The sequence below is a fragment of the Methylobacterium terricola genome, from assembly GCF_006151805.1.
Lineage (GTDB): Bacteria > Pseudomonadota > Alphaproteobacteria > Rhizobiales > Beijerinckiaceae > Methylobacterium > Methylobacterium terricola.
Map to the genome: position 1 here is coordinate 340,516 of NZ_VDDA01000001.1, position 57,671 is coordinate 398,186.

Annotated in this window: 46 protein-coding genes (2 of these 46 only partly in view); 20 read left to right on the forward strand and 26 right to left on the reverse strand. The window is 71.8% G+C overall.

The features are described 5' to 3' along the window. Positions 1-674, reverse strand: partial view of a methyl-accepting chemotaxis protein gene (locus tag FF100_RS01535; protein WP_139033796.1) — the beginning only. 1,018 nt of this gene lie to the left of the window's left edge; the window shows 674 of its 1,692 coding nt (coding positions 1-674); it begins with the start codon at positions 672-674; the stop codon falls past the left edge of the window. Between the two features lie 421 nt (positions 675-1,095). Between FF100_RS01535 and FF100_RS36845 the strand changes: the two genes are divergently transcribed. Next, entirely contained in the window at positions 1,096-1,266 is a 171-nt protein-coding gene (locus tag FF100_RS36845; RefSeq protein WP_171070012.1) for a hypothetical protein, read from the forward strand. Positions 1,267-1,300: 34 nt separating this feature from the next. Here the strand turns inward: FF100_RS36845 and der are convergent, their stop codons facing one another. From der to FF100_RS01550, 3 genes are all read right to left on the reverse strand, one after another. Beyond that, the gene (der, locus tag FF100_RS01540; protein ID WP_139033797.1) at positions 1,301-2,644 is read right to left on the reverse strand and encodes a ribosome biogenesis GTPase Der; all 1,344 of its coding nucleotides are present in this window, start codon (positions 2,642-2,644) and stop codon (positions 1,301-1,303) included. Positions 2,645-2,743: 99 nt separating this feature from the next. Beyond that, complete coding sequence (locus FF100_RS01545) at positions 2,744-3,490, reverse strand: tetratricopeptide repeat protein (protein ID WP_139033798.1); 747 nt, start codon at positions 3,488-3,490, stop codon at positions 2,744-2,746. Positions 3,491-3,712: 222 nt separating this feature from the next. Beyond that, positions 3,713-4,306, reverse strand: coding sequence for an NnrU family protein (locus FF100_RS01550; RefSeq protein ID WP_139033799.1), 594 nt, complete (start codon positions 4,304-4,306; stop codon positions 3,713-3,715). Positions 4,307-4,408: 102 nt separating this feature from the next. Between FF100_RS01550 and FF100_RS01555 the strand changes: the two genes are divergently transcribed. Next, on the forward strand, positions 4,409-5,578 hold the full coding sequence (locus FF100_RS01555; RefSeq protein ID WP_139033800.1) for a glycoside hydrolase family 183 protein: 1,170 nt from the start codon (positions 4,409-4,411) through the stop codon (positions 5,576-5,578). Positions 5,579-5,739: 161 nt separating this feature from the next. Here FF100_RS01555 and FF100_RS01560 read toward each other — a convergent pair whose 3' ends face one another. Then, positions 5,740-6,162, reverse strand: coding sequence for an EamA family transporter (locus tag FF100_RS01560; RefSeq protein ID WP_139033801.1), 423 nt, complete (start codon positions 6,160-6,162; stop codon positions 5,740-5,742). A gap of 152 nt (positions 6,163-6,314) precedes the next feature. Between FF100_RS01560 and FF100_RS01565 the strand changes: the two genes are divergently transcribed. Continuing rightward, complete coding sequence (locus FF100_RS01565) at positions 6,315-7,499, forward strand: cupin domain-containing protein (protein WP_139033802.1); 1,185 nt, start codon at positions 6,315-6,317, stop codon at positions 7,497-7,499. Positions 7,500-7,578: 79 nt separating this feature from the next. Here the strand turns inward: FF100_RS01565 and FF100_RS01570 are convergent, their stop codons facing one another. The 6 genes from FF100_RS01570 to radA all read right to left on the reverse strand — a co-directional run bounded on the left by FF100_RS01570 (position 7,579) and on the right by radA (position 15,925). After that, on the reverse strand, positions 7,579-7,983 hold the full coding sequence (locus FF100_RS01570; RefSeq protein WP_060846860.1) for a dihydrofolate reductase family protein: 405 nt from the start codon (positions 7,981-7,983) through the stop codon (positions 7,579-7,581). Positions 7,984-8,067: 84 nt separating this feature from the next. Then, the gene (locus FF100_RS01575) at positions 8,068-10,599 is read right to left on the reverse strand and encodes a sensor domain-containing protein (RefSeq protein WP_139033803.1); all 2,532 of its coding nucleotides are present in this window, start codon (positions 10,597-10,599) and stop codon (positions 8,068-8,070) included. Positions 10,600-11,091: 492 nt separating this feature from the next. Then, the gene (locus tag FF100_RS01580; RefSeq protein ID WP_139033804.1) at positions 11,092-11,850 is read right to left on the reverse strand and encodes an SDR family NAD(P)-dependent oxidoreductase; all 759 of its coding nucleotides are present in this window, start codon (positions 11,848-11,850) and stop codon (positions 11,092-11,094) included. A gap of 4 nt (positions 11,851-11,854) precedes the next feature. After that, positions 11,855-13,357 (reverse strand): amidophosphoribosyltransferase, encoded by a 1,503-nt coding sequence (gene purF, locus FF100_RS01585; protein ID WP_139033805.1) that lies wholly within the window; start codon positions 13,355-13,357, stop codon positions 11,855-11,857. Positions 13,358-13,616: 259 nt separating this feature from the next. Beyond that, positions 13,617-14,210: a CvpA family protein gene (locus FF100_RS01590; protein ID WP_139033806.1), complete on the reverse strand. Its 594-nt coding sequence runs from the start codon at positions 14,208-14,210 to the stop codon at positions 13,617-13,619. 260 nt (positions 14,211-14,470) lie between these two features. Then, positions 14,471-15,925: a DNA repair protein RadA gene (gene radA / locus FF100_RS01595; RefSeq protein ID WP_139033807.1), complete on the reverse strand. Its 1,455-nt coding sequence runs from the start codon at positions 15,923-15,925 to the stop codon at positions 14,471-14,473. Between the two features lie 169 nt (positions 15,926-16,094). Here radA and FF100_RS01600 point away from each other — a divergent pair, with 169 nt between their 5' ends. Then, entirely contained in the window at positions 16,095-16,658 is a 564-nt protein-coding gene (locus FF100_RS01600) for a cytochrome b (RefSeq protein ID WP_246101865.1), read from the forward strand. A 239-nt stretch (positions 16,659-16,897) separates the two neighbouring features. Here the strand turns inward: FF100_RS01600 and FF100_RS01605 are convergent, their stop codons facing one another. From FF100_RS01605 to FF100_RS01615, 3 genes are all read right to left on the reverse strand, one after another. Then, positions 16,898-18,148 carry a TetR/AcrR family transcriptional regulator gene (locus FF100_RS01605; protein WP_139033808.1) on the reverse strand — a complete coding sequence of 417 codons (1,251 nt, stop codon included), beginning with the start codon at positions 18,146-18,148 and terminating at the stop codon, positions 16,898-16,900. Between the two features lie 43 nt (positions 18,149-18,191). Beyond that, entirely contained in the window at positions 18,192-19,205 is a 1,014-nt protein-coding gene (locus tag FF100_RS01610) for an NAD-dependent epimerase/dehydratase family protein (RefSeq protein WP_139033809.1), read from the reverse strand. 84 nt (positions 19,206-19,289) lie between these two features. Beyond that, the gene (locus FF100_RS01615; RefSeq protein WP_139033810.1) at positions 19,290-20,930 is read right to left on the reverse strand and encodes an inorganic phosphate transporter; all 1,641 of its coding nucleotides are present in this window, start codon (positions 20,928-20,930) and stop codon (positions 19,290-19,292) included. 133 nt (positions 20,931-21,063) lie between these two features. On the opposite strand from FF100_RS01615, the gene FF100_RS38280 reads away from it, so the two are divergent. Next, on the forward strand, positions 21,064-21,504 hold the full coding sequence (locus FF100_RS38280; RefSeq protein WP_281287239.1) for a GcrA family cell cycle regulator: 441 nt from the start codon (positions 21,064-21,066) through the stop codon (positions 21,502-21,504). Between the two features lie 88 nt (positions 21,505-21,592). Here the strand turns inward: FF100_RS38280 and FF100_RS01625 are convergent, their stop codons facing one another. From FF100_RS01625 to crcB, 4 genes are all read right to left on the reverse strand, one after another. Next, complete coding sequence (locus FF100_RS01625; protein ID WP_139033811.1) at positions 21,593-22,906, reverse strand: adenylate/guanylate cyclase domain-containing protein; 1,314 nt, start codon at positions 22,904-22,906, stop codon at positions 21,593-21,595. Positions 22,907-23,278: 372 nt separating this feature from the next. Continuing rightward, positions 23,279-25,807: a sensor histidine kinase gene (locus FF100_RS38285; protein ID WP_139033812.1), complete on the reverse strand. Its 2,529-nt coding sequence runs from the start codon at positions 25,805-25,807 to the stop codon at positions 23,279-23,281. 45 nt (positions 25,808-25,852) lie between these two features. Beyond that, positions 25,853-26,158 (reverse strand): Rdx family protein, encoded by a 306-nt coding sequence (locus FF100_RS01635; protein ID WP_139033813.1) that lies wholly within the window; start codon positions 26,156-26,158, stop codon positions 25,853-25,855. Between the two features lie 76 nt (positions 26,159-26,234). Then, positions 26,235-26,606, reverse strand: coding sequence for a fluoride efflux transporter CrcB (crcB, locus tag FF100_RS01640; protein ID WP_139033814.1), 372 nt, complete (start codon positions 26,604-26,606; stop codon positions 26,235-26,237). A gap of 185 nt (positions 26,607-26,791) precedes the next feature. Here crcB and FF100_RS01645 point away from each other — a divergent pair, with 185 nt between their 5' ends. Next, the gene (locus tag FF100_RS01645) at positions 26,792-29,290 is read left to right on the forward strand and encodes an esterase-like activity of phytase family protein (protein ID WP_246101866.1); all 2,499 of its coding nucleotides are present in this window, start codon (positions 26,792-26,794) and stop codon (positions 29,288-29,290) included. Between the two features lie 248 nt (positions 29,291-29,538). On the opposite strand, the gene FF100_RS01650 is transcribed toward FF100_RS01645, so the two are convergent. The 8 genes from FF100_RS01650 to FF100_RS01685 form a co-directional block, all read right to left on the reverse strand. Further along, the gene (locus tag FF100_RS01650) at positions 29,539-30,534 is read right to left on the reverse strand and encodes a P1 family peptidase (RefSeq protein ID WP_139033816.1); all 996 of its coding nucleotides are present in this window, start codon (positions 30,532-30,534) and stop codon (positions 29,539-29,541) included. After that, positions 30,531-30,998, reverse strand: a complete 468-nt coding sequence (locus FF100_RS01655) for a cytochrome c-type biogenesis protein (protein WP_139033817.1) — start codon at positions 30,996-30,998, stop codon at positions 30,531-30,533. The genes FF100_RS01650 and FF100_RS01655 overlap by 4 nt, the downstream gene beginning before the upstream one ends. 5 nt (positions 30,999-31,003) lie before the next feature. Continuing rightward, positions 31,004-33,001, reverse strand: a complete 1,998-nt coding sequence (locus tag FF100_RS01660) for a heme lyase CcmF/NrfE family subunit (RefSeq protein WP_139033818.1) — start codon at positions 32,999-33,001, stop codon at positions 31,004-31,006. 158 nt (positions 33,002-33,159) lie between these two features. Then, on the reverse strand, positions 33,160-33,645 hold the full coding sequence (ccmE, locus tag FF100_RS01665) for a cytochrome c maturation protein CcmE (RefSeq protein WP_139033819.1): 486 nt from the start codon (positions 33,643-33,645) through the stop codon (positions 33,160-33,162). 244 nt (positions 33,646-33,889) lie between these two features. After that, complete coding sequence (gene ccmI, locus FF100_RS01670) at positions 33,890-35,038, reverse strand: c-type cytochrome biogenesis protein CcmI (RefSeq protein WP_139033820.1); 1,149 nt, start codon at positions 35,036-35,038, stop codon at positions 33,890-33,892. A 96-nt stretch (positions 35,039-35,134) separates the two neighbouring features. After that, a complete protein-coding gene (locus tag FF100_RS01675) occupies positions 35,135-36,901 on the reverse strand; it encodes an SLC13 family permease (protein ID WP_139033821.1) in 1,767 nt (588 codons plus the stop codon). A gap of 341 nt (positions 36,902-37,242) precedes the next feature. After that, positions 37,243-37,521 (reverse strand): helix-turn-helix domain-containing protein, encoded by a 279-nt coding sequence (locus FF100_RS01680; protein ID WP_139033822.1) that lies wholly within the window; start codon positions 37,519-37,521, stop codon positions 37,243-37,245. Further along, entirely contained in the window at positions 37,490-37,765 is a 276-nt protein-coding gene (locus FF100_RS01685; protein WP_139034271.1) for a BrnT family toxin, read from the reverse strand. Before FF100_RS01685 ends, FF100_RS01680 begins: the two co-directional genes overlap by 32 nt. 159 nt (positions 37,766-37,924) lie before the next feature. On the opposite strand from FF100_RS01685, the gene FF100_RS01690 reads away from it, so the two are divergent. The 14 genes from FF100_RS01690 to FF100_RS01755 all read left to right on the forward strand — a co-directional run. Further along, positions 37,925-38,482 carry a DUF533 domain-containing protein gene (locus FF100_RS01690; RefSeq protein ID WP_139033823.1) on the forward strand — a complete coding sequence of 186 codons (558 nt, stop codon included), beginning with the start codon at positions 37,925-37,927 and terminating at the stop codon, positions 38,480-38,482. Between the two features lie 115 nt (positions 38,483-38,597). Beyond that, positions 38,598-39,299, forward strand: a complete 702-nt coding sequence (locus FF100_RS01695) for a TetR/AcrR family transcriptional regulator (protein ID WP_139033824.1) — start codon at positions 38,598-38,600, stop codon at positions 39,297-39,299. Between the two features lie 247 nt (positions 39,300-39,546). Continuing rightward, complete coding sequence (gene mdh, locus FF100_RS01700) at positions 39,547-40,509, forward strand: malate dehydrogenase (RefSeq protein ID WP_139033825.1); 963 nt, start codon at positions 39,547-39,549, stop codon at positions 40,507-40,509. Between the two features lie 73 nt (positions 40,510-40,582). Next, a complete protein-coding gene (gene sucC, locus FF100_RS01705) occupies positions 40,583-41,779 on the forward strand; it encodes an ADP-forming succinate--CoA ligase subunit beta (RefSeq protein WP_139033826.1) in 1,197 nt (398 codons plus the stop codon). 157 nt (positions 41,780-41,936) lie between these two features. Continuing rightward, positions 41,937-42,821 (forward strand): succinate--CoA ligase subunit alpha, encoded by an 885-nt coding sequence (gene sucD / locus FF100_RS01710; RefSeq protein WP_048434186.1) that lies wholly within the window; start codon positions 41,937-41,939, stop codon positions 42,819-42,821. A 211-nt stretch (positions 42,822-43,032) separates the two neighbouring features. Further along, a complete protein-coding gene (locus tag FF100_RS01715; protein ID WP_139033827.1) occupies positions 43,033-45,987 on the forward strand; it encodes a 2-oxoglutarate dehydrogenase E1 component in 2,955 nt (984 codons plus the stop codon). 92 nt (positions 45,988-46,079) lie between these two features. Then, on the forward strand, positions 46,080-47,363 hold the full coding sequence (odhB, locus tag FF100_RS01720; protein ID WP_139033828.1) for a 2-oxoglutarate dehydrogenase complex dihydrolipoyllysine-residue succinyltransferase: 1,284 nt from the start codon (positions 46,080-46,082) through the stop codon (positions 47,361-47,363). 64 nt (positions 47,364-47,427) lie between these two features. Further along, positions 47,428-48,174, forward strand: coding sequence for an SDR family oxidoreductase (locus FF100_RS01725; protein ID WP_139033829.1), 747 nt, complete (start codon positions 47,428-47,430; stop codon positions 48,172-48,174). A 72-nt stretch (positions 48,175-48,246) separates the two neighbouring features. Continuing rightward, positions 48,247-49,650, forward strand: coding sequence for a dihydrolipoyl dehydrogenase (gene lpdA, locus FF100_RS01730; RefSeq protein ID WP_139033830.1), 1,404 nt, complete (start codon positions 48,247-48,249; stop codon positions 49,648-49,650). 249 nt (positions 49,651-49,899) lie between these two features. Next, positions 49,900-50,445: a gluconokinase gene (locus FF100_RS01735; RefSeq protein WP_139033831.1), complete on the forward strand. Its 546-nt coding sequence runs from the start codon at positions 49,900-49,902 to the stop codon at positions 50,443-50,445. Positions 50,446-50,548: 103 nt separating this feature from the next. After that, a complete protein-coding gene (locus tag FF100_RS01740) occupies positions 50,549-54,376 on the forward strand; it encodes an ATP-binding protein (protein WP_171070013.1) in 3,828 nt (1,275 codons plus the stop codon). A 238-nt stretch (positions 54,377-54,614) separates the two neighbouring features. Next, positions 54,615-56,279, forward strand: a complete 1,665-nt coding sequence (locus tag FF100_RS01745; RefSeq protein ID WP_139033832.1) for a DEAD/DEAH box helicase — start codon at positions 54,615-54,617, stop codon at positions 56,277-56,279. A gap of 235 nt (positions 56,280-56,514) precedes the next feature. Next, on the forward strand, positions 56,515-57,393 hold the full coding sequence (locus tag FF100_RS01750; RefSeq protein ID WP_139033833.1) for an aldose 1-epimerase family protein: 879 nt from the start codon (positions 56,515-56,517) through the stop codon (positions 57,391-57,393). A gap of 94 nt (positions 57,394-57,487) precedes the next feature. Continuing rightward, on the forward strand, positions 57,488-57,671 hold the 5' end (the start) of the coding sequence (locus tag FF100_RS01755) for a tyrosine recombinase XerC (protein WP_139033834.1). Its footprint extends 794 nt past the window's final position; only the first 184 of its 978 coding nucleotides appear in the window; it begins with the start codon at positions 57,488-57,490; its stop codon lies off the right edge, out of view.

Consider the following 57,671-nt stretch of genomic DNA (forward strand, 5'->3'; position numbering starts at 1 on the left):
CGCGCCATGCGGGTGAGCGGCCGGGCGACGCCGAAGACCGCGATGGCGGCGAGGGCCGAGAAGGCGAGGGCGAGGCCGATCCCCGCGACGAGGGTCAGGCGCGTCGTGGTCGCGGCGGCGGCGGCCTGCGCCGCGTCCCGGGCCGCGGCGAGGTCGGCCAGCGTCGCCCGGACCCGGGCCGCGACCGCGGCGGAGGCCGTCTCGCGCATGCCGGCATCCTTCTCGGTCGAGAGCGCGAAGGCGACGTCGGTCATGCCCTGCTGCGCGTTCGTCACCACCTTGGCCGAGAAGGCGAGGTAATCGGCGATGCTCGTGCGGGTCGCCTCGTCCGCGGCGCGCTCCTCCGCGGTCGCGGCCAGCCCCACCAGCCGCTCGGCCTCGGCGGCGGCCAGCTCCTCCGCCGCCCGGTGCTGCTTGGCCAGGACCTGGCGCGCCTCGTCGCTGCCCTCGATGATGACGCTGCGCTGGGCGATCGCCGCTTCGGCGACGGCGTTCGCCACCCGCAGGGCCGCCACCGCCCGGGCCGTGCGCGAGTCGACGATCTCTCCCATCGTCCGCCCCATCGCGTCGAGGCCGGTCCGGGCGAGCCCGACGAGGCCGAGCGCCACGAGGAGCACGAGGCCGGCCGGCAGCGCCAGCTTGGCGAGGAGCGTGAGGTTGTTGAAGGCGCGCATGCCGGATTCCCGCCGCGGAACGGCCCGAACCCGATACGGTCGCACCCTTCCATAAGCTAACAATGACGGAGGCTTGGCATCGTCGGGTTAAGAGATCATTTCTCCGCCATATCGTGGCGTTGCTTATTCTGACGGTTCGTTTTTCGACAATTTTTTGATTGCCGACTAGTATTCGGGGTTACGCAGAATAATTCATCAATGAATTGCCCATTCGGGCGGCATCGCGCCCGGCCCATAGGCAAATCAGGCGTCTCGCCGGGTCACGGCTGGGAATGCCCCCCGAAAGTCTGCACGATCCCGCCTGCCGCCAAGTCATCGGTGGTCGCCAAGGTGGTCGCCAAGGTGGTCGCCAAGGTGGTCGCCAAGACGCGACGAACGCGGTAAACGCGGTCGTAACCAGTCAGAACGGGGGCTGTCAGCGATGAGCGAATCCACCGACCGGTTCAAGCGTGCGCCCAAGCGCAAGCCCGCCCAGGCCCGCACCCTCACGGTCTCGGCCGAGGCCAAGGCGGCCTACGAGAAGCTGATCCGCGAGAAGGAGGAGCGCGAGGCCTACGCCCGCAACCTCCCGGCCGACCAGAGGCCGCGCTGAGCGGCCTCTCGCCAGATCCTCGCTCGCCGAGTCCTCACTCGCTCTTGTCGAACGGGTTCTTCGAGGTCCGGAGCGACAGGCGGATCGGCACGCCCGGCAGCTCGAAGGCCTCGCGCAGGCTGTTGACGAGGTAGCGGGTATAGGATTTCGGCAGCGCGTCGAGCTGGTTGCCGAACAGGGCGAAGTGCGGCGGGCGCGACTTCACCTGGGTAGCGTAGCGGATCTTGATGCGCCGGCCGGACACCGCCGGCGGCGGGTTGGCCTGTGTCGCCTCGCTCAGCCACTGGTTGATCTTGGCGGTCGAGACGCGGCGGTTCCACACCTCGGCGGTCGAGACCACCGCGTGCATCAGCCGGTCGATGCCCTCGCCGGCGAGCCCCGAGAGCGGCACCACCGCGGCCCCGCGCACCTGCGGCAGCAGGCGCGTCGCCTTCTCCTTCAGATCCTTCAGCAGCCCGGGCTGGTCGGCGACAAGATCCCACTTGTTGAGACCGATGACGAGGGCGCGCCCTTCCGACTCGACGAGGTCGACGATGGTCAGGTCCTGCTTCTCGAACGGGATCGTCGCGTCGAGGAGCACCACCACGACCTCGGCGAAGCGCACCGCCCGCAAGCCGTCGGAGACCGCGAGCTTCTCCAGCTTGTCGTCGATCCTGGCGCGGCGGCGCATGCCGGCGGTGTCGTGCAGCTTGATCCGGCGGCCGCGCCACTCCCAGTCGAGTGAGATCGAGTCGCGGGTGATGCCGGCCTCGGGGCCGACGAGCAGCCTGTCCTCGCCGAGCATCCGGTTGATCAGTGTCGACTTGCCGGCATTCGGGCGGCCGACGATCGCGACCTTGAGCGGCTTGCCCTCGCCGCCCTCGTCGTCGTCGTCGTCCTGCTCCGGCAGCACCGCTTCGAGGGCGTCGAGGAGGTCGCCCATGCCCTCGCCGTGCTCGGCCGAGAGCGGCACCGGGTCGCCGAGGCCGAGCGCGAAGGCCTCGTAGGCGCCGGCCATGCCGGCCCCGCCCTCGGCCTTGTTGGCGAGCAGGATCACCGGCTTGTCGGCCCGGCGGACCAGCTCGGCGAAGGGCTGGTCGGCCGGCAGCAGGCCGGCGCGGGCATCGATCACGAACAGGACCGCGTCGGCCTCGGCGATGGCGGCCTCGGTCTGGGCGCGCATTCGGCCGGCCAGCGAATCGGCCTCGGCCTCCTCCAGCCCGGCGGTGTCGAGGATGCGGAAGCGCAGGTGGCCGAGGCGTACCTCGCCCTCGCGGCGGTCGCGGGTGACGCCCGGCCGGTCGTCGACGAGCGCCAGCTTGCGGCCGACGAGACGGTTGAACAGCGTCGACTTGCCGACGTTGGGACGCCCGACGATCGCGACGATGGGCATCGACATGGAGGTCTTCCTGAAAATAGCAGCGGGCGGGCACGCCGCGAGGCGCGCCGCCCTGTCCTGGTGATGATGCGGGACGTCAAAGTCCCGCGCTATGGGATTCTACCGCGTCGCCTCGGCGGGAGCAGGGGCGGGGGCGTCGGGGACGACCGGCGGCGGCGGGGCGGCCGGGGCTGCGGGCGCCGCCTCGACGACCTGCACCGGACCGCCGGCCACCAAGCCGACATAGATCTCGAGCCGCTGGCGCAGGCCGGCGGGGGTCTCGCGGTCGGCGGCGATCTGGTCGAACCAGCGCCCGGCGCCCTCGACGTCGCCCTTCTTGAGCGCCACGAGGCCCAGCGTCTCGCGGGCGGTGTGCCGGAAGGCGCTCGTCGGGGCGGCGAGGCTCTGGAGCGTGTTCAGCGCGGTCGCGTCGTCCTTGTCGGCGAGGAGCAGCGCGCCGCGCAGGCGGGCGAGATCGCGAAGCGCCGGGCCGACCGCAGTGTCGTCGGCGATCGCCGCATAGGCCTTGGCGCCGGCCGCCGGATCCGCCTTGCCGGCCTCCGCCGCGGCGCGCAGGCGCGCCAGCAGGCGGTAGCCGAACGGCGACTCGGCGGCGACGCCCGCGAAGGCCTTCTCGGCATCCTCCGGCGTGCCGTCCTTGGCGCGGCGCAGGGCCTCCTCGAAGCGCAGGCTCGCCGCCTCGGCCTGCTGGGCTTGCGCATGCTGCCAGTAGCGCCAGCCGCCGACGCCCAGCACCACCAGCACCGCGAGACCGATGAACACGCCGCTGTAGCGCGACCAGATCTGGGCCAGGCGGTCGCGCCGGTACTCGTCGTTGACCTCGCGGATGAACTCGTTCTCGCTCATGGTATCCGGGCTCGCCGCCAGCAGGGGCCTCCACGGAGCTGCCCGGGGCAACTCTGCCGAGGTACGTGTTTTTGCATCGTTTCCGTCGCCGGACCGGGGACCGCTTCGGCGAATGATGCTGGAAGGACTCGTCGCCGCGACCGTGCGACAGGGCCGGTCGCGTAGCACAGTCCCGGCAGGAAGTCAGGCCCGGTCGAGAACTCGGTTGGGTCGGGCGTCCGGTTACGCCTGGCCCGGCCAGACCGCGACGCCGATCAGCCAGGGATGCAGCACCCGGGCGAAGACGAACCAGGCCGCGACCCCGATCACCACGGCGAGGGCGTCGTTGCGCCATCCCGCCGGAGCGGCGACGGGGCCGCCATGCGGCTTCACCTCGTCCCGCCGCTTGGCGCTGATCCGCGCCATCACCGCCCAGGCCAGGATCGTCCCGAACAGGATGATCGAGCCGAGATCGCCGTTGGCGAGCAGGTGCGCGGTCGCCCAGATCTTCACACCCAGCAGCATCGGGTGCTTGAGCCGGGCCTTGATCCGTCCCGGCAGGTAGGCGGCGACGAAGGAGATGAAGGCAAGCAGCACCAGCAGCAGGGCGAGGTGGCGGGTCCAGACCGGCGGCGACCATACCTGGATGTAGTCGTGCGCCCGGTACTGGCCGTAGCCGTAGCCGAGCAGCACGAGGCCCAGCAGCGCGGCGATCGAGTACCCGATCTTGTAGGGGCCCTCGCCGATCCGCGCGATCACGGCGGCGCGGGGGCCCCGCAGCATCGTGAAGGCATGGGTGCCGAGGAAGAGGACGAGGCCGGCGAGCAGGAGCAGCATCAGGGAAAAACCTTCGGGGATGGCGGCTGGATTCGCGGAGCTGCGCTAAGCAAGCCTCAAGCACTCTGGAGCAGGCTTTACGGCCAAGTCCAGGGATGCCGCATGCTCCTCCGCCTTCTCCTCGCGTGTCTCTGCGTCGCGGTCGTGACGGCCGCGGACGCCAAGGAGCCATCGTCCAAGGAGCCGCCGCTCTCGGCCCTGACCCTGGTCGGCCCGCCCCGCACCGTGTTCAAGGCCGGCCGCGACGCCTGCGACGGGCACGACGTGCCGGACGCCCCCGCCCGGGCCTTCCGCGAGGCGGATGGCGGCATCGCCCTGTTCGGCATGCATTACCGCAACCGCGCCTTCCGCGGCCGCGATTTCGAGGCGCTGAAGCTCGATTGCCGGGTCGTGCTCGATTCCGCCTTCAAGCCCGAGCCCGAGGCCTTCGACGACCGCTCCTGGATCGCCGCCACCTGGACCGAGGACGGCCAGCGGGTCGAAGCGCTGCTGCACGAGGAGTACCACGCCGACGATTACGGCCGTTGCCGCACCAAGGGGGCGCTCGCCTGCTGGTACAACGCCGTGCTGGCCGCCCGCTCGACCGATGGCGGGAAGAGCTTCACCCGCACGGTGCCGCCGACGGTGGTGGCCGCCGCCCCCTTCCGCCAGGAGGTCGAGCAGGGCCGCCACCGCGGCTTCTTCAACCCGTCGAACATCGTTTCCGACGGGCGCGCCCGCTACTTCTACGCCTCGACCACCGGCTGGACGGGGCAGCCCTTCGGCGTCTGCCTGTTCCGGAGCGACGACGTCTCCGATCCCGCCCGCTGGCGCGCCTTCGACGGCAAGGATTTCTCCGCCCGCTTCCCCAACCCCTACGGGAAGGGCGCGAAACCGACCGGCTCCTGCGCCCCGGTGGCGCCGTTCCCGGCCCCGGTCGGCTCGGTGAGCCGCCACCGCGGCACCGGCGCCTGGATCGCGGTGTTCCAGGCCGCCGCCGGCGGCGTCTTCCCGCGGCCGGGGATCTACTGGAGCACCTCGCGCGACCTCCTCGCCTGGGACGCGCCGCGCCTCCTCATCGCCGGGCCGACGCTCTACGACGATCCCTGCACCGCGGGCGGCGAGCTCGTCAGCTATCCCTCCCTCATCGACCCGGCCGCGCCCGGCCGCAACTTCGACACCGTCGGGGACACCGCGACTCTGTTCTACGTGACGCTGAGGACCAAGGGCTGCGAGGTGACCTCGGACCGCGACCTCGTGCGCCGGCCGGTCTCGATCAAGGTGTGGCCGTGAGGGTTCGCCCGGCGCCGATCCGAGTCGAACCCGCACGGCTGGTCCGCGACTCCCGGCGTCATCCCGGGGCTCGCCACAGGCGACGGCCCGGGACGACCACGCGGGTTTCAGGGATGCCGGGCGCTTGGGCAGGCGCTCAGGACGCAGCCGAGCGCTGCCCCTCACCCCCGCCAGGTCAGCAGGTACGCCCCCACCACCACCAGCCCGACCCCGAGCCAGTTCACCCCTGACAACCGCTCGCCGAGCAGCGTCGCGCCGAACACCGCGACCAGCACGATCGACAGCTTGTTGAGGGTCGCGACCTGCGCCGCGCCGCCGACCTTGAGCGCCCGGAAGTAGCAGGCCCAGGACCCGGCGGTGGCCAGCCCCGAGAGGCTCAAGTAGCCGAGGTTGCGGCCGCTCAGCGCCCGCAGGCCCTGCCATTGCCCGGTGGCGAGGCAGAGCGCGCCGAGCGCCGCGACGATCACCATCGAGCGGAGGAAGGCGGCGGCGTCGGTGTCCGCACCGGCGCTGCCGGCCCGGGCGAGGACCGCCGTCATCGCCGTGAACACCGCCGAGGCCAGCGCCCAGACCTGCCACGCCATCCCGCGACCTCCCCCGCGCCGCCCGCCCGGCATCATGAATGCCGGCCATGCGCCGATGCCGACAATGCGTTTCACTGGCGCACCGGCTTGGCCCAGCTTCCCGCGCCGACGGCCCGGCACGACCGGCCGATCCTTGGCGGGGGAGGGACATCATGGACCAGACGCGGCGGCTGTTTCTCGGCGCGGCGGCGCTCGGCGCCGGCGGGCTGATGGCCACGGGGGCGACGGCGCTGGAGCACGACCACGGCAACCCGGGCGACGGCGGCTTCGGCCGCCAGGCGGTCTCGCTGCCGCCGGGGGCGACGGTCGCCTACCACGATCCGCAGGATGTCGGGGCGATGCCCGATTTCCGCTTCTCCCTCGACGGCAACCGGCCGAAGGTGACCTCCGGCGGCTGGGCCAAGGAGGCCACGGTGCACCAGTTCCCCATCAGCAAGGGGATCGCGGGCGTGCACATGTTCCTTGAGCCCGGCGCCTCGCGCGAGCTGCACTGGCACGCCATCGCGGCCGAGTGGGCCTACGTCATCGACGGCCGCTGCCAGACCGTGGTCCTCGATCCGTCGGGTGCCAGCGAGATCAACAATTACGAGCCGGGCGACCTCTGGTACTTCCCGAAGGGCCACGGCCACTCGATCCAGACCATCGGCGACAAGCCGTGCCACTTCATCCTGTCGTTCGACAACGGCGCCTTCTCGGAGCACGGCACGTTCTCGATCACCGACTGGATCGACGTGACCCCGAAGGACATGCTGGCCCTCGATTTCGGCCTGTCGCCGGACGCCTTCGAGGCCTTCCCGAAGGGCGAGGCCTACATCCAGGCCGGCCCGGTGATCCCGGTCGCCGACGCCCTCGACGCGCCGTGGCCGAAGGACTCGACCCACAAGTTCCGCCTGCTCAAGGATCCGCGGGCCGTCCGCGAGTTCGAGGGCGGCAGCTTCCGGCTCGCCACGGTCGACGAGTGGCCGATCCAGAAGACGATGTCGGGCGGCGTGATGACGATCAGGCCGGGGCAGATGCGCAAGCTGCACTGGAACGTCAACGCCAACGAGTGGCACTATTACCTGAAGGGCAAGGGGCAGGTGGCCTTGTTCGGCTCGGGCGGGCGCGGCAAGGTGGCCGAGTTCAAGCCCGGCGACGTCGCCTACATCCCGATGGGATTCGGCCACGCGATCAAGAACACCGGCGACGAGGACCTGGAGATCGTCCAGACCTGGGACAACGGCAAGTTCGAGGAGATCGACCTCGACACCTGGATCAAATCGAGCCCGCGCTACCTCCTGTCGAACAATTTCGCCGGGGTGCCGGGCGGCACGATCACCAAGCTGAAGCAGGGCTGAGGCTGTCGCTCGCGGCGCGGGCGACACGGCCGTCCGGCCGGCGGCGATCGGACGTCCCCGCCGGCCGGACGGCCCCGCCTCAATCCCGTCCGCGCCCCACCAGCCAGGCCGGATCGAACCACCGGTCGGCCTCGCCGTCATAGGGCAGGCGGGTGATGTCCCATTGCTGGATGAACGGGGCGTAGACGTTCCAGACCGCAATCCCGCCGCCGACATAGATCCGGCGGCCGGGATAGCGCGCCAGCACCGCCCGCGGATCCTCGTGCGAGCGGATGATCGCGATGGTGCGATCCTGGTAGGCGAAGTCCGGCACCGCCTCGATGGTCTTCGGCCCGGCGATCAGCACGTGGCCCTGCGTCACCGCGAAGAAGCGCGTCACGTCCTCGACATAGAGTGGATCGGTGTTGCCCTCCCAGGGCAGCCGCCCGTGCAGGCCGAGCTGGCCCCGCTGCCCGATGGCGCACATCGCCCGCACGTCGATCATCGCAACACGTCCTCCGGAGCGGGGCCCCGCTGGGCCATGCCCTGCCTGATAGCCCGCGGGCCGAGGCCCGGCCAGACGGACGTGTCACGCCTCGCGCAGCAGGACCGCCGCGCCTTCGCGCTCGGGCAGGGCGCCGGCCGGCACCGGCTTGCCGAACAGATAGCCCTGGAGCGTGGTGCAGCCCGCCCCGCGCAGGCAATCGGCCTGTTCGGGGGACTCGACGCCCTCCGCCGTGGTGACGATGCCGAGGCTGCGGCTGAGCCCGGTGATCGCCTGCACCACCGCTAGCGCCTCCCGGCTGCCGCAGATCTCGCGGATGAACGAACGGTCGATCTTGATCTTGTCGAACCGGAACGCGCACAGGTAGCTCAGGGACGAGTAGCCGGTGCCGAAATCGTCGAGGGCGATGCGGGCGCCGAGCTGCTTCAGCTGCTGCAGCAGGGCGAGATTGTTCGACGAGGCGTCGAGCAGCACCGATTCGGTGATCTCGAGCTCGAGCCGGCCGGCGGGCAGGCCGGAGGCGGCGAGCGCCGCGGCGACCTGGGCCGCGAGGGCCGTGCTGCGGAACTGCACCGGCGACAGGTTGACGGCGACGGTGCGGCCGCTCGCCCAGCCGCTCGCCTCGCGGCAGGCCTCCTGCAGCACGAAGGCGCCGATCTCGTGGATCATCCCGGTCTCCTCGGCGACCGGGATGAAGTCGAGGGGCGAGATCGGGCCGCGCACCGGATGGTGCCAGCGCAGCAGCGCCTCGTAGCCGACGGTTTCGCCGTCCTCGGCCCGCACGATCGGCTGGTAGTGCAGGCCGAGCTCGCGCCGGGCGATCGCGGCGCGCAGATCGGTCTCGATCAGGCGGCGGTAGCGGGCCGAGGCCTCGAGCGCGCCGTGGAAGCGGGCGTGCCGGGACCGGCCGGTGCGCTTGGCCTCGTAGAGCGCGAGGTCGGCGCAGCGCAGGAGTTCATCGGCGGTGTCGCCGTCTTCCGGCGCGAGGGCGATGCCGATGCTCAGCCCGGTCTCGATCCGCTGCCCGTCGACCTCGACCGGCTGGCGCGCCGCCGCGATCAGCCGGTCGGCGAGGGCGACGGCCTCCGCCCCCGCCCCGGGGACGGCGGCGACGACCGCGAACTCGTCACCGCCGAGGCGCGCCAGGGTGTCGCCCGGGCGCAGGCTGTCCCGGAGGCGCCGGGCGACGACGCGCAGCAGGTGGTCCCCGACCGGATGGCCGAGGGTGTCGTTGATGCACTTGAAGTCGTCGAGATCGATGCACAGCACCGCGTGGCTCAGGCCGCCGGAGGCCTCGGGGCGCCCGGTCTCCCCACGCGCGGTCTCGGCCGCCAGAACCTCGCCGAGCCGCTGCCGGAAGAACTCGCGGTTCGGCAGCCCGGTCAGGCCATCGTGATAGGCGAGGTGGTGGATCCGCGCGCTCGCGGCGTGCTCGTCGCTGACGTCCTCGGCGATGAGCAGGCCGTTGCGCGGGTGATCGCCCCGCCCGCCGATCGCCAGGGCGCGCATCCGCAGCATGCGCGGGCCCCACGCGGTCTCGACCGAGGCCTCGACGGTGACGGCGGCCGGATCGGTGCCCGCGGGCCCTTCGGCCGCCGCGAGCGCGGCGTCCATCAGGGCCGCCATGGCCGCCGGCAGGACCACCGCGGCCGGGCGGCCGATCAATTCGCCGGTGCAGCGGCAGAGCAGCAGCTCGGCCTGCCGGTTGGCGAGCCGGATCAGCCCGGTCGCGGCGTCCTGCACGACGACGCTCGACGGCATGGTGGCGATCACGCTGTCGAGGAAGGCCGACGCGGCGGCGTGCTCGTCGCGGTGGCGCTCGGCGATCTCCTTGGCCTCGATGACCTGAAGCCGCTGGAGGCGCTTCTCGGTCCGGTCGCGGGTGATCTTGGCGAAACCCAGCAGGGTGCCGTCGTCGTCCCGGATGGCGTCGATCGCGACCTCGGCCCAGAATGAGGTGCCGTCGCGGCGGAAGCGCCAGCCCTCGGCCTCGAACCGTCCGGTCTCGCGGGCCTGGCGCAGGCTCGCCTCCGGCAGGCCCGCCGCCCGGTCCTCCGGACCGTAGAAGCACGAGAAGTGCCGGCCCACGATCTCGGCGGCTTTGTACTGGCTGGAGCGCTCGGCCCCGGCATTCCACTTCACCACGTTCCCGGCCGGATCGAGCATGTAGAGCGCGTAATCGGTCACGCCCTTGACGAAGAGGCGGAAGCGACGTTCCTCCTCGCGATGCTGCTGGAGAAGGCGCTGCTGCTCGCTGCGGTCCCGGGTGATCTTGGCGACGCCGATGAGGTGGCCGTCGTCGTCGCGGATGGCGGCCATGACGACCTCGGCCCAGAACGAGGTGCCGTCGCGACGGAGACGCCAGCCCTCGGCTGCGAAGCGCCCGGTCTCGCGGGCCTGGCGCAAATTCGCCTCCGGCACCCCCGCCGCCCGATCCTCCGGACCGTAGAAGCACGAAAAGTGCTCTCCGACGATCTCCGCGGCCGTGTATTGCTTGATTTTCGCTGCGCCGGCGTTCCAGTTCACGACCACGCCGCCCGGATCGAGCAGGGCGATCGCGTAGTCGGTCACGCCCTGGACGAGCAATCGGTACAGGACGTCGGTGCTTGCGGTCACGACTGGCTGTCCATCATCGGCGTCGCTCCAGGGTCTCCCAGGGAGAGTCTGGTTCACGCCCGCCAAGATGGGCTGTTCCGTACTAATGCAATCTTAAATCGATATCATCGCGACAGAAAATTTTTCCCTATTGGGACATGTGTCCTAAATCAGCGCGGCGGGGCGGAGCAATCGTTGACCCCTCCGCTATGGCAATGTCGAAGGGCGCAGAAAGCGTCTTTTCGCCGGATCCGTGAGCATGGAACGCCTCTGCGTCATCCCGTGACGGGTGTCGCGACCGACGAGCATGTCGTCGCGATCCCGGGGGATGCCGGGTTCCCCGTGGAGGCCGGCATGCGCGCAGGATCCGCCCGGACCGCGTGCGGGGCCTGTCCACGTGATCCCGGTTCCTCACGCAGCGCGGTCGCCAGGCTGGCTCCGGACATGGAAAAGGCGGGACCCCCGCCTCGCGAGGGCCCCGCCTTGCCTGTCCTCACACGGCCGGTGATCCGTTCAGGCCGGCTTCTGCGGCGTCAGCACCCGGCCGGTCGGGAAGTCGAAGATCGCGCCGCTCTCGCTCCAGTCCGGGCTCGCCAGGCGGACGATGTGGGGCGCCAGGTCCTCGGGGGTGCGCAGGGTCTCCGGGTCCTCGCCCGGCATCGCGGCCTTGCGCATCGCGGTGCGCAGCGGCCCGGGATTGAGCAGCATCGCGCGCACCGGCGTGGTCGCGGTCTCGGCGGCGTAGGTCCGCACCATCGCCTCGAGCGCGGCCTTCGACACCGCGTAGGGGCCCCAATAGGCCCGGCACGACGAGGCCGCGCCCGAGGTGACGAAGACCGCCCGCCCGGCCTCCGAGCGCCGCAGCAGCGGATCGAGGGAACGGATCAGGCGCCAGTTCGCCGTGACGTTGACGTCCATCACGGTCGACCAGACCTTCGGGTCGACGTGGCCGAGCGGCATCAGCTTGCCGAGCACGCCGGCATTGCCGACGAGCACGTCGAGCCGGCCCCAGCGCTCGTGGATCGCGGCGCCGAGGCGGTCGATGGCGTCGTAGTCGCACAGGTCGAGGGGGACCAGGGTGGCGGAGCCGCCCGAAGCCCGCACGGCGTCGTCCAGTTCTTCGAGCGCGCCTTGCGTCCGGGCGACCGCGATGACGTGGGCCCCGGCCTCGGCCAGGGCCAGGGACGCCGCGCGGCCGATGCCGCGCGACGCGCCCGTGACGACGGCGATGCGGTCGGCGAGGGGCTTTTCGGGGAGGAGGGTGTCGGACATGCGGTCAGTCGGCCTCGGCGAGGATCGCCATCTGGCGCGGCGAGGCGACGGCGAGGTCGGTCAGCGGCGTCGGGTAGTCGCCGGTGAAGCAGTGGTCGGTGTATTGCGGGCGGGCGGCGTCGCGGCCCTCCTCGCCCATCGCCCGGTACAGGCCCTCGATCGACAGGAACGCCAGCGAGTCGGCGCCGATGTAGCGGCGCATGCTCTCGAGGTCGTGGGTCGCGGCGAGCAGCTTCTCCTTCTCCGGCGTGTCGATGCCGTAGAAGTCGGGATGGGTGATCGGCGGCGAGGCGATGCGGAAATGCACCTCGCGGGCGCCGGCCTCGCGCATCATCCGGACGATCTTCACCGAGGTGGTGCCGCGCACCAGGCTGTCGTCGACGAGCACGATGCGCTTGCCCTCGACCGCCGCGCGGTTGGCCGAGTGCTTCATCCGCACGCCGAGCTCGCGCACCGACTGGGTCGGCTGGATGAAGGTGCGGCCGACATAGTGGTTGCGGATGATCCCGAGCTCGTAGGGCAGCCCGGTCTCCTGGGCGTAGCCGAGCGCCGCCGGCACGCCGGAATCCGGCACCGGGATCACGATGTCGGCCTCGGCCGCGGATTCCCGCGCCAGCTCGACGCCGATGTTCTTGCGCACCGAATAGACGTTCTTGCCGTTCACGATCGAATCGGGGCGGGCGAAGTAGATGTACTCGAAGATGCAGGGACGGATCGGTTGCGCCCGGGCGAAGCGGATCGACTCGATGCCGTCCTCGGAGATCACCACCATCTCGCCGTTCTCGACGTCGCGCACGAAGCGGGCGCCGATGATGTCGAGGGCGCAGGTCTCGGAGGCCAGGATGTAGCGGCCGTCGAGCTCGCCGAGCACCAGCGGGCGGATGCCGAGGGGATCGCGGGCGCCGATCAGCTTCTTGTTCGTCATCATCACGAGGGCGTAGGCGCCCTCGATCTGGCGCAGCGCGTCCATCACCCGGTCGACGATGCGCACGTGGCGCGAGCGGGCGACGAGGTGGAGGATCGCCTCGGTGTCGGAGGTCGACTGGCAGATCGCGCCGTCGCGCACCAGCTGGCGGCGCAGCAGCAGGCCGTTGGTCAGGTTGCCGTTATGGGCGACCGCGAGGCCGCCGGTCTCGAGCTCGGCGAAGAGCGGCTGCACGTTGCGCAGGATCGTCTCGCCGGTGGTCGAGTAGCGGACGTGGCCGATCGCCGCTTCGCCCTTCAGGCGCTCGATCGTGGCGAGGTCGGAGAACGAATCGCCGACGAGGCCCATCCGGCGCTCGGAATGGAACACCTGGCCGTCGAACGCCACGATGCCGGCCGCCTCCTGGCCGCGATGCTGCAGGGCGTGGAGGCCGAGCGCCACGATCGCGGCGGCGTCCGGATGGCCGTAGATGCCGAAGACGCCGCATTCCTCGCGCAGGGTATCGCCGTCGAGGTCGAGATCGCCGCCGAACGCCTCGCTCGCCCCGGGCGCGCCCCGGAAGGTTTCGCTGCGTGCTGACATGATGAGAAGCCCCTGGTGGCCGGTCACCGCACGGCCTCGCCTCGCCGACCCCGCGCACCCGTTAGCCGCGCGGGCCTGATTCGCCCGCGAGGTCGCGTGTCGGCCATGGGGTCTTACGCCATGGAGCGTCCGATATTTGACCTCGCGCCGGCTATGTAGTCGCTGCCGCGGGCGGAACCAAGGCGGCAGATACGCGTTGCGCGACGTATCTCACATGCAAAGGACGCCGATCCGGCGCCCCGTGCGGTTTCGCACCTGCTCAGCGACGCGGCGTGGCGTCGGTGCGGCGCTGGGGCGGGGCATCGGCCTCCGCCGGGGCGTCGGTGCCGGGATCGGTCTCGGGCTTCGGCTTGCGGAACTGCTTGAGCAGGCCTTCCGGGTTGTCCGGCAGCATCGCCACCAGCTTCTGGCCGCTGTTCTCGAGGATCTCGCGGCTGCGGGCCTGCTGCGCCCAGTCCGGCACCTTGCCCTGGACCAGCCAGGCCAGGAACACCCAGCCGATCACGCAGATCAGGAAGCCGCGCCCGGCCCCGAAGGCGAGGCCGAGGCTGCGGTCGACGGCGCCGATCCGCGAATCGAGGATCAGGTCGGAGATCTTCACCGTGATCACCGAGACCACCAGCAGGGTGACGAGGAAGATCGCGGCGATCGAGACCACCAGCGAGACGGTGTCGCTGGAGACGTGCTGCTTCACGGTCGGCAGCAGCAGCGGGTGCAGGGTCCAGGCGAGGCCGGCCGCCGCGACCCAGGCCACGATCGCCAGAACCTCGCGGGTGAAGCCCCGCACCGCCGCGAGCAACGCGGAGATGACGACGACACCCAGCACGACGAGATCGAGAACGGAGAACGGCATCGGCAGGAACGGTTCGGGGGCGGGAGCGTTGCCTCGGGGTCGCGGCTGCCCTGACCGCCGGGGTTGTATACGCTGCCGGATCCGATCCGTCACCCTGTCGTGGGTGGGGTGGTGCTGTGGCGCAGGACCGGCCGGGCCTGATCGACGGATTTCGCCTCCTTCGCGTCATCCCGGGCTCCGCTGCGCGGCCCCGGGGTTGCCCCAAAGGAGGTGAGGGGCATGGGCGCCCCGTCATCCGTCGACGTCAATCGATCGGATCGTCACAGATCCTCATCGTCATAGGCCGGCAGCCGCTGCGGCTGCCGCCGTCCCCCGCGGACCGGCTTGCCGGAGGCCGCCACCCCCGCCACGAGATCCGCGATGTGGCGCAACGACTCCGCCGGAAACCCGGTCCCCGATCCGTCGCGCCCGGCCCCCTCGCGACCCTGCGGCATCAGCGCCTTGGCGAAGCCGAGCTTCTGCGCCTCCTTCAGCCGTGCCGGTGCCTGCGCCACGGGCCGGACCGCCCCCGACAGGCCGACCTCGCCGAAATACACCGCGTCCGACGGGAGCGCCGCGCCCGAGAGCGAGGAGACGAGGGCGGCCGCCACCGCGAGGTCGGCCGCCGGCTCGCTGATGCGCAAGCCCCCCGCCACGTTGAGGTAGACGTCGTGGCCCCCTAACCGGATGCCGCCATGGGCCTCCAGCACCGCCAGCACCATCGACAGGCGGTTCGGATCCCAGCCGACCACCGCACGCCGCGGCATGCCCAGCGCCGAGGGCGCCACCAGGGCCTGGATCTCGACGAGGAGCGGCCGCGTGCCCTCCATCCCGGCGAAGACCGCGGTGCCCGGCGCCGCGAGGTCGCGCCCTGCCAGGAACAGGGCCGAGGGGTTCGGCACCTCGGCCAGGCCCCCGTCGGTCATCTCGAACACCCCGATCTCGTCGGTGGGGCCGAAGCGGTTCTTCACCGCGCGCAGGATGCGGAAATGGTGGCCCTGGTCGCCCTCGAACGAGGCCACCGCGTCGACCATGTGCTCGACGACGCGGGGCCCGGCAATCTGCCCGTCCTTGGTGACGTGGCCGACCAGGATCACCGCGGTGCCCGAGGTCTTGGCGAAGCGGATCAGGCTCTGGGCCGAGCCGCGGACCTGGGTCACCGTGCCGGGCGCCGATTCCACCGTCTCGGTCCACATCGTCTGGATCGAATCGATGATCGCCAGCGCCGGCGGCTTGCCCTGGCTCAGGGTGGCGATGATGTCCTCGACATTGGTCTCGGCGGCGAGCTCGACGGGAGCGCTCGCCAGCCCCAGCCGCTCGGCCCGCAGCCGCACCTGGCCCACCGCCTCCTCGCCCGAGATGTAGGCGACGCGTTCGCCGCGCTTCGCCAGGGCGGCGGAGGCCTGCATCAGCAGGGTCGACTTGCCGATGCCGGGATCGCCGCCGAGCAGGATCACCGAGCCGCGCACGAAGCCGCCACCCGTCACCCGGTCGAGCTCGGCGATGCCGGACGAGGTGCGGGGCGCCTCCTTGACCTCGCCGGTCAGGCCTTCGAGCGGGAAGATCCGGCCCCGCGCCCGGCTCGGCCGGGTCGCGACCGGGCCGGAGACCGGGCTCGCCGCGCCGGTCTCCTCGACGATCGTGTTCCAGCCGTTGCAGGCCTCGCAGCGCCCGCGCCAGCGGTTGTAGACCGCGCCGCAGGACTGGCAGGCGAAGGTCTGGTGGTTCTTCGCCATCGGCGACGGATCTCCGGGGGGTTAGGCCTGGGGTGTTCCTGATATGTCCCGAGGGGCGAGCCGTTGCAACCGGACCGGACCCGCCCGAGCGACGGTTCCGAAACGAACCTGCCGCGCTCGCGTCCCAATCGGCCGCGACAGCTCGGCCTTACCCCGACGATGGATGCGCATGATGGCCCGGGCCGGCGACACCTACCATTACGACCGCGCGCAGCGCGGCTTCCACTGGCTGATGGCGGCCCTGATCCTGGTGGCGCTCGGGATCGGGATCTATGCCGCCTGGCAGGTCCCCGGCACCTCGCCGCGGCGCGAACTGCTCGACATCCACAAGTCGATCGGCCTGACGGTGCTGCTGCTCCTGCCCCTGCGCCTCGTCTGGCGTCTGATCGCCGGCGAGCCGGCCTATCGCGTGCCGCCGTCCCGCCCGGCCCATCTCGCCGCGAAGGCGGCGCATGCGAGCCTTTACGTCCTGATGCTGCTCCTGCCGGTCAGCGGCTACGTCTATTCGGCGGCGGGGGGCTACGGGCTGCCGTGGTTCGGGGTGTTCTCGTTCCCGCGCCTCGTGCCGGTCGACAAGGCTGTGTCGCTGGCCGGCTACAGCGCGCATTACTGGATCGCGTGGGCGGTCGGGATCGTGCTCAGCCTCCACGTGCTGGCGGTGGCGTGGCACGCCTGGATCCGGCGCGACGAGGTGATGGGGCGGATGTGGCCGCGGCGGGTTGTCGGGGGATGAGGGGCGGTCGGCGGAACTGACCCACCCCGTGGCATTGCCATCACATCGACCACTCACCGCGTCATCCCGGGGGTCGACGACGTCGAGAACCCGGGATTCATCATCGCCGACCGTAAATGGGTCCGGCGGAAAGCGTGTCACTTTATCCCGCGCCGTCGGCGGTTGCGGATCCCGGGTTCCGCTGCGCGGCCCCGGGATGACCGAGGGTGGCACCTCCGTGAAGGGAAGGCACCCGGTGCTCACCGCTCCACCGGTGCGAACAACCCCACGAACAACGGCCGCGCATACAGCTCCGCCGCATTGTCCGGCGTCACGCCGGGCACCCAGGCCGGCAGCTCGGCCGCCGCATTGACCATGCTCGACACCAGCTGCGCGGCGATGCCGGCATCGAGCGGCCGCACCGACCCGTCCGCCATGCCGTCGACGAGGCAGAAGCCGAAGCGCTCGGTCAGGCGGTTCATGGTGCGCCGGGTCTCGGTGCGCAGGGCCTCCGGCAGGGCGCTGAAGGCGGTGACGCGCAGCAGCGGTCCCCCGGGGCCGAGCTGGCTGCGCACCAGGGTGGCCGCGGCGGTGCAGACCCGGTCCCAGCCGCTGCCGCCATGCGCATCCGCCGCGTCCTGCACCGCCCGGATCTGGGCGAAGCTGCGGGCGAAGCAATTGGCGACGAGGTCGTCCTTGTTGTCGTTGTGGTGGTAGAACGAGCCCTTGGTGACCTTGAGGAGGCTGGAGATCTTCTCCACCGAGGCGCCGCGATAGCCCTGCTGGTTGATGAGGATGGTGGCGGCGCGCAGGAACGCCTCTGGCGACACCTCGCTCTCCTCGGGAGGCGCCTGTTCGGGCAGCAGGCCCGGGCGCCAGCCGGAGCCCGGGCCCGCCATGCCGCGGGTGAGGAGGTCGGCCATCCGGGCGCCGGCCCGGGCATAGTCCCGCGGCTCGTAGCGGTGGATCCACAGCCGGGTCGAGTGCATCACCGAGAGCAGCAGGTGCGTGCGGGCGTTGCGGTCCGCCCGGTCGAGGCCGTCGTCGAACCACCCGCGCAGGCGCCGGAACAGGGCGTTGTAGGCGGAGAACACGCTCTCGGCCTGGGGCGCGGGCAGGGCCCGCACGTCGTTGAGCACGGCGATGTCCGGCTCCTCGCCGGCCGCCATCGCGGCCCGGTGGGCGACCACGAGGTCGAGGAGCATGGCGAGCCGCGCCGGCCCGTCGGGTGCCGCCTCGGCGCGGGCGACGAGCCCGTCGAGCACCCCGATCGTGTGCAGGAAGCAGGCCGCCGCCAGATCCTCCTTGCGGCGGTAATAATAGGTCACGCTGTTCGTCATCAGCCCCACGCTGCGGGCGACGTCGGCGAGCGTCGTGCCCTTCACGCCGGCCTCGTTGATCAGGGCGGCGGCGGCATGGAGGATCGCGTCGCGCTTCTGAGCGTAGCGCCGGGTCTGGCGCGGCGCCGCGCCGGGGGCGGGCACGGTCTCGGGATCGAGGCTGCGGGGCATGGGGGGATTGAGCACTGTCGCGGCCCCCGTGACAAGACGATGATTAGACGCCCGCGCCGTAATGCTCCCGGTACCAGGCGACGAAGGCCGGGATGCCGGTCGCGAGCGGCGTCGCCGGGACGTAGCCGACGAGGTCACGCAGCAGGTCGGTGCTCGCCTCGGTCCGGTCGACGTCGCCGGGCGGCAGGTCGCGCAACAAGCGCACCGCCTGGACGCCCAAAGCCGCCTCCAGGGCGTCGAGCATCGCCGCGACGCTCACCGGCCGCCCGCCGCCGATATTGACCATCCGGTAGGGTGCGACCGGGCTCAGGGTGTCGGCGGCCGAGACCGGCTCTGTGCCGGGCGGGGGAGGAGGGGCGTCGATCAGACGGGTGATGCTCTCGACGAGGTCGTCGATATAGGTGAAGTCCCGGATCGCCCGGCCGTGGTCGTAGACCTCGATCGGCTCGCCGGCCAGGATCTTCCGGGTGAACAGGAACAGGGCCATGTCGGGCCGGCCCCACGGCCCGTAGACGGTGAAGAACCGGAACGCGGTCGTCGGGATCTTCCACAGATGGGCGTAGGAATGCGCCATCGCCTCGCCGGCGATCTTCGAGGCGGCGTAGATGGTGAGCGGCCACACCGCCCGATCGGTCTCGCGGAACGGCACCGTCCGGTTGCCGCCATAGGCCGAGGAGGTCGAGGCGAAGAGCAGGTGGCGCACCGGATGCGCCCGGCAGCCCTCCAGCACCTGGAAGGTCCCGACCATGTTGCCCGCGACGTAGGCCTCCGGGTGCTCCAGGCTGTAGCGCACCCCGGCCTGCGCGGCGAGATGCACCACCACCTCGGGCCGCGCCTCGGCCATCAGGGCCATGAAGGCGCCGGGCTCCTCCAGCAGGAAGGCGTGCGACGAGAAGCCGGGCAGGGCCGCGAGCCGCGCCAGCCGGGCCCGCTTCAGGGCGACGTCGTAGTAGTCGGTCAGCCCGTCGACCCCCACCACCTCATGGCCGGCCTGGAGCAGGCGGTGCGCGAGGTGGTAGCCGATGAAGCCGGCCGTGCCTGTCACGAGGAAGCGCATGGCGGGTCCCTGGCGCGGATCCGAAGCGCCCGCCCGGGGCGGTTACACCGGCGGGGGGCGGCTTGCCAGCCCGGCCCGCCCCCTTCAGAACACCTGCCGCAACCCCCAGTACAGGACCCCCGCGAGCGTGATCGCCGCCGGCAGGGTCAGGATCCAGGCCAGAGCCAGGTTGCGCACCGTCGCCATCTGCAGGCCGGTGCCGTTGGCCCACATCGTGCCGGCGACGCCGCTCGACAGGATGTGGGTGGTCGAGACCGGCAGGCCGTAGGCCTCGGCGAGCCCGATCGTGCCGGCGGCGACCGCCTCGGCCGAGGCGCCCTGCGCGTAGGTGAGGTGCTGCTTGCCGATGCGCTCGCCGACCGTGACGACGATCCGCTTCCAGCCGACCATCGTGCCGAGGCCGAGCGCCAGGGCGACCACGACCTTGACCCAGGTCGGGATGTAGCGGGTGCCGTCGTCGAGGGTGCGCCGGTAGTCGCCGAGGGTCGTCTTCTCGGCATCCGTGAAGGGCGACGCCTCGCCGGTGAGCAGGCGCACCGCGTCGCTGGCGAGGTACATGTCGTTGCGCAGGTTCTGCGTCGCCTCGGCCGGGACGTGCCGGATGGCGCCGTAGTTCCGCACCTGCGCGGCGATGTCGTCGGCGAGGCCGGCAAGCGCCGCGAAGGATTCCGGCGCGGCGAGCGCCTTGGCCGGCGCCTCCGCCTTCAGCGCCTCGCCCACCTGGGCGCGGGCGGAAGCGGCGTCCGGGACGGTGGCCCCTCCGGCATGGTCGCGGAAGATGCGGCTGGCGCCGTGCGAGCCCTGCACGAAGGCCGGCGTGCTCGACTCCGGCATCGTGCGGTTGAGCGCGTAGGCGGTCGGGGCGGCGCCGATCAGGATCAGCATGATCAGCCCCATGCCCTTCTGGCCGTCATTGCCGCCATGGGCGAAGGACACGCCGGTGCAGGTCAGGATCAGGAGGCCGCGGATCCAGAGCGGGGGCGGCGCCTCGCCCTCCGGGGCGCGGTAGAGCTCGGGCCGGCGCACGACGCGCTTGAGCAGGAGGAGCAGGCCGGCGGCGCAGAGGAAGCCGACGAGGGGGCTGAACAGCAGCGATTCGAGCACGCTCGCCGCCTGCCCCCAGGCGACGCCGGAAGCGGCGTGGCCCGGCGCCATCAGCTGGTTGGCGAGGCCGACGCCGATCACCGAGCCGATCAGCGCGTGCGAGGACGAGTTCGGCAGGCCGAGCGCCCAGGTGCCGAGGTTCCACACGATGGCGGCGACGAGCAGGGCGAAGATCATCGCGTAGCCGGCGCCCGAGCCGACCTGCAGGATCAGCTCGACCGGCAGCAGCGTCACGACGCTGTAGGCCACCGCCCCCGTCGAGGCCATCACGCCGAGGAAGTTGAAGGCGCCGGACCAGATCACCGCCACGAGCGGCGGCATCGAATGGGTGTAGATCACCGTCGCCACCGCGTTGGCGGTGTCGTGGAAGCCGTTCACGAACTCGAAGGCGAGCGCGATCAGGAGGGCGAGGCCGAGCAGCGCGAAGGCCCCGATGGCGAGCGGCGGCTGGCCTGCCCGGTGCATGTCGGTGACGAGGTTGTATCCCGCATAGGCGAGGCCCGCGGCCAGGACCGCCAGGAACGCCATTGCCGCCGCCGGGTGCAGGCGATGCTCGAATCGTGGGCGGCCGTGACTATGCGCCGCGCCGGAGCGGCCGGAGGCGAGGGCGGCATCGGACATCGGGGATCCACCGGAAAGCGCGCCGCAACGGCACCTCGCCAAGGATAGGGCGGTGGGATGGCAAGTGGATGACGGCCGAGGGTGCGGCGCGCGGCCTCCCGGAGGCTGTCCGGCTGTCGAAAACCCGGTGTAAATGCTTAAGGGGCTTGCGTTCTGCGTGACGCAACCCCAAATTCGTCGGACCACCGCTGCCCCTGCGACGCGTGCATGCGGGTCACAGGGAGGCGGGTCCCAGAGGTGCGGGTTTCCCGGCGATTGGTCGCTGGCGGATCCGCCCGCAACGAACCGGCCCGGTGCCCTTCTGGTCGAGGGTGGCGGAAGGCCAGCGAGTCAGTACCCGATGAACCAGCTCGTGCGCATGTCGCATATCGTGACCGCAGACGCCGTCGAGGAGCCCTCTCCGAGTCTCCGGGTTCCTTTTGCCCAATCGGGCGCCTTCGTATGCAAGTTCATCATCGGCGAGCCGAACGACCGTGCGGTCTGCTGCGGCGCGCCGGTGCAGGATGGAAAGAGCTGGTGCGCCTTCCACCGCCGGATCGTGTTCGAACCGACGCGTCCGGGGCGGCTGCGATAGCAGAGGCGGGGCGGGACCGCTACCCCGTCCCACGCCGTTCTTCGCCCCTTCCTCCGCTCCGTCGAGCCCGAAGGGCCATCGGGTGGCGTCAGGCTGCGCGGCCGTAGATCGGGAACGCTTCCTGCCGGCCGCGTAGGGCCGTGCGGCTGACCTCGCGCCATTGCTCGCCCGAGGCGCGGCTTGCCTTGAGGGCGGCCTGCGACACGAGCGTGGTGGTCCCGAAGGTCTTGGTCGCCTGCTCCAGACGGGCCGCGACGTTGACCGCGTCCCCCAGCACCGTGAATTCGAGCCGGTCGTCGTCGCCGACCACGCCGACGAACACCTCGCCGCAATGGACCCCGATGCCGATCCGTACCGGGGTCTCGCCCGAGCCGGCATTCCACGCGGTCACCAGGGCCTCGAGCCGGTTCGCGAAGGCCAGCGCCTGGGCGGCGGCATCGGCCCGTGCCTCCGGCACGCCGAACACCACGAGCGCCCCGTCGCCCATGAACTTGTCGATGACGCCCCCGGTCTCCCGGGCGGCCTGGGCGACGCAGCGGCGAAACCCCGTCACCAGGATCGCCACCGTCTCGGGGTCGGCGCGCTCGGCGATCGTCGTCGAGCCGCGCATGTCGACGAAGGCGATGCCCGCGTGGCGCCGCTCGCCGAGCCGCAGGCCGCCGCCCTGCTCCATGCTGCCGCCGCGCTCCAGCAGCGGCGCCAGCTCTGCCGGCAGGAAGCGCGACAGGGCCGCCCGCCGCGACGCCTCGCGCAGCGCCAGGACCGCGAGCAGCGCCATGACGCCGACCGACACCACGCTGCCGATCCCCACCATCGTCTCGATGCGGTGGGCGTGCTGCTGGTAGCCGAGCAGCAGCGCGTCCTCCTGGGTGCGCATCGCCTCGATGATCCGGCGGATCTCGTCCATCTCCGCCTTGCCCTCGCCGGCCCGCACCAGGGCGAGCGCCCCGTCGCGGTCGCCCGCCTTGTCGAGGGCGAGGGTCCGGTCGAGTTCGGTGAACTTGCGGTCGATGGCGGGCCGGAGGGCGGCGATGCGGGCCTCCTGGGTGGACGAGGTGCCGAGCTCCGCCCCGAGCAGCGGCAGCTCCGCGGCGATCCGCGCCCTGCCGGCGGTATAGGGTACCAGGAAGGCCGGGTCGCCGGTCAGCAAATAGCCGCGCTGCCCGGTCTCGGCGTCGAGGAGGTCGGCCAGCACCTGCATCAGGATCCGGTCGATCGTGAGGGTGTGGGTGATGCGGTGCTGGACATTGCTCTGCCAGGCCAGCAGCAGGCCGTTGGCGGCGCCGACCATCAGCAGCAGCGCCGCCCCGACGCCGGTCAGCCCGGCCCGGCTGCGGACGCGGCCGATCCGGGTGCCGAGGGGCCGGCGGGCCGGCGGGCTCGGCGTCGTGTCTGGCGTCATCGGCGGTCTCGTCCGGCGCCGGGCGCAGGACGGGCCCTTGGCTCCCTGCGATATGGGACGCACGCTGCCACCCGCAATCGACCGGCCGGCCTACCTCCGCTGACGCAGGGGAGTGTCGGACGGGTTCCGGCTCGAAGCCATGGCGCGGGACCTTGTCCTGTCCCCGCGGGCGAGGAGCGGGCCGTGCTCCCGTTCAGGGCGCGCGACGAGCCCGGAGGGCGAGGGTGAGGGGAAGTGCCCGATCCTGCCCCCCCTACCGTCGCGTCGGCTCCGCCCACGCTTGTTTCATCGACGACAAGGTCGATGAAACCCTCTCCCCGCCCGCAGGGAGCGGGGAGCCCGCGCCCGTTCGACTCGCCGCAGCCCAACCCCTCACGCCTGCCCCGCCGCCCGGCGCCGTGCCGGGGGGCCGCCTGCCTCCCGGGTGTCCGGCTCGCTCCCTACCCGTACCGCCCCCGGCTCCCCCAGGGGCGCCACGATGGTGCAGACCACGCCCTCGCGCGGGAAGCTCAGGCTCACCGTCCCGTCGAGCTCGCGGGCGAGGCTGCGCTCGATCAGGCGCGAGCCGAAGCCGGTGCGGGTCGGCGGCACCACCGACGGGCCGCCGCGCTCCTGCCAGCGTAAGGAGAGCCGTCCCTCGCCGACACTCCACGACAGGGTGACCTGGCCGGCCGGCACCGAGAGGGCGCCGTACTTGACGGCGTTGGTGGCGAGCTCGTGCAACGCCATGGCGATCGACAAGGCGATGCGGGGCGGCAGGCGTATCGCGGGCCCGCCGACGGTGAAGCGCGGCTGCGCGCCCGGCCCGTCGAGGGGGGCGAGGGCGTCCTTGACCACCTCGGCCAGCTCCGCCCCCTCCCAGCTCTCGCGGGTGAGGACGTCGTGGACGCGGGCGAGCGCGATCAGCCGGGCCTCGAAGGCCGAGCGGGCCGCCGCCGCGGCCGGGCCGTCGAGGCCGCGCAGGCTCTGCATCGCGATCGACTGCACGGTGGCGAGCGTGTTCTTCACCCGGTGGTTCAGCTCGTGCACCAGCAGGCGCAGGTGCTCCTCGGCGCGCTTGCGCTCGGTCACCTCCTGGTGGATGCCGATCACCCGGCGGGCCCGGCCCCCGGCATCGCGCTGCACGATCGCCTGGGCGCTGACCCAGCGCGGCTGGGTCTCCTCCGGCCGGATCCGGAACTCGGTGCGGTACTCGGCCTCGCCCGCGAGCAGGGCGGCGAGCGCCGCCTCGAGCCGCGCCCGGTCCTCCGGATGCACGGTGCGGATCCAGGCCTCGTGCGAGAGCGGCGCTTGCCCGAAGATCTCGGCCGAGCGGGCCGAGAGGCGGTGCTGCCCCGAGGCGAGGTCGATCTCCCAGGTGCCGAGGCGCCCGGCGGCGAGCGCCAGCCGCAGGCGCTCCTCGCCCTCGCGCAAAGCCGCCTCGGCGTCCTTGGCCTCGGTGACGTCGACGTTGCAGCCGGTATAGCCGAGGAAGCGGCCATGATCGTCGAGGCGGGCGACCCCCTCGCACAGGATCCATCGCACGGCTCCGTGCCGGTCGATCACCCGGGTGGCGCGGCGGAAGGGCGTGCGCGCCGCGAAGGCCAGCGCGAAGCTCTCCTCGAACCCCGGAAGGTCGTCCGGATGGACGATCTCGCGCCAGCGCCCCTGACGCAACATCGCGGTCGAGCGGCCGAACAGGTACTCGTAATGCATGTTGACGAAGGCGATCTCGCCCTCGGCATCGGTCATCCAGATCAGGGCCGGGGCGGAATCGGCCATGTGGCGGAAGCGCGCCTCGCTCTCGCGCAGGGCAACGAGGCCCCGGCTCTGCTCCTCGAGCGCCCGGTCGCGCTCGGCGATGCCCCGGCGCAGGCTCTGGGAGGCGTCGGCCAGGGTGTCGGCGAGCTGGCGGATCTCGCGGATCGGCGTCGAGACCCGGGGCACCGGCTGGCCCAACGCGAGCGCTCCCCCGGCATTGGCGAGCTGGCGCAGGGGCTCGGCGACCCGCGCCCACAACTTCACCGCGAGATACGACGACACCGCGAGCGCCAGGAGCCCGAACCCGCCGAAGGCCAGGATCCAGTGGCGCAACGGCGCCTCGACCCGTTGCTTGGGAATGCTGGCGCCGACGGTCCAGCCCGCGGCCTTCGCGGTGGTCTCGACGTAGAGGACCGGGCGGCGCTTGCGGTCGGTCCCCTCCCAGATGTCGGCGGCGGCGGTCCGGTGGCCGCGCAAGCCCGCCTGCATCGGCTGGCCGGCGAGGGTCGCGTGGTCCTCCGAGCGGGCGAGCAGCAGGCCGGTGCGATCGATGATCGCGGTGGTCCAGCCCGGGGCGAGGTCGTGGATCAGGATCTGGTGCAGCCGCTCCACCGGCACCGTGACGCTCAGCACGTAGGCCGGCGCACCCTCGATCGTCACCGGTACCGCCACGTCGTAGGTCGGCGGCCGGCCGGGGCTGCCGGCCCGGACGCCGCCGATCACCGGGCGCTTGGTCGCCATCACCTCGGCATCCTCCCGATGCGGGTCCTGCGGCAGCGGCGCGCCGGGAGGCAGGGCGGTGTTGACCAGTTGGATCCCGTCGCCCCGGCGCAGCGAGAAATCGAGGCCGGTCGTGGCGGTGACGGCCCGGGCCTGGGTCTCGAACCCGTCCAGACCCTCCTGCCTCAGGCGCGGCGAGGCCGCGAGGGTCTGCAGCACCGAGACCAGCCCGGCCATGTCCCGGTCGATGCTGAGCGCGATGCCGCGCACGCTCTCGCGGGCATCCTGCTCGAAGCGGACCCGCTCCAGGGCGGCGTAGCGGCCGAGCAGCACGGCGGTGAAGATCAGGCCCGGCCCGATCAGGGCGATCGCCAGGGCGACGAGGTAGACCTGGGTCGAGAGCCCGTCCCGCCGCAGGGCGTTGAGCCGGCGGCGGATCATGGCCTGTCTCCGGTGGCGCGCGGGCGGCGCGGCATGCTCAAGGCGTCAGGCCCTGTCGAGATGACCGAGGTCGCGGCCGGGCTCGATCCGGTCGCGCACCCGCTGCTTGAGGGTCTTGATGTCGGGGAAGCCGCCGTCGCGCTTGCGCTCCCAGATCACCGCGTCGCCGCAGGTGATCGCGAAGGCGCCGCCGGTGCCGGGAATCAGCGCGACCTCGCCGAGGTCGTCGCGGAAGGTCGAGAGCAGCTCCTGCGCCATCCAGCCGGCCCGCAGCAGCCAGTTGCACTGGGTGCAATAGGTGATGGCGATGCGGGGCTTCTCGGCCTCCGGGCGGGGAACGGTGTCGCTCATCGTCGGGAGACTCCGCCTCCGATCCCCCGGCTTGTCAACCATGTTCACGCCCGGGGGACCTGGACTCCGCCCGGTCTCACGCGAGCTGGCGCAGCACGGCGAGGCTCACGGCGACGCCGGCGATGCCGCCCAGGACCGACACCACGACGTAGGCGAGCGCCGCCCCGTGGGCGCCGCGCTCCCACAGCAGGAAGGCCTCGAGCGAGAAGGTCGAGAAGGTGGTGAAGCCGCCGAGGATGCCGGTGGTCAGGAACAGCCGCAGGGCCTGCGGCCCGCCGCCCCGCGCCGCGAACCAGCCGGTGAGCACCCCCATCAGCACCGAGCCGACGATGTTGATGACCATCGTGCCGAACGGGAACGAACTGCCCGCCCGCGCCGCCCACAAATTGACGCCGTGGCGCAGGGCTCCGCCGAGCCCGGCCCCGAGGAAGACCACCAGGTAGCTCACCGTTCCACCGCCTCCGTCCACGCCCCGGGCTTCTGCCACGCCTCCCGGGTCAGGGCGATGACGCGAGACGCAACCGTGGCCCGCACGCCGCACCCGGTTCCATTCGCGGCCCAGACGCCACACGGCGTCATGCGGCCGTCATGGAACCGCCCCATCGCTGCCGCAAAGTCAGCCGGGGACGAATCGTGACGACCATTTCCATCCGCGCCGCTCTCGCGGCCGGCGGCCTCTTCGCGAGCGCCGGGATCGCGCAGGCGCAATCGATCGAGGCGCGGGTGCCGAACCTGCAGCCCGTCGACGGGCCGGTCTCGGTCGAGGCCGGCGGCACGACGATCGTCAACCAGGGCCTCCAGGGCCTCGGCCGGCTGCCGGCGACCACCCGCGACTTCCTCGGCGATTCCCTCGGCTCGTTCTCCTCGCTCGCCGTCGATCTCGCGACCTGGCGGCGCAGCGGCGACACCTATACCGGCACGCTCTACACGCTGCCCGACCGCGGCTACAACAATCCCGATGGCGGCCTGTTCACGGATTATGCCGGCCGGCTCAATCGCTTCTCCCTGAGCTTCACGCCCTACACGGGCAGCGCCGCCCTGCCGCAGGCCACCGCCTCGCAAGCCCAGGTCGTCCTGACCCAGGATGGCGGCATCGTCCTCACCGATGCCCGGGGCCAGCGCTTCAGCGGCCTCGATCCCGGCGCCGGCACCACCCGCCAGCTCGGCGCCGTGCTGCCCTCGGCCGCCACCGGCCCGAGCGCCGGGCGCATCAGCCTCGACGCCGAGGGCCTGGCACGCCGCCTCGACGGCTCGTTCTACGTCAGCGACGAGTACGGCCCGAACATCTACTACTTCAACCGCAACGGCCAATTGCAGGGCGTGCTCGGCATTCCGGCCGCGCTGCAGCCGGTGACGAACGGGCAGCTCAACTTTAATTCCCTCACCCCGCCCGATACGGGCCGGCGCAACAACCAGGGCCTCGAGGCGCTGGCGCTGACGCCGGACGGGCGCGGCCTCGTCACCATCCTGCAGAGCGCGACCCTGCAGGATTCCGGCGCCAACCAGCAGCAGCGGGCCAATACCCGCATCCTCTACTACGACATCTCCGGGTCCCCGACCCCGTCGGGCCCGAGCCGCGAATACGTGCTGCAACTGCCGGTCTACAACCAGGCCGGCACAGGCGGTGCGCCGAACCGCACCGCGGCCCAGAGCGAGATGCTGGCGCTCAACGACACCCAGTTCCTGGTTCTGTCGCGCGATTCGAACGGGCTCGGCACCGGCAACACCACGCCGATCGTCTACAAGAGCGTGCTCCTCGTCGACACCGCGGGGGCCACCAACATCGCCGGCAGCGCCTATGACGGCACGACGCCGATCTCGCCGGGCGGCACCTTGCGGGCCGGCCTGACCCCGGTGAAGACGACCGAGGTCGTCGACCTCCTCAACCCGGTGCAGCTCAACCGCTTCGGGATGAACCTGAACACGAATCCGGCGACCCAGACCACGCTGCCCGAGAAGATCGAGGCGATGGGCCTCGTGCCGGTGCTGAGCGAGCGGGCGCCCAACGACTATTTCCTGCTCGTCGGCAACGACAACGACTTCCTGACCCGCCAGGGCGTCATCAACGGCCAGCCCTACGATGCCGGCCTCAACAACGACAACCTCCTGCTCGCCTACCGGCTGACCCTGCCGACCTACGTCGATCCGCTCTCGCTCGCGGTGATGAAGGCGACGGCGCCGACGGTGCTCCAGAGCCTCGGGGCCGGCGCCCTCGGCTTCGCGGCCGCGGCGACGCGCGGCGTGCAGGACCATCTCTCGGCCCTGCGCCGCGGCGCGGGCCTCGCCGGACAGGGGGCCTGGAGCACGTCCGGCCCGGCGCTCTGGCTCGGGGGCGATGTCGTCTTCGCCGACCAGCCACGCACCGGCGGCCTCTCCCTCGACCGGACCATCGCCCAGGGCTCGGCCGGACTCGACCTGCCGCTCAGCGGCCCGTGGCGGGCCGGCCTCGCGGTCGGCGGGGGCGGCGGCTCGCTGTCGCGCGCCCAGGGGTTCCGCCAGGACCAGAGCGCCTTCACGGTCGCGGCCTATGGCGGTTACTACGGGCCGACCTTCTACGCGCAAGGCATCGTCGGCGGCGCGCCGCTCATCGACCTCTCGGGCCTCCGCCGCCCGGCCGCCTACGGCCTGACCGCCGACGGCAAGACCTCCGCCACCGCCCTGGCGCTGGACGGCGAGGCGGGCCTGATCCTCGACCGCGACGCATTCCGGCTGATGCCCTTCGCGGGACTGAGCCACTTCTCGGCACGCATCGGCGGCTTCACCGAGACCGGGGCTGCCGGCAACAACGTGGCCTATGGCGGATTGACGGTGCTCCAGACCACCGCCCGCTTCGGCGCCGAGCTTGCCTATACGGGCTTCGGCGGGATCATTCCGTCGGTGCGCGTGGCCTACAATCTCGGCCTCGGGCCGCAGCAGAGCGCCGGCCTGTTCCGCCTCGCCAGCGTCCAGAACCCGCTGGCGACGGCCACCGCGGCGATCCCCTTCCTCAAGTCCGACTTCGTCACCGCCGGTGCCGGCCTCCAGGGCAACCTGACCGAGCGGCTCGGCTGGAGGGTGGACTACCAGGCGGCGATCGGCACCCGGGCCGGGGTGGCGCACGGGGTCACGGCGGGGCTGCGGTACCAGTTCTGAGAGGCGGGGCGGGTGCCCGGGAGCAGGGGCCCGCCTGTCGTTGTTGCGATCTCGCCCCTTTCCCGGACGACGGGAGCGTCAGCGGAAGGAGATCCGGGAACCAGCACAAGGCTTCGCGAAGCGTCAGTGTGTCTGCAACGGTGCAGCATGCAGAGCCGCTTCGCGGCACTTCTTCCCTGGATCCCGGATCTCCTTCCGCTTCGCTTCAGTCGTTCGGGAAAGGGGAGGGTGGTCGAAGAGGGGAGCGGTTACTTCCCGAACCGGTCCCGCCACGCCGCTTGCGCCCCCGCCACCGGCAGGGCGCTTGCATGGTAGACGCCGAGCGCCACCGCCCGCGCCAGCACCCGCGCCGCCGCATCGCCCAGGCGCGCCAGATCCCCGACCGGGTCGGCGAGCGGCACCGCGCCGGTCGCCGCCGCGAAGACGAGGTCGCCGTCGAGGGGAGTGTGGGCCGGCACGATCGCCCGGGCGAGGCCGTCCTGCGCCGTCACGGCGAGGCGGCGGGTCTCGGCCTTGGTCAGGCGGGCATCCGTCGCGACCACCGCGATCGTGGTGTTGGCGCCCGGCATCGGCTTTCTCGGCCAGGCGAAGGCGTCGGGCGGGATCGTCGGAGCGGGGCCGAGGCCCCCGAACTCGGCGCCCTCCTCGAACGGGCCGGCCCAGAAATGCGGCCCGTCCCCGACCGTGACCCGCCCGAGGGCGTTCACCGCCACGAGCGCCGCGACGCGGGCCCCCGTCCCCTCGACCGCGGCCGAGGCGCTGCCGAGACCGCCCTTGAGGTTGGCGGTCCGTGCTCCGAGCCCGGCTCCGACCGAGCCCATCGCCACCGGGCCGGTGCCGGCCGAGGCGGCCGCGGCGTAGCCGAGCTCGCGATAGGGCGGGTAGCGGCCCCACGCCTTGTCGCCGCCGTTGAGGAGGTCGAACAGGATCGCTGCGGGCACGATCGGGACCCGCGCCGGGCCGACCGCGAAGCCGCGGCCGGTCTCGGCGAGCCAGCCGGTCACGCCGGAGGCGGCGTCCAACCCGAAGACCGACCCGCCGGAGAGGACCAGCGCATCGACCCCCGTCACCGTGCGCTCGGGATCGAGGAGGTCGGTCTCCCGGGTGCCGGGCCCGCCGCCTCGGACGTCGACCGCCGCGACCGTCGGCGCGTCGAACACGATCGCGGTGACGCCGGAGAGGGCGCGCCAATCCTCGGCATGGCCGACGCGCAGGCCGGCAATGTCGGTGAGGCTGCCGCTCACCGCGGCTCGGCCCGGCGCACGAGGTCGGCGACGGCGGCTTCCTCGGCCGCCGAGAGCGCCCGGGGCGGCGCCGGCTTGCGGCGGCGTGCGGCGCCCCAGAGGGCGAGGCCGCCGAAGCCGACCACCAGCAGCGGCGTCAGCCAGAGCAGGGCGGTGTGCCAGGCCAGCACCGGCCGCAGCAGCACGAACTCGCCGTAGCGGTGCACCACGTAATCGACCACCGCACCATCGCTGTCGCCCTGGCGCAGGCGCTCGCGCACGATCAGCCGCAGGTCGCGGGCGAGCGGCGCGTCGGAATCGTCGATCGACTGGTTCTGGCAGACGAGGCAGCGCAGGCCGGCCGAGATCGACCGGGCCCGCGATTCCATCGCGGGGTCCTTCATCACCTCGTCGGGCTGCACCGCACCGGCGGCGGCCGGCATGAGCAGCGCCAGGGCGAGAAGGGTCGAGCGGAGGGCGCGCATCGGGGCTATTCCGCCGGAACGGAGTGGGGGGGCACCGGGCCGGCGGCGTCGCGGGGGGCCGGTTTCAGCGCCGGGGCGCCGACGCGGAAGCGCCGGTCGGTGAGGGAGAGGCCGCCGCCGAGCGCCATCACCACCGCGCCGAGCCAGATCAGCAGCACCAGCGGCTTGTAGTACAGGCGGATGCCGACGCGGCCATCGGTCCCGGTCTCGCCGACGCTGGCATAGACCTGGCTCGCCCCGATCGTGAGCAGGCCCGCCTCGCTCACCGACATGTTGCGCGAGGCGTAGAAGCGCTTGCCCGGCTCCAGCACGCCGACCGGGATGCCGTCCTCGCGGATGGTCAGGTGGGCGACGGTCTCGGTGTAGTTGGGCCCGGTCCGGGGCAGCACGCCCTCCAGCACCGCGAGGTAGGGGCCGGCGCGCAGCTCCCCGCCCCGCGGCAGGGTGGCCAGCGCCTCGACGCTCCAGGCCTGGGCGGCGATGCCGATCACCGTCACGCCCACGCCGGCATGGGCGATCGCGGTGCCCCAGGCCGAGCGCGGCAGGCCGGCGGCGCGGCGCAGCGACAGGCCGACCGTCTTGCCCCGCGCCCGGGTGACGATCTCGAGGGCGGCGCCGACGATCAGGTACGCGCCGAGCCCGATGCCGAGCGGCGCCCCCACGGGTCCGCCCCAGGTGACGGCGATGGCGGCGAGCGTGACGGCGAGCGCCAGCCCGAAGCCGACGAACAGCCGCTGGCTCGCCGCCGCGAGGTCGCCGCGCTTCCAGGCCAGCGTCTGGCCGAACGGCACCACGAGCAGCAGCGGCACCGCGAGCGGCACGAAGGTCAGGTTGAAGAACGGCGCCCCGACCGAGATCTTCTCCCCCGTCAGCGATTCGAGTGCCAGCGGATACAGCGTGCCGACGAGCACGGTGGCGCAGGCCGCCGACAGGAAGAGGTTGTTCATCACCAGCGCCCCCTCGCGGGAGATCGGCGCGAACAGGCCGCCCTGGCGCAAGGTGGGCGCCCGCCAGGCGTAGAGCGCCAGCGAGCCGCCGATGAACACGACCAGGATGCCGAGGATGAAGGTGCCGCGCGCCGGATCGGTGGCGAAGGTGTGGACCGAGGTGAGCACGCCCGAGCGCACCAGGAAGGTGCCGAGCAGCGACAGCGAGAAGGTCAGGATGGCGAGCAGCACCGTCCAGACCTTGAGCGCGTCGCGCTTCTCCATCACCACGGTGGAGTGGACCAGTGCCGTGCCGGCGAGCCAGGGCATCAGCGAGGCGTTCTCGACCGGGTCCCAGAACCACCAGCCGCCCCAGCCGAGCTCGTAATAGGCCCAGTACGACCCCATGGCGATGCCGATGGTGAGGAAGCACCAGGCCGCCAGCGTCCAGGGCCGCACCGCCCGGGCCCAGGCCGCGTCGATCCGGCCCTCGATCAAGGCCGCGATGGCGAAGGCGAAGGTGATCGAGAAGCCGACATAGCCGAGATAGAGCAGCGGCGGATGGATCGCGAGGCCGGGATCCTGGAGCAGCGGGTTGAGGTCGCGGCCCTCGACCGGGGCCGGGTTGAGCCGGTTGAACGGGTTCGAGGTGACGAGGATGAAGAGCAGGAACACCGCGGTGATCGCCGCCTGCACGCCGAGGGTGTTGGCGCGCAAGGTCGGCGGCACGGACTTGCGCGCGAGCGCCACCACGGCGCCGAACAGCGCCAGGATCAGCACCCAGAGCATCATCGAGCCCTCGTGGTTCCCCCAGACGCCGGAGATCTTGTAGATCAGCGGCTTCATCGAGTGGGAATTCTCGACGACGTTCTGGACCGAGAAGTCCGAGGTGACGTGGGCGTAGGTGAGCGCCGCGAACGAGAAGGCGATGCACGCGAAGGTGGCGAGCGCCGCCGGCACCGTGACGCTGCGCAGGACCGGGTCGCCGGTGCGGCTCGCCCAGACCGGCATCACCATCTGCGTCAGCGACAGGGCGAGCGCCAGGGCGAGGGCGTAGTGACCAACCTCGATCAGCACCAGGGCGACCTTTCGGTAAACATGTGTCCATCGGGACGGGAGATCGGCCGACGGCTCTCCCGACCCGGCGTCCTGCCACGGCGGATCGCGGCCGTCACCTTAGTCCGCTTCGGCTCCGACGCCGCCCAGACCTTCCGCCGCACGGGGATACAGACTGATTATTGGGTGGCGGTGCGCGAGGCCGGTCCGGATTGACCTTGCGCGGCCGCGCCGCCTTCCTGCCAGCGGCCTTGCGCCTTGAGGGCGTCGGCGACCTCGCGCGGCATGTAGGTCTCGTCGTGCTTGGCCAGCACCGTGTCGGCCCGGAACGTCCCGTCGGCCTGCAGCACGCCCTCGGTCACCACGCCCTGGCCTTCGCGAAACAGGTCGGGCAGCAGGCCGCGGTAGCGCACCGGCACGGTCGAGCCGGTATCGGTGACGCTGAACTCCACATGCCCGTCGGCCTCGCGCTTGAGCGAGCCGGCCTCGACCAGGCCGCCGAGGCGGAAGCGGGTGCCGGGCGCGACCTTCTGGCTCGCCACCTCGGTCGGCGAGCGGAAGAACACGATCGTGTCGCGCATCGCCGTGAGGACGAGCCCCAGGGCCGCCGCCAGCACGGCGCTGCAGACGAGGATGAGGACGGAGCGGCGGCGCCGGCGCGTCATGATCGCGGTCTCAGGCCGAGCGACGGGGGAGGGCGGTGGCGAGGGTCATCAGGGGCGTCTCCCGGGGAGGCCGGCATGGGCCGGCTCTGTTGGCGTCTTTTGCTACGTCGCAGCGCGCGTGGCGAGGCGGCAAAAAGCGGGGGGGCCTGCGGGATGATGGCCCGGCCCCGTGCCTTTGCAGGGCGCGCGCCCGAACCCTCCCCCCTCGGCGGGGGAGGGCTCACGCGCGCGGCCGTCGCGATCATCACGGCGCCTTCGCCACGCCCAAGCCCAGCTCCCGCGCCACCTCCTCCACCGGCGCGACTTTGCCCGGATCCGTCCCGAGCGCCGCGCGCGCCTGCGCCAGCGTCGCCTCCGCCTTCGGCCGCTCGCCGAGCACCATGTAGGAGCGCACCAGCCGGCCCCACTCCTCTCCCGTCCCGCCCTTCTCGGCGAGGCGCTGGGCCAGGCCGTCGACCATGCCGCGGATCATCCCGCGCTGCTCCTCGCTCATTCCCGGCTTCGTGCCGGCAGGCGCAGCGGCGACCGGCGGCGCGGCGGCGCCGTCGAGGCGGGCGAGGCTTTCGCGCACCAGCGGCAGCCAGGGCGCCTCGGGGGGCGCGGCCGCTTCCATCGCGGCGTAACGGCTGCGGGCCTGGGCGCGGTCGCCGTCCTGCTCGGCCGCGCGGGCGAGGTAGAATTGCGGCTTAACCGCCTTGGGATCCTGCTTGAGCGCCCGCTCGAAGGCGTCGCGCGCCTTCGACGAGACGACGCCGTCGCCCGCCGCCACCAGGGCCTCGCCGTAATCGGCGAGCCGGGTCGCGTCGTCGCCGAGGATCCGCAGGGAATTCTCGTAGGCCTTGATCGCGTCCTCGACGCGGCCGACGCGCAGGTAGACCGGGGCCAGCACCGCCCAACCGCGGCCGTCCTCCGGCGCCTTGGCGAGATGGGCCTCGATCTGCGTGACCGCCGCCGCGAGGTCGTTGCCGGCCGACCGGGCATGGGCCAGGCGCTCGGCCTGGGGCTGGGCCGGCAGGTCGGGCGAGCCGTAGATGCCGTAGACGAGGAGCGCCACCAGCGGCACCGTCGAGAGGGCGAAGGCGGACGCGGCGCGGCGCCGGCGCAGCGCCGGCTCGCCGACCGCGCCGGGGCCCCGGCCGGGCTCGCGGCTCGCCCGCAACAGGCGCCGCGCCGCTTCGGCCTTCGCGGCCTCGGCCTCCGGCGCGGCCAGCAGCCCGCGGGCGGCGTCGCGGTCGATCTCGCGGAGCTGGTCGCGGTAGAAGCCGGTCTCGGTGGCGATCCGCGCCTCGCCCTCCGGCAGGGAAGCGAAGGCGGGGCGGCGCGACATCGGCCAAAGCAGGGCGAGCACCGCCAGGCCGGTCATGAGCGCGAAGATGAACCAGATCGCCGTCATGCCCCTCTCTATCGCTCCCCCGTGGGGGACACGATTCGCGAGCGTGGCGACAAGGTGTCACGCACGGGCAATCCCGTGCGGCGGCGCGCCCTGTCGTCAGCGCGGCGCCACCGGCCAGAACAGGCTGATCAGCAGCGTCCCGACGACGATCACCATGAGCGAGAGCGGCAGGCCGAGGCGGGCGTAATCGCCGAAGCGGTAGCCGCCCGGGCCCATCACCAGGGTGTTGCACTGGTGCCCGATCGGGGTGAGGAAGTCGCAGGCGGCCCCCACCGACACCGCCATCAGGAACGGGTCCGGGTTGAGCCCGAGCTTCACCGCCAGGCTGGCGCCGATCGGTCCCATCACCAGCACCGTCGCGGCGTTGTTGAGGAACGGCGTCACCGCCATGGCGGCGACGAGCAGCAGGCCGATCGCCAGCATCGGCGGCACCGAATGCATCGCGTTCGAGAGCGCCCCGGCGATCAGGTCGGTGCCGCCGGTGGCCCGCACCGCGTCGCTGACCGGGATCAGGGCGCCGAGCAGCACGATCACCGGCCACTCGATCGTCTCGTAGGCCTCGTGCATGGTCATCACGCGCAGGCACAGGAGCAGCACCGCGGCGCCGAAGAACGCCATCGCCACCGGCACGACGTGAAGGGCGATGAGGGCCATCGCCCCGGCCAGCACCGCGATCGGGATGTAGCTGCGGCGGCTGTGGCCCAGCGCCAGCTTGCGCTCGGCGAGCGGCAGCAGGCCGAACTCCGAGAGCACGTCGGCGAGCCGCTCGGATTCGGCGCGCAGCACCACCACGTCGCCGGCGCGCAGGCGCACGCTGCCGATGCGCCGTGTGATCGCCGCGCCCGACCGGCTGACCGCGAGCAAAGCGGTGCCGTAGCGCGCGGCGAGGTCCGCCCCGGCCGCGGTGGTGCCGACGAGGGCCGAGCCCTCCGGGATCACCGCCTCGATCACCGTCAGCTCGGCCCCGGCGGCCTGCGTGCCGACCAGGGTGAGCTTCGCCCGGGCCACCAGCCGCTCCAGGTCCTCCGGTTCGCCGTCGAGCAGCAGCACGTCGTCGGCGGCCAGCCGCCAGTCCGGCCCCGGCACGTAGCGGCGGAAGCGTTCGCGGATGATGGTCGCCACCGTCACGTCGCCGTCGCCGAGCGCTTCCAGCTCGCCCACGGTGGCGCCGACGAGGGGCGACTCCGCCGGCAGGCAGGCCTCGGTGGTGTAGGCCTCGATCCGGAACGCCGCGGCGAGCGAGCCGCCGGGCCGCCGGTCCCGGGGCAGCAGCCGGTAGCCCACCGACAGGAAGGCGAGGCCTGCCACCGCCAAGCCAAGGCCGACCGGCGTGAAGTCGAACATCCCGAAGGGCTGGCCGACGACGTCCGCCCGGACCTTCGCCACGATGATGTTGTTCGACGAGCCGACCAGCGTCACGAGGCCGCCGATCAGCGAGGCGAAGGACATCGGCATCAGGAGCATCGAGGCCGGCGTGCCGGTCTTGCGCCCGAGCTGCAAAGCCACCGGCATGAAGATCGCGAGCGCGCCGATGTTCTTGGTGAAGATCGACAGCCCCATCACCGCGCCGGCGAGCGCCGGCACCTGCTGGCGGGGTTTTCGCAGGTAAGGCAGGAGTGGGCGCATCGCGCTCTCGACCACGCCGGAGCGGGACACCGCCGATGAGATGACGAGGGCGCTCGCCACGATGATCACCACGTCGTCGGCGAAGCCGTCGAAGGCCTTCGACGCCGGCACAAGCCCGAGCGCCACGGCGGCGACGAGGGAGAGCAAAGCCACGAGGTCGTAGGGCAGCCGGCCCCAGATGAAGAGCAGGACGGTGACCCCGATGAGGCCGAAGGCGAGGCCTTGGTCGAGGGTCATGCGCGGGACATCCGGGCGACGGGTCGGGTGCGGGTCATGCCGGGGCGGTGATCCTGATGCGGGGTCGCGGGCCTCCCTAGATTGGGCCGCGCGGGGCGGCGCCCAGGGCGGGGACGCGAAGAGTTTGCGCGGCCGGCGCCTTTCCACGCGGGCGGTGCCGGGTTCGGCTCGCTGCCGGGGTGGGCGAGCGGGGGCGGGATCGCCGAGAGAGGGGTACGAGCAATCGACGATCGCGCCAGGGTAGGGACGGAGCCGCGAGGAGAGGGCCGAACCCTGCAGGCGGCCGGACGCATCGCGAGCAGGGCGTGATTCCAGAGGAGTGCGCCTCTTTCCGCAGGCGCCTATGCGACGGCGTCTGCCACCATATCCGGATGCCGCCTGATGACCCGCACGTAAGCAATGGCGAAATCCGGTGCCGTCGCCCGCGCCTGCTCCCAGTCGCGTAGCGTGCCGACTGGGACCCGAAAGCGGCGGGCGAACTCGATCTGCGACAGGCCGAGCCCGGTCCGCGTCCTGCGGATCAGGCGTGCGCGCTGGCCGCGATCCAGCGCGTCGACGCCCACGTCGAAATCCTCGGGATCGGCCGGGTCAGCCGGCAGCGCGATAGGCTCGCTCTTCACCCTTGTTGCTCCTTCTCACCGAGATGAAACGAGGCAGGTCATCCCTCCAGACGAACACGCCGGTAAACAGCTTCTGCTCGACGAGCCCGATCACTTTGAACCTCTCCTCCCCGTCGACGTCACGAATCGACGGGATGAGCAGATGGTCGCCGTCCTCGAGAATGCGGTCGCCGAAGGCCAGGGGCAGCTTGTGCTTCTGGCGATTGATCGCGTCCTTGGCAGGGTCGAACCGATCGGCCGTCATAAGTCGAAAATATACGGGATTTCCGTATGGCTTGCAACGCTGGCCGTAAGGGGTGTCGCACGCGATCAACGACCTCATGGCCTGTCGCGGGAGGTTGATCTGAGGGAGCCCGTCAGGCGATCGCACGTTGGTGCTTGGCCGTAGGACCCGAGACTTCGCATGAGCTTCGCCTTCCTCACCCGCGCCTTCGGGCGCGACGCGCCGGACGACGTCGAGGAGCCGGAGGCCGCCCCGGCCCGGGCCTCGCGGCGCGACCGGCGGGCGGGCCGCGCCGACGCCGTCGTGACGGAAGCGTTGAGCCAGAAAGTCCTGCACGCCTTCCTGCAGAACCGCCACCAGACCCTGGTGCCGTTCACCCTGAACCTCAGGGTGCTGGAGCCGGCCCAGCGCGACCTCGTGGTTCAGGCGATGGCGGCGGCGTTCCTGGCGCAGGGGCGGCGGCAGGATCCGGCCCCGGTCCGCGACGCGCTCGCCCGGATCAGCGCGGCGGAGGCCGAGCGCCAGCGCCTCGACAAGGCGCTCGCCGCGCCGCTGGCGCTGGGCGACCTGCTCGACGCGATCCAGGCGGCCGATCTCGGCGCCTCCGCCTATGCCGCCTCGCTGCTCGCCATCGACCAGCGCCGAAGGGTCAACCAGCTGTATCTGGCCTACCTGGCCGAGCGCCTGGGGTTGTCCGAGGATATCGTCTCCAGCCTGCACCGGCGCTACCGGGTCTGAGACTGCGTCCCCGAGGCGCCGACGGAGGCGGAGCGCGGGGCTTCTCTTGCCGCGGCCGGGCCGTTACCCTGGCGGGATCGTCGCGCCGCCGATCCTGACTGTTCTTTCGAGGTCCATGCCCCGCAGCCGCCCCGGCGCCCCGTCCCGCGACGAGCTGAACCCGGCCGACGGGTTGCTTCCCGCCGCGCCGATCTCCAGCGGGCTGGGCCCGCGCGTCCGGCCGGCGCCGCCCTCCGCCGACGCGCGGCTGCTCGCCATCGCTGCCGACCACCTGCGCCGGCTCGGCCACCGGCAGGTCACGGTGGTCGGGGTCGCGGCGGAGGCGGGCATGACCCATGCCAACGTCTACCGCTACTTCCCGTCGAAGACCGCCCTCGTCGATGCGGTGGCGGGCCGCTGGCTGCGGGAGGTCGAGGCCGAGCTCGGCGCCATCGCGGACGCACCGGATCCCGCCGACGACAAGCTCGAGCGCCTGCTGCTGGCGCTGGCCTCGATGCAGCGCGAGGTGCTGGCGCGCGATCCGCACCTCTTCGCCGTCCACCGCGACGCCACCGTCGAGTCCCGGCCGATCGCCCGGCGCCACCGCGGCCGCCTGCGCCAGCTGGTCGAGCGGGTGATCGAGGAGGGGATGAATGCCGGCACCTTCTCGCTGCGGGACCGCGAGCGCGGCCTCGCCTTCATCTTCGACACCAGCCACCGCTTCCTGCACCCGGTCTCGATCCAGCTCGACGCCGAGGTGCCCCGCGACCTGATCGAGGCCCGCCTCGGCGCGGTCATCCGGGCGATGCTGCGGATCCTGCGCATCGGCACCCTGTAACTCGCTGACAAAACGTCGATCATGTAACGCCCAGTTGCGTGCATTGGTAAGTTATTGCATCGCAACAGAAAACGAAATCGGGTGACGTGCCGTGAGCCCGCCCCCGGCGCCCCCGGCGCCCCGCGCGCCGGGCCTTCGGGTTGTCGGCCCCGGCTTTTTTCGTCAAAGAGGCACCGCCGGCGCGGGCTCCTCGCGAGCGGACCCCGGCCCCCGACGGTTCCATCACACCGCGAAGGATCGGTTCTACATGGCACGCAAGAAGATCGCGCTCATCGGCGCTGGACAGATCGGCGGCACGCTCGCGCACCTCGCCGGCCTCAAGGAGCTGGGCGACATCGTGCTGTTCGACATCGCCGACGGCGTGCCGCAGGGCAAGGGCCTCGACATCGCCGAGTCGGCTCCGGTCGACGGCTTCGACGCCAAGTACAGCGGCGCCAGCGATTACAGCGCGATCGCCGGGGCCGACGTGGTGATCGTCACCGCCGGCGTGCCGCGCAAGCCCGGCATGAGCCGCGACGACCTGATCGGCATCAACCTGAAGGTGATGGAAGCGGTCGGCACCGGCATCAAGACCCACGCCCCGAACGCCTTCGTGATCTGCATCACCAACCCGCTCGACGCGATGGTGTGGGCGCTGCAGAAGTTCTCGGGCCTCGACCCGAAGAAGATCGTCGGCATGGCCGGCGTGCTCGACTCGGCCCGCTTCCGCCACTTCCTGGCCGAGGAATTCCAGGTCTCGGTCGAGGACGTCACGGCCTTCGTGCTCGGCGGCCATGGCGACGACATGGTGCCGCTGGTGCGCTACTCGACGGTGGCCGGCGTGCCGCTGCCCGATCTCGTCAAGATGGGCTGGACCACCCAGGAGAAGCTCGACGCGATGGTCGAGCGGACCCGCAAGGGCGGCGGCGAGATCGTCAACCTGCTCAAGACCGGCTCGGCCTTCTACGCCCCGGCCGCCTCGGCGATCGCGATGGCCGAGAGCTACCTCAAGGACAAGAAGCGGGTCCTGCCCTGCGCGGCCCACCTCACCGGCCAGTACGGTGTCGACGGCCTGTTCATCGGCGTGCCGATCGTGATCGGCGAGAACGGCGTCGAGCGCATCGTCGAGGTCGAGTTCTCCGGCGAGGAGAAGGCGATGTTCGAGAAGTCGGTCAATTCCGTGAAGGGCCTGGTCGAGGCCTGCAAGGGCATCAACGGCGCGCTGGCGTAAGGCCTGACGGGCGGCGCGGCTCTCCGCGCCGCCTCCCCGACGCCCCGCCCGACGAAGAGAAAGCTTTCCGCCCATGAACATCCACGAGTATCAAGCCAAGGCCGTCCTCAAGGAGTTCGGCCTGCCGGTCTCGAACGGCCGCGCCATCTTCAAGGCCAGCGAGGCCGAGGCCGCCGCCAACGAGCTGGGTGGTCCGCTCTGGGTCGTGAAGTCCCAGATCCACGCCGGCGGGCGCGGCAAGGGCAAGTTCAAGGAGGCCGAGGCCGGCGAGAAGGGCGGCGTGCGCCTCGCCAAGTCGGTCGAGGAGGTCAAGGCCTTCTCCGAGCAGATGCTCGGCCGCACCCTCGTGACGGTGCAGACCGGCGAGGCCGGCAAGCAGGTCAACCGCCTCTACATCGAGGACGGCTCGGACATCGAGACCGAGTTCTACCTGTCGATGCTCGTCGACCGCGAGACCGGCAAGGTCGCCTTCGTGGTCTCGACCGAGGGCGGCATGGATATCGAGCAGGTCGCCCACGACACCCCCGAGAAGATCATCACCTTCTCGGTCGACCCGGCCACCGGCGTGCTGCCGCATCACGGCCGCGCGGTCGCCAAGGCGCTCGGCCTCACCGGCCCGCTCGCCAAGGAGGCGGAGGATCTCACCACCAAGCTCTACCGGGCGTTCACCGCCAAGGACATGAGCATGCTGGAGATCAACCCGCTCATCGTCACCAAGGACGGGCACCTGAAGTGCCTGGACGCCAAGATCTCGTTCGACTCGAACAGCCTCTACCGCCACCCGGAGATCGTGCAGCTGCGCGACATCACCGAGGAGGACGAGAAGGAGATCGAGGCCTCGAAGTACGACCTGGCCTACATCGCGCTCGACGGCACCATCGGCTGCATGGTGAACGGCGCCGGCCTCGCCATGGCGACCCTCGACATCATCAAGCTCTACGGCGAGGAGCCGGCGAACTTCCTCGATGTCGGCGGCGGCGCCTCGGAGGAGAAGGTCACCGCGGCCTTCAAGATCATCACCGCCGACCCGAACGTGAAGGGCATCCTGGTCAACATCTTCGGCGGCATCATGAAGTGCGACGTGATCGCCAACGGGGTGATCGCGGCGGTCAAGACGGTGGGCCTGCAGGTCCCGCTGGTGGTGCGCCTCGAGGGCACCAACGTCGAGAAGGGCAAGGAGATCATCCGCTCCTCGGGCCTCAACGTGATCCCGGCCGACGACCTCGACGACGCGGCGCAGAAGATCGTCGCGGCGGTGCGCAAGGGCTGAGGAGGGCAGGGCGCCCGCGAGGGCGCCCTTCTCGTGAGCGGGGCTCGGCCATCGGGCTTCCCCTCGGCGCAGTTTCTCAGGCGCGGTGCATCCCCTGAGGCTCGGTCCGCCTGAGCCGTACCGCCCATTCCCGAATGCAGATCTCCGGAGATCGCACGTGTCCATCCTCATCGACAAGAATACCAAGGTCATCTGCCAGGGCTTCACCGGCAAGAACGGGACCTTCCACTCCGAGCAGGCGATCGCCTACGGCACCAAGATGGTCGGCGGCACCTCGCCGGGGAAGGGCGGCGCGACCCATCTCGGCCTGCCGGTGTTCGACACCGTGAAGGAGGCCCGTCACGCCACCGGCGCTGACGCCTCGGTGGTCTACGTGCCGCCGCCGGGCGCCGCCGACGCGATCTGCGAGGCGATCGACGCCGAGATCCCGCTGATCGTCTGCATCACGGAAGGGATTCCCGTCCTCGACATGGTGCGCGTCAAGCGTTCGCTCGAGGGCTCGAAGTCGCGGCTCATCGGCCCGAACTGCCCCGGCATCGTCACCGCCGGCGAGTCGAAGATCGGCATCATGCCGGCCAACATCTTCCGTCCGGGCTCGGTCGGCATCGTGTCGCGCTCCGGCACCCTGACCTACGAGGCGGTGTTCCAGACCACCAACGAGGGCCTCGGCCAGACCACCGCGGTCGGCATCGGCGGCGACCCGGTCAAGGGCACCGAGTTCATCGACATGCTCGAGATGTTCCTGGCCGACGACAAGACCGAGTCGATCGTGATGATCGGCGAGATCGGCGGCTCGGCCGAGGAAGAGGCGGCGCAGTTCATTCGTGACGAGGCCAAGCGCGGCCGCAAGAAGCCGATGGTCGGCTTCATCGCCGGCCGCACGGCGCCTCCCGGCCGCCGCATGGGCCATGCCGGCGCGATCATCTCGGGCGGCAAGGGCGGCGCCGAGGACAAGATCGCCGCGATGGAGGAGGCCGGCATCCGCGTCTCGCCGTCGCCGGCGCGCCTCGGCAAGACCCTGGTCGAGGTCCTGAAGGGTTGAAGCCCTTCGCCTCGCGCATGGCAGGCGTGGCGTGCGGAATCGAAGGTCCGCACCCACATCGCAAGCAAACGTCAACTCTCTTGAGTTCGTAAAGACATCCTCGCGCCCGGTGAGAACCGGGCGCCCCACCGTCGACGGATCGCCATCCTCCCGCCTCAACTGAAGGCCAGAGCCGGCGCATCGATCGACCAGCGCGGATAGACAGATCGCCATGGCACGCCAGGACGCGAACGACGCCCTCCTCGGAACCTCGTTCCTCTACGGAGGCAACGCCGACTACATCGAGGAACTCTACGCGACCTACACCCGGGATCCCAACGCGGTCGATCCCGAGTGGCGCAGCTTCTTCTCCGGCCTGAAGGAGGAGAGCGCGATCGTCGTCAAGAACGCGGAAGGCGCGTCCTGGGCGAAGCCGAACTGGCCGATCGCCGCCAACGGCGACATCGTCTCGGCGCTGGACGGCAACTGGGCCCAGATCGAGAAGGCGGTCGGCGAGAAGATCAAGGCCAAGCAGGAGGCCAAGGGCCAGCCGGTCGCCCCGGCCGACGTGCAGCAGGCCACCAAGGATTCCGTGCGCGCGATCATGCTGATCCGCGCCTACCGCATGCGCGGCCATCTCCACGCCAAGCTCGACCCGCTGGGTCTCCAGCCGCGCGGCGACCACGAGGAGCTGCACCCGCAGCATTACGGCTTCGCCGAGTCCGATTGGGACCGCCCGATCTTCCTCGACAACGTGCTCGGCCTCGAATTCGGCACCATCCGGGAGATCGTCGCGATCCTGGAGCGGACCTACTGCCAGACGCTCGGCGTCGAGTTCATGCACATCTCCGATCCGGAGGAGAAGGCCTGGATCCAGGAGCGCATCGAGGGCAAGGACAAGGAGATCTCGTTCACCGAGCAGGGCCGGCGGGCGATCCTCAACAAGATGATCGAGGCCGAAGGCTTCGAGAAGTTCCTTGATCTCAAGTACACCGGCACCAAGCGCTTCGGCCTCGACGGCTCGGAGGCGATGGTCCCGGCGCTGGAGCAGATCATCAAGCGCGGCGGCGCGCTCGGCGTCACCGACATCGTGCTCGGCATGGCGCATCGCGGCCGTCTCAACGTGCTCGCCAACGTGATGTCGAAGCCGTTCCGGGCGATCTTCCACGAGTTCAAGGGCGGCTCGTCCTCCCCGGCGGAGGTCGAGGGCTCGGGTGACGTGAAGTACCACCTCGGCGCCTCGAGCGACCGGGCCTTCGACGGCAACACCGTCCACCTGTCGCTGACCGCCAACCCCTCGCACCTCGAGATCGTCGATCCGGTGGTGCTCGGCAAGGTGCGCGCCAAGCAGGACCAGCAGGGCGACGAGCAGCGCACCAACGTGCTGCCGCTCCTGATCCACGGCGACGCCGCCTTCGCCGGCCAGGGCGTGGTGGCGGAGTGCTTCGGCCTGTCGGGCCTGAAGGGCCACCGCACCGGCGGCTCGATCCACTTCATCATCAACAACCAGATCGGCTTCACCACCGATCCGCGCTTCTCGCGCTCCTCGCCCTACCCGTCCGACGTGGCGAAGATGGTCGAGGCGCCGATCTTCCACTGCAACGGCGACGACCCCGAGGCCGTCACCTTCGCGGCCAAGATCGCCACCGAGTACCGGCAGAAGTTCCACAAGCCTGTCGTGATCGACATGCTCTGCTACCGCCGCTTCGGCCACAACGAGGGCGACGAGCCCGCGTTCACCCAGCCGAAGATGTACCAGATCATCCGCAAGCACCCCTCGACGCTCGAGACCTACGGCAAGCGGCTGACCGAGAGCGGCGTGCTGAGCCAGAAGGAGCTGGACGACCGCAAGGCCGAGTTCCGCGCCACCCTCGACAGCGAGTTCGAGATCGCCACCGGCTACAAGGCCAACAAGGCCGACTGGCTCGACGGCCGCTGGTCGGGCCTGAAGGCGGTGCGCGAGGACGAGGACGACCCGCGCCGCGGCCGCACCGGCGTGCCGGCCGACACCCTGCGCGAGATCGGGCAGGCCATCACCACGGTGCCGCAGGACTTCCACCTGCACCGCACCATCCGGCGCTTCCTCGACAACCGCGCCAAGGCGATCGAGACCGGCGAGGGCCTGGACTGGGCGACCGCCGAGGCGCTGGCCTTCGGCTCGCTCCTCACGGAGGGCCACCGGGTCCGCCTGTCGGGCCAGGACGTCGAGCGCGGCACCTTCTCGCAGCGCCACTCGGTGGTGATCGACCAGGAGAACGAGGAGCGCTACACGCCCCTCAACCACATCAAGGACGGCCAGAGCCGCTACGAGGTCATCAACTCGATGCTCTCGGAGGAGGCGGTGCTCGGCTTCGAGTACGGCTACACGCTGGCCGAGCCGAACTCCCTGGTGCTGTGGGAGGCGCAGTTCGGCGACTTCGCCAACGGTGCGCAGGTCGTGGTCGACCAGTTCATCTCGTCAGGCGAGCGCAAGTGGCTGCGCATGTCCGGCCTGGTGATGCTGCTGCCGCACGGCTACGAGGGCCAGGGTCCCGAGCACTCCTCGGCCCGTCTCGAGCGCTACCTGCAGATGTGCGCCGAGGACAACATGCAGGTCGCCAACTGCACGACGCCCTCGAACTACTTCCACATCCTGCGCCGCCAGCTGAAGCGGGACTTCCGCAAGCCGCTGGTGCTGATGACCCCGAAGTCGCTGCTGCGCCACAAGCGGGCGGTCTCGGCGCTGGCGGACATCGCCGAGGGCTCGACCTTCCACCGCGTGCTGTGGGACGACGCCGAGAAGACGCAGGACGGCGTGAAGCTGTCGAAGGACGACAAGGTCCGGCGCGTGGTCCTCTGCTCGGGCAAGGTCTATTACGACCTCTACGAGGAGCGCGAGAAGCGCGGCATCTCCGACGTGTACCTGATGCGCGTCGAGCAGCTCTACCCGTTCCCGCTGAAGTCGCTGGCCACCGAGATCTCCCGGTTCCGCAACGCCGAGGTGGTGTGGTGCCAGGAGGAGCCCAAGAACATGGGCTCGTGGGCCTTCGTCGAGCCCTACCTGGAGTGGGTCCTCAACCAGGCCGGCTCCGCCTCCAAGCGCCCGCGCTACATCGGCCGCCCGGCCTCGGCCTCGACCGCCGTCGGCCTGATGTCGAAGCACCTCGACCAGCTACAGGCCTTCCTCAACGAGGCCCTGGCGGTCTGATTCCAGGTCGCCTCCCAAGTCGCCGGCGCCCCGCCAGGGGCGCCGCCTGAAGTTTTTCCGGGCACCCCACCGCCCCAACCCTGACGGAAGACATGGCCACCGAAATCCGCGTCCCGACGCTCGGCGAGTCCGTGAGCGAGGCCACGATCGGCCGCTGGTTCAAGAAGCCCGGCGACACCGTGAAGGCCGACGAGCCGCTGGTCGAGCTCGAGACCGACAAGGTCACCCTCGAGGTCAACGCCCCGGCCTCCGGCCAGCTCGGCGACATCGTCGCCAAGGACGGCGAGACGGTCGAGCCCGGCGCGCTGCTCGGCTCGATCGTCGAGGGCGGCGCCTCCGCCGGCAACGGCGCGGCCGCCCCGAAGTCCGAGACCAAGGCCGAGGCCCCCAGGGAGGCCCCGAAGGCCGCCGCCGAGGCGCCGGCCAAGTCGTCGTCGGCCTCCTACGGCGCCCATGGCGACGCCGCCCCGAAAGGTCACTCGGCCGGCGACAACGGCCCAGCCGTCGCGCGCCTGGCCCAGGAATCCGGCGTCGACCCGTCGTCGCTGAAGGGCAGCGGCAAGGACGGCCGCGTCACCAAGGGCGACATGCTCTCGGCGATCTCGGCCGGCACCTCCGCGCCCGCCCCGGCCCCGGCCCCGCAGGTCGCCCGCGCCCCGTCGGCGCCGGACGATGCCTCCCGCGAGGAGCGGGTGCGCATGACCAAGCTGCGCCAGACCATCGCCCGGCGCCTCAAGGACGCGCAGAACACCGCCGCCATGCTGACGACGTTCAACGACGTCGACATGGGTGCGGTGATGGCCCTGCGCCAGCAGTACAAGGACGTGTTCGAGAAGAAGCACGGCGCCAAGCTCGGCTTCATGGGCTTCTTCACCAAGGCGGTGATCGGCGCCCTGAAGGATGTGCCGGCTGTGAACGCCGAGATCGACGGCCAGGACATCGTCTACAAGAACTACTACCACGTCGGCATCGCGGTCGGGACCGACAAGGGCCTGGTCGTGCCGGTGGTGCGCGACGCCGACCAGCTGTCGATCGCCGGGATCGAGAAGGCCATCACCGGCTTCGGCCGCAAGGCCCGCGACGGCAAGCTGTCGATCGAGGACATGCAGGGCGGCACGTTCACGATCACCAACGGCGGCATCTACGGCTCGCTGATGTCGACCCCGATCCTCAACGCGCCGCAATCGGGCATCCTCGGCATGCACCGCATCGAGGAGCGCCCGGTCGTGCGCAACGGCAAGATCGAGGCGCGGCCGATGATGTACCTCGCCCTGTCCTACGATCACCGGATCGTCGACGGGAAGGAGGCCGTGACCTTCCTGGTGCGGGTCAAGGAGGCCCTGGAGGACCCGGCGCGCCTCGTGCTCGACCTCTAAGGCCAGCCAAAACCAGCCCCTTCCCCACCCGGGGGAGGGGCCTCTCGCATCGGGGAGCGCGATGATGACGGACAAGGTCCTGGTGGTGACCGGCGGCAGCCGCGGCATCGGCCGGGCGGTTGCCTTGCGGGCGGCGCGGGCCGGCTGGCGGGTTTGCTTCTCCTACGTCACAGCCAAGGACGCCGCCGACTCCCTGGTACGGGAGATCGAGGCGGCCGGCGGCGTAGGCCTCGCCGTGCGGAGCGACGTCGCGGTCGAGACCGACATCCCGGCGCTGTTCCAGGCGGCCGACGGCCTCGGGAGGCTCGGCGGCCTCGTCAACAATGCCGGCGTCGTCGACTACGCCGCCCGCGTCGACGAGATGACGCCCGCCCGCCTCCACCGGATGATGACCACCAACGTCATCGGCTCGTTCCTGTGCGCCGGCGAGGCGGTGCGGCGGATGTCGACCCGCCACGGCGGGCAGGGCGGCGTCATCGTCAACCTGTCGTCGGTGGCGGCCCGCCTCGGCGCGCCGGGCCAGTACGTCGATTACGCGGCCTCGAAGGGCGCCATCGACACCTTCACCACCGGGCTTGCCGGCGAGGTCGCCCTGGAAGGGATCCGGGTCAACGGCGTCGCCCCCGGCCTGATCGAGACCGAGATCCATGCGAGCGGCGGCCAGCCGGACCGGCTGGCGCGGCTCAGCCCCCTGGTGCCGATGAAGCGCGCCGGCACCGCCGACGAGGTCGCGGCCGCCGTGGTCTGGCTCCTGTCGGACGAGGCCTCCTACGCCACCGGCGCGACCCTGACGATCTCGGGCGGCCGCTAGCCGCACGCACCCCCATCCCTCATCCCGCGGCGGCGCCGGACGGCCCGCCGCTCCCAACCTCGCGAGTCCCGCATGTCCTCCTACGATCTCGTCGTCATCGGCACCGGCCCCGGCGGCTACGTCTGCGCGTTGCGCGCCGCCCAGCTCGGCCTGAAGACCGCCGTGGTCGAGAAGCGCCCGGCCCATGGCGGCACCTGCCTCAATGTCGGCTGCATCCCGTCGAAGGCCCTGCTGCACGCCTCGGAGGCGTTCGAGGAGGCGACCAAGCACTTCCCGGTGCTGGGCATCACCGTCGGCGAGCCGAAGCTCGACCTGGCCAAGATGATGGCGTTCAAGCAGGACGGCGTCGACGGCAACACCAAGGGCGTCGCGTTCCTGCTGAAGAAGAACGGCATCGACGCCGTCCAGGGCACCGGGCGCCTCGCCGGCGCCGGCCGGGTCGAGGTCACGTCCGAGGACGGCGGCAACCAGATCCTGGAGGCCAAGAACGTCGTCATCGCGACCGGCTCGGACGTCGCCAACCTGCCGGGCGTGACGATCGACGAGGAGGTCGTGGTCTCCTCCACCGGCGCCCTCGACCTCGCCAAGGTCCCGGGCAAGCTCGTCGTGATCGGCGCCGGCGTGATCGGGCTCGAGCTCGGCTCGGTCTGGCGCCGTCTCGGCGCCGAGGTGACCGTCGTCGAGTATCTCGACCGGATCCTGCCGGGCATGGACGGCGAGGTCGGCAAGCAGTTCCAGCGCATCCTCCAGAAGCAGGGGATCCAGTTCCGCCTGTCGCAGAAGGTCACGGGCGTCGAGCGCACCGGTTCGGGCGCCACGGTCACGGTCGAGCCGGCCGCGGGCGGCGCGGCGGAGGTGCTGGAGGCCGACGTGGTCCTCGTGGCGATCGGCCGCGTGCCCTACACCGCGGGTCTCGGCCTCGACACGGTCGGCGTCCAGCTCGACGGCAAGGGCCGGATTCAGACCGACGACCACTACGCCACCAACGTCACCGGCATCTACGCCATCGGCGACGTGATCGCCGGCCCGATGCTCGCCCACAAGGCCGAGGACGAGGGCGTCGCGGTGGCGGAGATCCTGGCCGGCAAGGCGGGTCACGTGAATTACGGCGTGATCCCGAACGTGGTCTACACCACGCCGGAGGTCGCCTCGGTCGGCAAGTCCGAGGAGGAGCTGAAGAAGGACGGGATCACCTACAACGTCGGCAAGTTCCCGTTCACCGCGAACGGCCGCGCCAAGGTGAACCACACCACCGACGGCTTCGTGAAGGTGCTGGCCGATGCCGGGACCGACCGGGTGCTCGGCGTCCACATCGTCGGGCCGGATGCCGGCAACCTCATCATGGAGGTCGCTGTGGCGATGGAGTTCGGCGCCTCTTCGGAGGACATCGCCCGCACCTGCCACGCCCACCCGACCCTGACCGAGGCGGTGAAGGAAGCGGCGCTCGCGGTGGAGAAGCGCGCGCTGCACATGTGAGGGCGGTCGCACGGCTCGCGCGGATGAGCCCTCCCCCTCTGCGGGGAGGGGGTCCCGCCGTCGTGCAGGGGCCGGGCGAGGGGCAGCGCGACGCGGAATGACGCGCGGCGCCCTTCATGACGCGCGGCCTGTCCGGAAGCGTCGTCCCCTCTCCCGCCCCGCGCCGCGGGGCACCCTCCTCCGCAGAGGGGGGGGAGGGGTGATGCCGGGCACGGCCCGGCCTGTGCTTGAGTTGAAGGATCCATGTCGATGGACGATGCGGCTGGACACGGAAACACGACGACCCCCGCGGTCATCGTGGTGATGGGCGTCTCCGGCTCCGGCAAGAGCACGGTGGCGAGCCTGCTCGCCGGCCGCCTCGGCTGGGAATTCGAGGACGGCGACGATTTCCACCCCGCCGCCAACGTCGAGAAGATGCAGGCCGGCACCCCGCTCACCGACGAGGACCGCTGGCCCTGGCTCGCCGCCATCGCGGCCTGGATCGACCGGGTCCGCGCCGAAGGGCGGCACGGGGTCGTGACCTGCTCGGGCCTCAAGCGGGCCTATCGCGAGATCCTGGTCGGCGATCGGCCCGACGTGCGCCTCGTCTACCTCAAGGGCGACCGCGCGCTGATCGGCCGGCGCATGGCGGCCCGCCACGGCCATTTCATGCCGACGAGCCTGCTCGACAGCCAGTTCCGCACCCTGCAGGAGCCCGCGCCCGACGAGGCCCCCCTGGTGGTCTCGATCGGCGGCACCCCGCAGGCGATCGTCGCCGAAATCGTCGCGGCCGTGACCGGGCGGGCGGCGTCCTAAAGCCGCATCCTCCCCCCGGGCAGGCCCACGTCGTTTCCGCTTATGCCTGGTTTTTGACAGTTCGCGGCGCCCGTGCCATCGCGAGGGCATGCTGGATACGGCCATGCCCGCCACCCCGTCCGCGATGCGCGAGACCCTCTTTCCCGGCGGCGGCGAGATGGGTGCGCGCCTGCGCGCCCACGACTGGGCGGCGACGTCCCTCGGACCGGTCGAGCGCTGGCCGCAATCGCTGACCACGGCGGTCCGGATCATGCTCGGCTCGCGCTTCGCCATGTGGATGGCGTGGGGCCCGGAGCTGACCTTCTTCTGCAACGACGCCTACAAGCCGACCCTCGGCGTCAAGGAAGCCTGGGCGCTCGGCGTCCGCTCCGACGTGGTCTGGGCCGAGATCTGGCCCGATATCGGCCCGCGCATCGCCCAGGTGCTGAGCACCGGCCAGGCGACCTGGGACGAAGCGCTGCTGCTGTTCCTGGAGCGGCGCGGCTTCACCGAGGAGAGCTATCACACCTTCTCCTACAGCCCGCTCGCCGACGATTCCGGCGCCGTCACCGGCATGCTCTGCGTCGTCTCGGAGGAAACCGAGCGGGTCATCGGCGAGCGGCGCCTGCGCTGCTTGCGCGATCTCGGCGCCGGGATGGCGGCGGCCCGTACCGCCGCGGAGGTCGGCGCGGTCGTCGCCGGCTGCCTCGGGGAGGGGACCGCCGACCTGCCGGTGGCTCTGGCCTATCTCGGCGGGGACGCGCCGGCCCTGCTGGCGCAGGCGGCGCCCGGGCCCGGGCACCCGGCGGTCGCCCGGGCGGACGAGGCGGCCCTCCTGGCGCTCGGCCTCCTCGACTCCGCCGGGCAGGAGGCCCGCGGCCCGAATGCCCCCGGTGAGGTTCCGCGCCTGCTGCCGGTCTCGGATCTCGGCCCGCTCTTCTCCGACCTGCCGGCCGGCCCGTGGGACCGGCCCCCGACCCACGTCCTGGTGCTGCCGGTCGCCCAGCAGGGCCAGAGCCGCCCGGCCGGGGTGTTCGTCGCCGGGCTGAACCCCTACCGGCCCCTCGACGAGGCCTATCGCGGCTTCCTCGCCCTGTTCGTCGGCCAGATCGCCACCGGTCTGGCCAACGCCTACGCCTACGAGGCCGAGCGGCGCCGGGCCGAGGCCTTCGCCGAGCTCGACCGGCAGAAGACCGTGTTCTTCTCGAATGTCAGCCACGAGTTCCGCACGCCGCTGACCCTGATGCTGGGGCCGCTGGCCGAGGTGCTGGAAGCGAGCCCGGCCACGCTCGACCCGGACACGCGCCGGCTCGTCGAGCTCGCCCACCGCAACGGCCTGCGGCTCCTGCGGCTCGTCAACGCGCTCCTCGATTTCTCGCGCATCGAGGCCGGCCGGGCCCAGGCCGCCTTCGAGCCCCTCGACCTCGCCCGCTTCACCGCGGAGCTGGCCTCCAGCTTCCGTTCGGCCACCGACAAGGCCGGCCTCGCCCTCGACGTCGATTGCCGGTCCTCGTCCGAGCCGGCCTTCGTCGATCCGGAGATGTGGGAGAAGATCGTCCTCAACCTCGTCTCGAACGCCTTCAAGTTCACGCTCCAAGGCGGCATCGCCGTGCGGCTGCGGGCGGAGGGGGGCCGAGCGGTGCTCACCGTGGCGGATACCGGCCTCGGCATCCCGGAGGCCGAGCTGCCGCGGCTGTTCGAGCGCTTCCACCGGGTCGAGGGCGCGCAGGGGCGCAGCTTCGAGGGCTCCGGCATCGGCCTCGCCCTGGTGCAGGAACTGGTGCGGCTCCATGGCGGCACGGTCGCGGTGACGAGCACCCTGGGAGCCGGCAGCACCTTCACGGTCAGCCTGCCGCTCGGCCGCGCCCACCTGCCGCCGGACCGCATCCGTGCGCCCCGGACCGGGGTCTCGACCGCCACCCGCTCGCACGCCTTCGTCGAGGAGGCGACGCGCTGGCTCGGCGACGGAGAGCCTGCGCCGCACGATCTCGGCGACGCGTCCCGCCCGGTCGCGCCCGGCCTGACCGGCCGGGTGCTGCTCGCCGACGACAATGCCGACATGCGGGCCTATGTCGGGCGCCTGCTCGGCGACGGCGGCCATGTCGTGGAGGCGGTGGGCGACGGGCTGGCGGCCCTGGAGGCGGCCCGGCGCCGGGCCCCCGACCTCGTCCTGTCCGACGTGATGATGCCGGGGCTCGACGGGTTCGGGCTGCTCGCCGCCCTGCGGGACGACCCGGCCCTGCGGGGCATCCCGGTGATCCTGCTCTCGGCCCGGGCCGGCGAGGAGGCCCGCATCGAGGGACTCGCGGCAGGGGCCGACGATTACCTGATCAAGCCGTTCTCGGCCCGCGAGCTGCAGGCCCGGGTCGAGACCAACCTGCGCCTCGCCCGGGTCCGGCGCGAGAGCGCCGACGCCCTGCGGCAGGTCAACGAGACCCTGGAAGCCCAGGTCGCCGCCCGCACCCGCGAGCGCGACCGGATGTGGCGCCTGTCGAAGGACGTGATGATCATCGCGCGCTTCGACGGCACCGTGACGGCGCTGAATCCGGCCTGGCGCGAGGTGCTCGGCTGGGAGCCGGCCGATCTCGTCGGCGGCTCGTTCCTCGACTTCGTCCACCCGGACGACCGCGCGCGCACGGTCGCGGAGACGGGGCGCCTCGAGCACGGCCAGGCCACGCTGCTGTTCGAGAACCGCTACCGCCACGCCGACGGCTCCTACCGCACCCTGTCCTGGACGGCGGTGCCGGGGGAGGGCCACCTGCACGCGGTCGCGCGCGACGTCACCGAGCAGCGCGAGCTGGAGGAGGCGTTCCGCCAGTCGCAGAAGATGGAGGCGGTGGGCCAGCTCACCGGGGGCATCGCCCACGACTTCAACAACCTGCTCACCGGCATCGTCGGCTCCCTCGACCTGCTCTCGACGCGGCTCTCCCAGGGCCGTCTCGACGTCGCCCCGCGCTACATCGAGGCGGCGCTCACCTCCGCCCACCGGGCCGCGGCCCTGACCCACCGGCTCCTCGCCTTCGCCCGGCGCCAGCCTCTCGACCCGCGCGCCGTCGACGCCAACGCCCTGGTCGCCTCGCTGGAGGACCTGGTCTGCCGGACGCTGGGCGAGACCGTCACCCTGGAGACCCGCCTCGGCGAGGGGCTGTGGCCGACGCTCTGCGACGCCAACCAGCTCGAGAGCGCGATCCTCAACCTGGCGATCAACGCCCGCGACGCGATGCCGGAGGGCGGGCGCCTCACCATCGAGACCCGCAACGTCGAGCTCGACGCGGTGTTCGCCGCCGCCCATGGCAACGTGGCGGCGGGGTCGTATATCCGCCTCGCCGTGACCGATACCGGTACCGGCATGCCGCCCGAGGTGGTGCGCCGCGCCTTCGACCCGTTCTTCACCACGAAGCCGATCGGCCAGGGCACGGGCCTCGGCCTGTCGATGATCTACGGCTTCGCCCGCCAGTCCGACGGCCACGCCGTCATCGCCTCGGAGGTCGGCCGCGGCACCACGGTGGCGCTCTACCTGCCGCGCCACACCGGTCCCCTCGCCGAGGCGAGCCCGTCCCCGGCCGAAGCCCCGCTCCCGGTCGCCGGCAGCGGCGAGACCGTGCTGGTGGTCGAGGACGAGCCGGCGGTGCGCAGCCTGATCGTCGACGTGCTGCGCGACCTCGGCTATCGGGCGCTGGAGGCCCAGGACGGCCCGGCCGGCCTCGCCGCCCTGCGCGCCGCCGGCCGGATCGACCTCCTCGTCACCGATGTCGGCCTGCCGGGCCTCAACGGCCGCCAGCTGGCCGACGCCGCCCGCGAGCACCGCCCGGGGCTGAAGGTGCTGTTCATCACCGGCTACGCCGAGAACGCCGCCATGGCGGGCTTCCTGGCGCCCGGCATGCAGATGATCACCAAGCCGTTCCCGGTCGACCTGCTGGCGCGGCGCATCCGGACGATGATCGAGGGGTGATCCCATCCGGAACCATCCCCGGGGCGCCAGTCCGCCATGCGGGCCGCGGGGTGGACCTCCGCCCCGAACCCCTGTAACAGCTCCCTCCTCCACGAAAAGACCGTTGGGATTTCCCGCGCGCCGCAGAGCGCCCGCCGCCGATGCGGCCGGCCCTCGCCACGAGGCCATGTGCTACCGAGCCCTGGCCTCCGGAGCCGATTCGATCCCCGCGCGTCGCTACCCCCGGGATTGAATCCACGTGCCGTTTCCTGCTCTGCCCGCCCCCCTCGCCAAGGCCCTCGCCGACCGCGGCTACGAAGACCCGACGCCGGTCCAGGCCGCCGTCCTCGAGCCCGAGACGGAAGGGCGCGACCTCGTCGTCTCGGCCCAGACCGGCTCCGGCAAGACCGTCGCCTACGGCTTGGCGCTCGCCCGCACGCTGCTCGGCGACGCCGAGATGCTGCCCGCCCCCGGTGCCCCGCTCGCCCTGGTGATCGCCCCGACCCGCGAGCTGGCGCTTCAGGTCCATCGCGAACTGTCCTGGCTCTACGGCCCGGCCGGCGCCCGCGTCGTGTCGTGCGTCGGCGGCATGGACCCGCGGCGCGAGAGCCGCTGGCTCGCCGACGGCGCCCATATCGTTGTCGGCACGCCCGGCCGCCTGCGCGACCATCTCGAGCGCCGCAACCTCGACCCGACGGCCCTGCGCGCCGCGGTGCTCGACGAGGCCGACGAGATGCTCGATCTCGGCTTCCGCGAGGACCTCGAATTCATCCTGGGCACGACCCCGGCCGAGCGGCGCACGCTCCTGTTCTCCGCCACCCTGCCGAAGGCGATCGTGGCGCTGGCGGAGGCCTACCAGCGCGACGCGATGCGCATCGCCGTCGTCGGCGAGACCAAGGCTCATGCCGACATCGAGTACCGCGCCTTCCGCATCCTGCCGCGGGAGACCGAGCTCGTGGTGGTCAACACCCTGCGCCAGATCGAGGCGCGCACCGCCATCGTGTTCTGCAACACCCGCAATTCCGTGCGCCACCTCCAGGCGGTGCTGACCGAGCGTGGCTTCCAGGCGGTGGCCCTGTCGGGCGAGCTCGGCCAGGGCGAGCGCAACGCCGCCCTCCAGGCCCTGCGCGACGGCCGCGCCCGGGTCTGCGTCGCCACCGATGTCGCCGCCCGTGGCATCGACCTGCCGGGCTTGGGCCTCGTCATCCATGCCGAGCTGCCCAACGATGCGGAAGTGATGCAGCACCGCTCCGGCCGCACCGGCCGGGCCGGGCGCAAGGGCATCAGCGTCCTCCTGGTGCCGCCGTCGCGCCGTCGCCGGGCCGAGGAGCTGATGGTGCGGGCGAACGTCGTGCCGGTCTGGTCCGGCCCGCCGCCGGCCGACGAGATCCGCGCCCTCGACCACGATCGCCTGCTCCAGGACCCGCTGGTCACCGACGAGGTGAGCGACGAGGACCGGGCGATGGCCCAGTCGCTGCTCGCGCAGCGCTCGGCCGAGGACATCGCCGCCGCCCTGGTGCGGGCCTACCGCGCCCGCATGCCCTCGCCCGAGGAGGTCACCGATCCGGGCTTCACCACCGGCCGCGGCGTCGCGCCCAAGCGCGAGGCGGCGCCGCGTGCGCCGTTCGGGTCGAGCGTGTGGTTCCGCCTCAATGTCGGCCGGCGCGACAATGCCGATCCGCGCCGGCTGCTGCCGATGCTGTGCCGCCGCGGCGACGTGACCCGCGAGGAGATCGGCGCGATCCGCATCTTCGACCGCGAGACCAAGTTCGAGGTCCGCGGCGGCGCCGCCGAGCGCTTCGCCCACACCTTCCCGCGCACCGGCCCGGCCGACCTCCAGGTCGAGGCCCTGGCGGGCGGAGAGGCCGAGGTGCCGCCGCGTCCGCGCCAGCCCCGCCGCAACAACAATGCCCGGCGGGGGTGAGCGGACCCCCGGGGGTTCTTAAGGGCACCCCCTTGAACCCTCCCCCCTCTGCGGGGAGGGTGTCCCACGGAGTGGGGCGGGAGAGGGGACGACGCTTCCGGCTATGGCGGAACCGTTCTGAAGGGCGCGAGCTGGATAAGCGTCGCGCTGCCCCTCTCCCGGCCCCTGCTGACGCAGGGACCACCGTCCCCCGCAGAGGGGGGAGGGTTGTGCGCGTGCGCTCTATGAGGCCCCGATGACCGACACCGTCGAGATCCGGCACCGCGACACCACAGCCCGTCTCGCCCTCACCGGCGCCGAGCCGGTCTCCTGGCGGGTCGGCGGCACCGAGTACCTGTGGTCCGGCGATCCGGCGCACTGGAACCGGCACGCGCCCTGGCTGTTCCCGGTCGTCGGCGCCTCGGCGGGCGGCAGCGTGACCGTGGCGGGGCGCGCCTATCCGATGGCGCAGCACGGCTTTGCCCGCGACAGCCGCTTCGACGTGGTCGCGCAGACCGAGGACAGCGTCACTTTCCGCCTCGCCGATACCGCGGAGACCCGGACGCATTACCCGTTCGCCTTCCGGCTCGACATCACCGCCACGGTGACCGACGGTGCCCTCGCCTTCGCCTGCGCGGTCCACAATCCCGGCGCCGAGCCGCTGCCCTACGGGCTCGGCTTCCACCCGGCCTTCCCGTGGCCCTTCGCCGACGGCACCCGGGCGGCGGAGGGCGGCTACGCGGTGCGCTTCGAGACCCCCGAGCGGCCGGCCGTGCCGGAGGTCGGGCCCGGCGGCCTGCTGGTGCGCAGCGAGCGGGCGCTGCCCCTCGACGGCGAGACCCTGCCGCTCGATCCGGCGCTGTTCACCGAGGCGCTGGTCTTCCTGAACGCCCGCAGCCGCATCATGCGCTTCACCGCGCCGTCCGGCGCCGCCATTGCCCTGGAGGCCGACGACTTCCCCCACCTCGCTGTCTGGACGAAGCCGACGGCGCCGTTCCTGTCGCTCGAATGCTGGACCGGCCACGCCGACTGGCTCGGCTTCTCCGGCGAGCTGGCGACCCGCGATTCGCAGCGCCTGCTGGCGCCGGGCGCCAGCGCCCGCCACGGCGTCACCCTGCGCCACGTGCCGGCCTGACGGACCTGGTTCCTGCGCCTGCCGTCAACCCGCCGTCAACCGGGGCCGGGCCCTACTCGCCGGCTCAGACCCCGCGACCGGAGCCCGGCCCCCGATGTCAGACCCTACATCCGACGCCGACCCCGCCGACCTGATCCTGCCCGGCGCGCCCGACGTGCGGGCGGCGGCGATCGCCTGGCTCGCCGGGCTCGCCGCCGAGCGGCGGCTGTCGCCCAACACCGTCGAGGCCTACCGGCGCGACCTGCGCCAGTTCCTCGCCCATCTCGCCCGCCACGGGC

Excerpts from the sequence above, each read along its gene's own strand:
- lpdA (WP_139033830.1), top strand. The coding sequence starts at position 48,247 with ATGTCCTCCTACGATCTCGTCGTCATCGGCACCGGCCCCGGCGGCTAC.
- FF100_RS01590 (WP_139033806.1), bottom strand. The coding sequence starts at position 14,210 with ATGCCGTTCTCCGTTCTCGATCTCGTCGTGCTGGGTGTCGTCGTCATC.
- purF (WP_139033805.1), bottom strand. The coding sequence starts at position 13,357 with ATGTCAGCACGCAGCGAAACCTTCCGGGGCGCGCCCGGGGCGAGCGAG.
- odhB (WP_139033828.1), top strand. The coding sequence starts at position 46,080 with ATGGCCACCGAAATCCGCGTCCCGACGCTCGGCGAGTCCGTGAGCGAG.
- FF100_RS01655 (WP_139033817.1), bottom strand. The coding sequence starts at position 30,998 with ATGCGCGCCCTCCGCTCGACCCTTCTCGCCCTGGCGCTGCTCATGCCG.
- FF100_RS01735 (WP_139033831.1), top strand. The coding sequence starts at position 49,900 with ATGGACGATGCGGCTGGACACGGAAACACGACGACCCCCGCGGTCATC.
- FF100_RS01600 (WP_246101865.1), top strand. The coding sequence starts at position 16,095 with ATGATGGCCCGGGCCGGCGACACCTACCATTACGACCGCGCGCAGCGC.
- FF100_RS38285 (WP_139033812.1), bottom strand. The coding sequence starts at position 25,807 with ATGATCCGCCGCCGGCTCAACGCCCTGCGGCGGGACGGGCTCTCGACC.
- FF100_RS01690 (WP_139033823.1), top strand. The coding sequence starts at position 37,925 with ATGAGCTTCGCCTTCCTCACCCGCGCCTTCGGGCGCGACGCGCCGGAC.
- FF100_RS01695 (WP_139033824.1), top strand. The coding sequence starts at position 38,598 with ATGCCCCGCAGCCGCCCCGGCGCCCCGTCCCGCGACGAGCTGAACCCG.
- FF100_RS01715 (WP_139033827.1), top strand. The coding sequence starts at position 43,033 with ATGGCACGCCAGGACGCGAACGACGCCCTCCTCGGAACCTCGTTCCTC.
- mdh (WP_139033825.1), top strand. The coding sequence starts at position 39,547 with ATGGCACGCAAGAAGATCGCGCTCATCGGCGCTGGACAGATCGGCGGC.
- sucC (WP_139033826.1), top strand. The coding sequence starts at position 40,583 with ATGAACATCCACGAGTATCAAGCCAAGGCCGTCCTCAAGGAGTTCGGC.
- FF100_RS01740 (WP_171070013.1), top strand. The coding sequence starts at position 50,549 with ATGCCCGCCACCCCGTCCGCGATGCGCGAGACCCTCTTTCCCGGCGGC.
- FF100_RS01750 (WP_139033833.1), top strand. The coding sequence starts at position 56,515 with ATGACCGACACCGTCGAGATCCGGCACCGCGACACCACAGCCCGTCTC.
- FF100_RS38280 (WP_281287239.1), top strand. The coding sequence starts at position 21,064 with ATGCTTAAGGGGCTTGCGTTCTGCGTGACGCAACCCCAAATTCGTCGG.
- FF100_RS01625 (WP_139033811.1), bottom strand. The coding sequence starts at position 22,906 with ATGACGCCAGACACGACGCCGAGCCCGCCGGCCCGCCGGCCCCTCGGC.
- FF100_RS01605 (WP_139033808.1), bottom strand. The coding sequence starts at position 18,148 with ATGCCCCGCAGCCTCGATCCCGAGACCGTGCCCGCCCCCGGCGCGGCG.
- FF100_RS36845 (WP_171070012.1), top strand. The coding sequence starts at position 1,096 with ATGAGCGAATCCACCGACCGGTTCAAGCGTGCGCCCAAGCGCAAGCCC.
- FF100_RS01570 (WP_060846860.1), bottom strand. The coding sequence starts at position 7,983 with ATGATCGACGTGCGGGCGATGTGCGCCATCGGGCAGCGGGGCCAGCTC.
- FF100_RS01675 (WP_139033821.1), bottom strand. The coding sequence starts at position 36,901 with ATGACCCTCGACCAAGGCCTCGCCTTCGGCCTCATCGGGGTCACCGTC.
- FF100_RS01560 (WP_139033801.1), bottom strand. The coding sequence starts at position 6,162 with ATGGCGTGGCAGGTCTGGGCGCTGGCCTCGGCGGTGTTCACGGCGATG.
- FF100_RS01555 (WP_139033800.1), top strand. The coding sequence starts at position 4,409 with ATGCTCCTCCGCCTTCTCCTCGCGTGTCTCTGCGTCGCGGTCGTGACG.
- ccmE (WP_139033819.1), bottom strand. The coding sequence starts at position 33,645 with ATGACGCGCCGGCGCCGCCGCTCCGTCCTCATCCTCGTCTGCAGCGCC.
- ccmI (WP_139033820.1), bottom strand. The coding sequence starts at position 35,038 with ATGACGGCGATCTGGTTCATCTTCGCGCTCATGACCGGCCTGGCGGTG.
- FF100_RS01725 (WP_139033829.1), top strand. The coding sequence starts at position 47,428 with ATGACGGACAAGGTCCTGGTGGTGACCGGCGGCAGCCGCGGCATCGGC.
- FF100_RS01635 (WP_139033813.1), bottom strand. The coding sequence starts at position 26,158 with ATGAGCGACACCGTTCCCCGCCCGGAGGCCGAGAAGCCCCGCATCGCC.
- radA (WP_139033807.1), bottom strand. The coding sequence starts at position 15,925 with ATGGCGAAGAACCACCAGACCTTCGCCTGCCAGTCCTGCGGCGCGGTC.
- FF100_RS01550 (WP_139033799.1), bottom strand. The coding sequence starts at position 4,306 with ATGCTGCTCCTGCTCGCCGGCCTCGTCCTCTTCCTCGGCACCCATGCC.
- der (WP_139033797.1), bottom strand. The coding sequence starts at position 2,644 with ATGTCGATGCCCATCGTCGCGATCGTCGGGCGTCCCAACGTCGGCAAG.
- FF100_RS01610 (WP_139033809.1), bottom strand. The coding sequence starts at position 19,205 with ATGCGCTTCCTCGTGACAGGCACGGCCGGCTTCATCGGCTACCACCTC.
- FF100_RS01545 (WP_139033798.1), bottom strand. The coding sequence starts at position 3,490 with ATGAGCGAGAACGAGTTCATCCGCGAGGTCAACGACGAGTACCGGCGC.
- FF100_RS01565 (WP_139033802.1), top strand. The coding sequence starts at position 6,315 with ATGGACCAGACGCGGCGGCTGTTTCTCGGCGCGGCGGCGCTCGGCGCC.
- FF100_RS01580 (WP_139033804.1), bottom strand. The coding sequence starts at position 11,850 with ATGTCCGACACCCTCCTCCCCGAAAAGCCCCTCGCCGACCGCATCGCC.
- FF100_RS01685 (WP_139034271.1), bottom strand. The coding sequence starts at position 37,765 with ATGACGGCCGATCGGTTCGACCCTGCCAAGGACGCGATCAATCGCCAG.
- FF100_RS01615 (WP_139033810.1), bottom strand. The coding sequence starts at position 20,930 with ATGTCCGATGCCGCCCTCGCCTCCGGCCGCTCCGGCGCGGCGCATAGT.